The 57671-nt window shown below is 58.6% G+C and carries 51 protein-coding genes (2 of these 51 only partly in view); 29 read left to right on the top strand and 22 right to left on the bottom strand.

Features of this window, described 5'->3' with window-relative positions:
• Positions 1-132 carry the 5' end (the start) of an exodeoxyribonuclease VII large subunit gene (gene xseA / locus M2433_RS12685; RefSeq protein ID WP_429053971.1) on the bottom strand. The gene continues 1242 nt to the left of window position 1, outside the view, so the window shows 132 of its 1374 coding nt (coding positions 1-132); it begins with the start codon at positions 130-132; its stop codon lies beyond the left edge, outside the window.
• 159 nt (positions 133-291) lie between these two features.
• Here xseA and guaB point away from each other — a divergent pair, with 159 nt between their 5' ends.
• A complete protein-coding gene (gene guaB, locus M2433_RS12680) occupies positions 292-1758 on the top strand; it encodes an IMP dehydrogenase (RefSeq protein WP_023333022.1) in 1467 nt (488 codons plus the stop codon).
• A 67-nt stretch (positions 1759-1825) separates the two neighbouring features.
• Positions 1826-3403: a glutamine-hydrolyzing GMP synthase gene (guaA, locus tag M2433_RS12675; RefSeq protein WP_023300703.1), complete on the top strand. Its 1578-nt coding sequence runs from the start codon at positions 1826-1828 to the stop codon at positions 3401-3403.
• Positions 3404-3461: 58 nt separating this feature from the next.
• On the opposite strand, the gene M2433_RS12670 is transcribed toward guaA, so the two are convergent.
• The gene (locus tag M2433_RS12670) at positions 3462-4292 is read right to left on the bottom strand and encodes a MurR/RpiR family transcriptional regulator (RefSeq protein ID WP_008502123.1); all 831 of its coding nucleotides are present in this window, start codon (positions 4290-4292) and stop codon (positions 3462-3464) included.
• A gap of 291 nt (positions 4293-4583) precedes the next feature.
• On the opposite strand from M2433_RS12670, the gene M2433_RS12665 reads away from it, so the two are divergent.
• From M2433_RS12665 to iolB, 10 genes are all read left to right on the top strand, one after another.
• Positions 4584-6089, top strand: coding sequence for a CoA-acylating methylmalonate-semialdehyde dehydrogenase (locus M2433_RS12665; protein ID WP_429053974.1), 1506 nt, complete (start codon positions 4584-4586; stop codon positions 6087-6089).
• Positions 6090-6100: 11 nt separating this feature from the next.
• Positions 6101-8026, top strand: a complete 1926-nt coding sequence (gene iolD / locus M2433_RS12660; protein ID WP_429053977.1) for a 3D-(3,5/4)-trihydroxycyclohexane-1,2-dione acylhydrolase (decyclizing) — start codon at positions 6101-6103, stop codon at positions 8024-8026.
• A 300-nt stretch (positions 8027-8326) separates the two neighbouring features.
• A complete protein-coding gene (gene iolG, locus M2433_RS12655; RefSeq protein WP_429053980.1) occupies positions 8327-9313 on the top strand; it encodes an inositol 2-dehydrogenase in 987 nt (328 codons plus the stop codon).
• A 31-nt stretch (positions 9314-9344) separates the two neighbouring features.
• A complete protein-coding gene (locus M2433_RS12650; RefSeq protein ID WP_045325982.1) occupies positions 9345-10274 on the top strand; it encodes a sugar ABC transporter substrate-binding protein in 930 nt (309 codons plus the stop codon).
• Between the two features lie 48 nt (positions 10275-10322).
• Complete coding sequence (locus M2433_RS12645; RefSeq protein WP_429053984.1) at positions 10323-11870, top strand: sugar ABC transporter ATP-binding protein; 1548 nt, start codon at positions 10323-10325, stop codon at positions 11868-11870.
• Between the two features lie 11 nt (positions 11871-11881).
• Positions 11882-12910, top strand: coding sequence for an ABC transporter permease (locus M2433_RS12640; RefSeq protein WP_010433895.1), 1029 nt, complete (start codon positions 11882-11884; stop codon positions 12908-12910).
• 8 nt (positions 12911-12918) lie between these two features.
• Positions 12919-14052 carry a Gfo/Idh/MocA family protein gene (locus M2433_RS12635; protein ID WP_070533459.1) on the top strand — a complete coding sequence of 378 codons (1134 nt, stop codon included), beginning with the start codon at positions 12919-12921 and terminating at the stop codon, positions 14050-14052.
• A gap of 12 nt (positions 14053-14064) precedes the next feature.
• On the top strand, positions 14065-15969 hold the full coding sequence (locus M2433_RS12630) for a bifunctional 5-dehydro-2-deoxygluconokinase/5-dehydro-2-deoxyphosphogluconate aldolase (protein ID WP_429053987.1): 1905 nt from the start codon (positions 14065-14067) through the stop codon (positions 15967-15969).
• A gap of 11 nt (positions 15970-15980) precedes the next feature.
• Entirely contained in the window at positions 15981-16871 is an 891-nt protein-coding gene (iolE, locus tag M2433_RS12625) for a myo-inosose-2 dehydratase (protein ID WP_248165360.1), read from the top strand.
• A 9-nt stretch (positions 16872-16880) separates the two neighbouring features.
• Positions 16881-17705, top strand: coding sequence for a 5-deoxy-glucuronate isomerase (iolB, locus tag M2433_RS12620; RefSeq protein ID WP_429053989.1), 825 nt, complete (start codon positions 16881-16883; stop codon positions 17703-17705).
• On the opposite strand, the gene M2433_RS12615 is transcribed toward iolB, so the two are convergent.
• Complete coding sequence (locus M2433_RS12615; RefSeq protein ID WP_429053993.1) at positions 17671-18885, bottom strand: MFS transporter; 1215 nt, start codon at positions 18883-18885, stop codon at positions 17671-17673. The genes iolB and M2433_RS12615 overlap by 35 nt on opposite strands.
• A gap of 115 nt (positions 18886-19000) precedes the next feature.
• Here M2433_RS12615 and M2433_RS12610 point away from each other — a divergent pair, with 115 nt between their 5' ends.
• Positions 19001-19444, top strand: coding sequence for a winged helix-turn-helix transcriptional regulator (locus M2433_RS12610; RefSeq protein WP_225285264.1), 444 nt, complete (start codon positions 19001-19003; stop codon positions 19442-19444).
• Positions 19445-19454: 10 nt separating this feature from the next.
• Here M2433_RS12610 and M2433_RS12605 read toward each other — a convergent pair whose 3' ends face one another.
• The 3 genes from M2433_RS12605 to M2433_RS12595 are packed head-to-tail and all read right to left on the bottom strand — an operon-like array spanning position 19455 to position 21958.
• Entirely contained in the window at positions 19455-20198 is a 744-nt protein-coding gene (locus M2433_RS12605; RefSeq protein ID WP_429053996.1) for an alpha/beta fold hydrolase, read from the bottom strand.
• A gap of 11 nt (positions 20199-20209) precedes the next feature.
• Complete coding sequence (locus M2433_RS12600; RefSeq protein WP_429053999.1) at positions 20210-20677, bottom strand: DUF6130 family protein; 468 nt, start codon at positions 20675-20677, stop codon at positions 20210-20212.
• A 51-nt stretch (positions 20678-20728) separates the two neighbouring features.
• The gene (locus M2433_RS12595; RefSeq protein ID WP_429054001.1) at positions 20729-21958 is read right to left on the bottom strand and encodes an MFS transporter; all 1230 of its coding nucleotides are present in this window, start codon (positions 21956-21958) and stop codon (positions 20729-20731) included.
• A gap of 97 nt (positions 21959-22055) precedes the next feature.
• Between M2433_RS12595 and M2433_RS12590 the strand changes: the two genes are divergently transcribed.
• Complete coding sequence (locus M2433_RS12590; protein ID WP_429054003.1) at positions 22056-22946, top strand: LysR family transcriptional regulator; 891 nt, start codon at positions 22056-22058, stop codon at positions 22944-22946.
• Here the strand turns inward: M2433_RS12590 and M2433_RS12585 are convergent.
• Positions 22943-23131 (bottom strand): YfgG family protein, encoded by a 189-nt coding sequence (locus tag M2433_RS12585; protein WP_429054006.1) that lies wholly within the window; start codon positions 23129-23131, stop codon positions 22943-22945. The genes M2433_RS12590 and M2433_RS12585 overlap by 4 nt on opposite strands.
• 353 nt (positions 23132-23484) lie before the next feature.
• Here M2433_RS12585 and M2433_RS12580 point away from each other — a divergent pair, with 353 nt between their 5' ends.
• Positions 23485-25725: an EAL domain-containing protein gene (locus tag M2433_RS12580; RefSeq protein ID WP_429054008.1), complete on the top strand. Its 2241-nt coding sequence runs from the start codon at positions 23485-23487 to the stop codon at positions 25723-25725.
• A 4-nt stretch (positions 25726-25729) separates the two neighbouring features.
• On the opposite strand, the gene ppx is transcribed toward M2433_RS12580, so the two are convergent.
• The 4 genes from ppx to purM form a co-directional block, all read right to left on the bottom strand.
• Positions 25730-27268 (bottom strand): exopolyphosphatase, encoded by a 1539-nt coding sequence (ppx, locus tag M2433_RS12575; protein ID WP_059311978.1) that lies wholly within the window; start codon positions 27266-27268, stop codon positions 25730-25732.
• 3 nt (positions 27269-27271) lie between these two features.
• Complete coding sequence (gene ppk1 / locus M2433_RS12570) at positions 27272-29332, bottom strand: polyphosphate kinase 1 (RefSeq protein WP_045325961.1); 2061 nt, start codon at positions 29330-29332, stop codon at positions 27272-27274.
• 207 nt (positions 29333-29539) lie between these two features.
• Positions 29540-30181, bottom strand: coding sequence for a phosphoribosylglycinamide formyltransferase (gene purN, locus M2433_RS12565; protein WP_429054010.1), 642 nt, complete (start codon positions 30179-30181; stop codon positions 29540-29542).
• Positions 30178-31215, bottom strand: coding sequence for a phosphoribosylformylglycinamidine cyclo-ligase (gene purM / locus M2433_RS12560; RefSeq protein ID WP_429054012.1), 1038 nt, complete (start codon positions 31213-31215; stop codon positions 30178-30180). The genes purN and purM overlap by 4 nt, the downstream gene beginning before the upstream one ends.
• Before the next feature lie 246 nt (positions 31216-31461).
• On the opposite strand from purM, the gene bglK reads away from it, so the two are divergent.
• From bglK to M2433_RS12535, 5 genes are all read left to right on the top strand, one after another.
• Entirely contained in the window at positions 31462-32355 is an 894-nt protein-coding gene (bglK, locus tag M2433_RS12555) for a beta-glucoside kinase BglK (RefSeq protein ID WP_429054013.1), read from the top strand.
• A gap of 10 nt (positions 32356-32365) precedes the next feature.
• A complete protein-coding gene (locus M2433_RS12550) occupies positions 32366-33796 on the top strand; it encodes a 6-phospho-beta-glucosidase (protein WP_429054015.1) in 1431 nt (476 codons plus the stop codon).
• 217 nt (positions 33797-34013) lie between these two features.
• Positions 34014-34640 (top strand): uracil phosphoribosyltransferase, encoded by a 627-nt coding sequence (gene upp / locus M2433_RS12545; RefSeq protein ID WP_008501641.1) that lies wholly within the window; start codon positions 34014-34016, stop codon positions 34638-34640.
• Positions 34641-34726: 86 nt separating this feature from the next.
• Positions 34727-36016: a uracil permease gene (gene uraA / locus M2433_RS12540; protein WP_047346718.1), complete on the top strand. Its 1290-nt coding sequence runs from the start codon at positions 34727-34729 to the stop codon at positions 36014-36016.
• Between the two features lie 94 nt (positions 36017-36110).
• A complete protein-coding gene (locus M2433_RS12535) occupies positions 36111-36812 on the top strand; it encodes a DnaA inactivator Hda (protein ID WP_211438414.1) in 702 nt (233 codons plus the stop codon).
• A gap of 86 nt (positions 36813-36898) precedes the next feature.
• Here the strand turns inward: M2433_RS12535 and M2433_RS12530 are convergent, their stop codons facing one another.
• From M2433_RS12530 to celB, 3 genes are read right to left on the bottom strand one after another with little or no spacing between them, the layout of a single operon-like run.
• Positions 36899-38317 (bottom strand): leucyl aminopeptidase family protein, encoded by a 1419-nt coding sequence (locus M2433_RS12530; RefSeq protein WP_429054018.1) that lies wholly within the window; start codon positions 38315-38317, stop codon positions 36899-36901.
• Positions 38317-39273: a N(4)-(beta-N-acetylglucosaminyl)-L-asparaginase gene (locus M2433_RS12525; RefSeq protein ID WP_429054020.1), complete on the bottom strand. Its 957-nt coding sequence runs from the start codon at positions 39271-39273 to the stop codon at positions 38317-38319. Before M2433_RS12525 ends, M2433_RS12530 begins: the two co-directional genes overlap by 1 nt.
• Before the next feature lie 3 nt (positions 39274-39276).
• Complete coding sequence (gene celB, locus M2433_RS12520) at positions 39277-40596, bottom strand: PTS cellobiose transporter subunit IIC (RefSeq protein ID WP_429054022.1); 1320 nt, start codon at positions 40594-40596, stop codon at positions 39277-39279.
• Between the two features lie 147 nt (positions 40597-40743).
• Between celB and M2433_RS12515 the strand changes: the two genes are divergently transcribed.
• Positions 40744-41568: an XRE family transcriptional regulator gene (locus M2433_RS12515; protein ID WP_429054024.1), complete on the top strand. Its 825-nt coding sequence runs from the start codon at positions 40744-40746 to the stop codon at positions 41566-41568.
• Here M2433_RS12515 and arsC read toward each other — a convergent pair.
• Positions 41565-41921 carry an arsenate reductase (glutaredoxin) gene (arsC, locus tag M2433_RS12510; protein ID WP_429054026.1) on the bottom strand — a complete coding sequence of 119 codons (357 nt, stop codon included), beginning with the start codon at positions 41919-41921 and terminating at the stop codon, positions 41565-41567. The two genes, M2433_RS12515 and arsC, sit on opposite strands and share 4 nt — an antisense overlap.
• Positions 41922-41939: 18 nt before the next feature.
• Positions 41940-43403: a beta-barrel assembly-enhancing protease gene (bepA, locus tag M2433_RS12505; protein WP_429054028.1), complete on the bottom strand. Its 1464-nt coding sequence runs from the start codon at positions 43401-43403 to the stop codon at positions 41940-41942.
• A gap of 221 nt (positions 43404-43624) precedes the next feature.
• Between bepA and M2433_RS12500 the strand changes: the two genes are divergently transcribed.
• The gene (locus M2433_RS12500) at positions 43625-44689 is read left to right on the top strand and encodes an AI-2E family transporter (RefSeq protein WP_047346712.1); all 1065 of its coding nucleotides are present in this window, start codon (positions 43625-43627) and stop codon (positions 44687-44689) included.
• Between the two features lie 96 nt (positions 44690-44785).
• Here the strand turns inward: M2433_RS12500 and bcp are convergent, their stop codons facing one another.
• Complete coding sequence (bcp, locus tag M2433_RS12495; RefSeq protein ID WP_429054030.1) at positions 44786-45256, bottom strand: thioredoxin-dependent thiol peroxidase; 471 nt, start codon at positions 45254-45256, stop codon at positions 44786-44788.
• A complete protein-coding gene (locus M2433_RS12490; protein WP_028014022.1) occupies positions 45256-45825 on the bottom strand; it encodes a glycine cleavage system transcriptional repressor in 570 nt (189 codons plus the stop codon). Before M2433_RS12490 ends, bcp begins: the two co-directional genes overlap by 1 nt.
• A gap of 145 nt (positions 45826-45970) precedes the next feature.
• On the opposite strand from M2433_RS12490, the gene dapA reads away from it, so the two are divergent.
• The 6 genes from dapA (at position 45971) to ypfH (ending at position 52455) form a co-directional block, all read left to right on the top strand.
• Complete coding sequence (gene dapA / locus M2433_RS12485) at positions 45971-46849, top strand: 4-hydroxy-tetrahydrodipicolinate synthase (protein ID WP_047346710.1); 879 nt, start codon at positions 45971-45973, stop codon at positions 46847-46849.
• A gap of 16 nt (positions 46850-46865) precedes the next feature.
• On the top strand, positions 46866-47900 hold the full coding sequence (bamC, locus tag M2433_RS12480) for an outer membrane protein assembly factor BamC (RefSeq protein ID WP_429054032.1): 1035 nt from the start codon (positions 46866-46868) through the stop codon (positions 47898-47900).
• 109 nt (positions 47901-48009) lie between these two features.
• The gene (purC, locus tag M2433_RS12475) at positions 48010-48723 is read left to right on the top strand and encodes a phosphoribosylaminoimidazolesuccinocarboxamide synthase (protein ID WP_008501631.1); all 714 of its coding nucleotides are present in this window, start codon (positions 48010-48012) and stop codon (positions 48721-48723) included.
• A 120-nt stretch (positions 48724-48843) separates the two neighbouring features.
• Positions 48844-49713 (top strand): KPN_02809 family neutral zinc metallopeptidase, encoded by an 870-nt coding sequence (gene ypfJ, locus M2433_RS12470; protein ID WP_063427933.1) that lies wholly within the window; start codon positions 48844-48846, stop codon positions 49711-49713.
• Positions 49713-51686 carry a tRNA(Met) cytidine acetyltransferase TmcA gene (locus M2433_RS12465; RefSeq protein ID WP_429054035.1) on the top strand — a complete coding sequence of 658 codons (1974 nt, stop codon included), beginning with the start codon at positions 49713-49715 and terminating at the stop codon, positions 51684-51686. Before ypfJ ends, M2433_RS12465 begins: the two co-directional genes overlap by 1 nt.
• Before the next feature lie 73 nt (positions 51687-51759).
• On the top strand, positions 51760-52455 hold the full coding sequence (ypfH, locus tag M2433_RS12460; RefSeq protein WP_039263710.1) for an esterase: 696 nt from the start codon (positions 51760-51762) through the stop codon (positions 52453-52455).
• 40 nt (positions 52456-52495) lie between these two features.
• Here ypfH and M2433_RS12455 read toward each other — a convergent pair whose 3' ends face one another.
• From M2433_RS12455 to M2433_RS12445, 3 genes are read right to left on the bottom strand one after another with little or no spacing between them, the layout of a single operon-like run.
• Positions 52496-52693 carry a YpfN family protein gene (locus M2433_RS12455; RefSeq protein WP_008501627.1) on the bottom strand — a complete coding sequence of 66 codons (198 nt, stop codon included), beginning with the start codon at positions 52691-52693 and terminating at the stop codon, positions 52496-52498.
• A 24-nt stretch (positions 52694-52717) separates the two neighbouring features.
• Complete coding sequence (gene dapE / locus M2433_RS12450; RefSeq protein WP_429054038.1) at positions 52718-53845, bottom strand: succinyl-diaminopimelate desuccinylase; 1128 nt, start codon at positions 53843-53845, stop codon at positions 52718-52720.
• Between the two features lie 10 nt (positions 53846-53855).
• Positions 53856-54206 carry an ArsC family reductase gene (locus tag M2433_RS12445; RefSeq protein ID WP_429054039.1) on the bottom strand — a complete coding sequence of 117 codons (351 nt, stop codon included), beginning with the start codon at positions 54204-54206 and terminating at the stop codon, positions 53856-53858.
• 387 nt (positions 54207-54593) lie between these two features.
• Here M2433_RS12445 and ypfM point away from each other — a divergent pair, with 387 nt between their 5' ends.
• Positions 54594-54653 (top strand): protein YpfM, encoded by a 60-nt coding sequence (gene ypfM / locus M2433_RS12440; protein ID WP_015572204.1) that lies wholly within the window; start codon positions 54594-54596, stop codon positions 54651-54653.
• 109 nt (positions 54654-54762) lie between these two features.
• On the opposite strand, the gene acrD is transcribed toward ypfM, so the two are convergent.
• Positions 54763-57671, bottom strand: partial view of a multidrug efflux RND transporter permease AcrD gene (acrD, locus tag M2433_RS12435; RefSeq protein ID WP_429054040.1) — the 3' portion only. It continues 205 nt past the right edge of the window; 2909 of the gene's 3114 nt are visible here — the last part of the coding sequence; the start codon falls outside the window, past its right edge; its stop codon occupies positions 54763-54765.

Here is a 57671-nt window from a genome sequence, read left to right as displayed (position 1 = left end):
GGAGGACGGCTGCGTGAAGTTTGAGATTTCACCGCTGATCCAGACCTGCCCCATTTCCTGCTCAAGCAGCAAACGCACCGTCTGATTCAGGCGGCTGACGGTATAAATTGAGGGGGATTGAGAGGATAACATGTGAGCGGGATCAAATTCTAAATCAGCAAGTTATTCAGTCGATAGTAACCTGCTGAGAGGCAATCGCAAGCATTTTTTTCAAAAAAGTGTAGATGCAATCGGTTACGCTCTGTATAATGCCACGGCAATATTTAACCACCCAGGTCAGAGATATTGCCCATGCTACGTATCGCTAAAGAAGCACTGACGTTTGACGACGTCCTCCTCGTTCCCGCTCACTCCACCGTTCTGCCGAATACTGCCGATCTCAGCACGCAGTTGACGAAAACCATTCGCCTGAACATTCCTATGCTCTCCGCGGCAATGGACACCGTGACTGAAGCGCGCCTGGCTATTGCCCTGGCACAGGAAGGCGGCATTGGCTTTATCCACAAAAACATGTCTATCGAACGTCAGGCGGAAGAAGTTCGCCGTGTGAAGAAACATGAATCCGGCATCGTGTCTGATCCACAGACCGTTCTGCCAACCACCACCCTGCACGAAGTGAAGGCCCTGACCGAACGTAACGGCTTCGCCGGTTACCCGGTTGTGACCGAAGAGAACGAGCTGGTCGGTATCATCACCGGTCGTGACGTGCGTTTCGTGACTGACCTGAACCAGCCTGTCAGCGTGTACATGACGCCAAAAGAGCGTCTGGTTACCGTTCGCGAAGGCGAAACCCGCGACGTGGTGCTGGCAAAAATGCACGAAAAACGCGTTGAAAAAGCGCTGGTTGTCGACAGCAGCTTCCACCTGCGCGGCATGATCACCGTTAAAGATTTCCAGAAAGCAGAACGTAAACCTAACGCCTGTAAAGACGAGCATGGCCGCCTGCGCGTCGGTGCTGCGGTTGGCGCCGGTGCTGGCAACGAAGAGCGCGTTGACGCGCTGGTTGCCGCGGGCGTTGACGTCCTGCTGATTGACTCCTCTCATGGCCACTCTGAAGGCGTTCTGCAGCGTATTCGTGATACCCGCGCCAAATACCCTGACCTGCAGATCATCGGCGGTAACGTGGCAACTGGCGCAGGCGCTCGCGCGCTGGCTGACGCTGGCTGCAGCGCGGTGAAAGTGGGTATCGGCCCTGGCTCCATCTGTACTACGCGTATCGTGACCGGCGTGGGCGTTCCGCAGATCACCGCCGTGTCTGACGCGGTAGAAGCGCTGGAAGGTACCGGTATTCCGGTTATCGCTGACGGCGGTATCCGCTTCTCTGGCGACATCGCCAAAGCGATCGCCGCGGGCGCAGCTGCAGTAATGGTCGGCTCCATGCTGGCCGGTACCGAAGAATCCCCGGGTGAAATCGAACTCTACCAGGGCCGTTCTTACAAATCTTACCGCGGTATGGGCTCCCTGGGCGCGATGTCCAAAGGTTCCTCTGACCGTTACTTCCAGACCGATAACGCCGCAGACAAACTGGTGCCGGAAGGTATCGAAGGTCGCGTAGCGTATAAAGGCCGTCTGAAAGAGATCATTCACCAGCAGATGGGCGGCCTGCGCTCCTGTATGGGTCTGACCGGCTGTGGTACCATTGACCTGCTGCGTACTAAAGCGGAATTCGTACGCATCAGCGGTGCGGGTATCCAGGAGAGCCACGTTCACGACGTGACGATCACCAAAGAGTCCCCGAACTACCGTCTGGGCTCCTGATAAGTTTCCGCGCCCGGCTTCTGCCGGGCGCTCTGTTTTTGTTTCACTTGCCTCGGAATTAGCGTCAATGACGGAAAACATTCATAAACATCGCATTCTCATCCTGGACTTCGGTTCGCAGTACACTCAGCTGGTGGCGCGTCGCGTACGTGAACTGGGCGTTTACTGTGAGCTGTGGGCATGGGATGTCACGGAAGCACAGATTCGCGAATTCAATCCAAGCGGCATCATCCTGTCCGGCGGCCCGGAAAGCACTACCGAAGCGAACAGCCCGCGCGCGCCGCAGTACGTGTTCGAAGCTGGCGTGCCGGTATTCGGCGTCTGCTACGGTATGCAGACCATGGCAATGCAGCTGGGCGGCCACGTAGAAGGCTCTAACGAGCGCGAGTTTGGCTACGCACAGGTAGAAGTCGTCACCGACAGCGCGCTGGTGCGCGGTATCGAAGACTCCCTGACCGCAGACGGCAAACCGCTGCTGGACGTGTGGATGAGCCACGGCGACAAAGTCACCGCCATCCCGTCTGACTTCGTGACCGTTGCCAGCACCGAAAGCTGCCCGTTCGCGATCATGGCGAACGAAGAAAAACGCTTCTACGGCGTGCAGTTCCACCCGGAAGTGACCCACACCCGTCAGGGTATGCGCATGCTGGAGCGCTTCGTGCGTGACATCTGCCAGTGTGAAGCCCTGTGGACCCCGGCTAAAATCATCGACGACGCCGTTGAGCGTATCCGCCAGCAGGTTGGCGATGACAAAGTGATCCTCGGCCTCTCCGGCGGCGTGGACTCCTCCGTGACCGCGATGCTGCTGCACCGCGCCATCGGTAAAAATCTGACCTGCGTCTTCGTGGACAACGGTCTGCTGCGTCTGAACGAAGCCCAGCAGGTAATGGACATGTTCGGCGACCATTTCGGTCTGAACATCGTTCACGTGGAAGGCGAGCAGCGCTTCCTGGACGCGCTGAAAGGCGAGAACGATCCGGAAGCGAAACGTAAGATCATCGGTCGCGTGTTCGTGGAAGTGTTCGACGAAGAAGCGCTGAAGCTGGAAGACGTGAAGTGGCTGGCGCAGGGCACCATCTACCCGGACGTGATCGAATCCGCGGCCTCCGCCACCGGTAAAGCACACGTCATCAAATCTCACCACAACGTGGGCGGCCTGCCGAAAGAGATGAAGATGGGTCTGGTTGAACCGCTGCGCGAGTTGTTCAAAGACGAAGTGCGCAAGATCGGTCTGGAACTGGGTCTGCCGTACGACATGCTCTACCGTCACCCGTTCCCGGGCCCGGGTCTGGGCGTGCGCGTGCTGGGCGAAGTGAAGAAAGAGTACTGCGACCTGCTGCGTCGCGCGGACGCTATCTTCATCGAAGAGCTGCACAAAGCTGACCTGTACAACAAAGTGAGCCAGGCGTTCACCGTGTTCCTGCCGGTTCGCTCCGTCGGCGTCATGGGCGATGGCCGTAAGTACGACTGGGTTGTTTCCCTGCGTGCGGTGGAAACCATCGACTTCATGACCGCGCACTGGGCGCACCTGCCGTATGACTTCTTAGGCCGCGTGTCTAACCGCATCATCAACGAAGTGAACGGCATTTCCCGCGTGGTGTATGACATCAGCGGTAAGCCACCGGCTACGATTGAGTGGGAATAATCACCCTCTGAATTAACACCCAAACCCTCTGCCTGTGCAGGGGGTTTTTTTTATTGCCTTACTTCCCTTCCCCCAGCCGATAAGCCAGCGCCACCACCAGCGACTGCACCAGGCACAGCGTTGCCGACTGAGACCGGAACGCATCCACCTGCGCCTCTTTCACCACAAAGCAAAGATCGCTAAACGTCGCCAGCGGGCTTATCTGGCTGTCCGTAATCACGATCTGCCGCGCGCCGACGCTGGCGGCGGTTTCGCTCACCATCACCGTCTCCTCCGCGTACGGCGAGAAGCTGATCGACACCACAATGTCCCGCGCCTTGATGCGGCTGATCTGCTCGCGCAGCATGCCGCCCATGCCGTCGAGAAGGATAGGGCGACACTCCAGGTGGCTCAGGGCGTAGGTGAGGTAGGCCGCGACGCTAAAGGAGCGGCGCAGCCCGGCGATGTAGATGGTGTCGGCGTCGGCCAGCAGCTGTACCGCGCGCTCCAGCATCTCCGGCTCGGCGCGGGCGGCCAGCTGCTGCAGCGCCTGGGCGTTCGAGCGGGCGAATTCCTGCAGGATATCGAGCGGCGTTTCCGGCACGGCCTCGCTCTCCATTTCGCGAAACAGCCGGGCCCGGTCGCTGTAGCTGGCGGTCTCCTCCACCAGGTTCATGCGAAACAGCTGTTTCATTTCGTTGAAGCCGGTGAAGTCAAAGGCGTTGGCAAAGCGGATCAGCGTTGACGGCGGCACGTCGGCGCGCTCGGCAATGACGGCAACCGTATCAAAGGCCACGCTGTTGGTATTATCCAGCACGTAGCGGGAGACCTGCTGCAGCCTCTTGCTCAGGCTATCGTAGCGATCGCGGATTTGCTGCTGCAGTTCGTTCAGGCTGGTTGCTGTCGTCATCTTATCCCCCAAATACAGTCTTATGATTCTAAACGCAAAACCGCGTCTTTTAAATGTCGGCCATCCATCTGGCAGCAAAAATGAAACAGAAGCTTCAGTCATTTCCTCGCCCGAAACGTCTTAATAGCGCACGCGGCGTCAGTGTTGTTGGCTGTTAACATAAAAATCCATCCTTGATCACAATAATCATCATTTATTTTATTTCAACTTAAAATGGAATATTTGTTTCATATATAGTGTTCTGTACACAGTGTTCAGTCACAGTCACGTATCAACAGCGAGAGGTTAAGGATGGAGACGGTAGCGAATTTTATTCACGGCGAATGTGTCACCGGTTCAGGCCAGCGCGTTCAGGCGATCTTCAACCCGGCCACCGGCGAGCAAATCCGCCAGGTGGTTATGAGTACAGCGCAGGAAACCGAACAGGCCATTGCCGCCGCGCAGCAGGCGTTTCCGGCGTGGGCGCGCCATGCTCCGCTGAAGCGCGCGCGCGTGATGTTCCGCTTCAAGGCGCTGCTGGAAGAGAACATGGAGCGACTGGCCCGCATCATCAGCGAAGAGCACGGCAAAGTCTTCTCCGACGCGGTGGGCGAACTGACCCGCGGCCTGGAAGTGGTGGAGTTTGCCTGCGGCATCCCGCATCTGCAAAAGGGCGAACACTCGGCGAACGTCGGTACCGGCGTCGACAGCCACTCGCTGATGCAGCCGCTCGGGGTCTGCGTCGGGATCACGCCGTTTAACTTCCCGGCGATGGTGCCGATGTGGATGTTCCCGATTGCGCTGGCTACCGGCAACACCTTCGTGCTGAAACCGTCGGAAAAAGACCCTTCGCTCGCGCTGGCGCTGGCGCAGCTGCTGAAAGAGGCCGGCCTGCCGGACGGCGTGTTCAACGTGGTGCAGGGCGATAAAGAGTCCGTTGACGTGCTCCTGACCGACCCGCGCGTGCAGGCGGTGAGCTTTGTCGGCTCCACGCCGATTGCGGAATACATTTACCAGACCGCGTCCGCCCACGGTAAGCGCTGTCAGGCGCTGGGCGGCGCGAAAAACCACTGCATTTTAATGCCGGATGCCGACATGGAAATGGCGACCAACGCGATCATGGGCGCGGCCTACGGCGCGGCGGGCGAGCGCTGCATGGCGCTCTCGGTGGTGCTGGCGGTGGGGGATAAAACCGCCGATGACCTCTGCGCCCGGCTGGAGAAACAGATTGCCGCGCTGCGCGTTGGGCCGGGTCTGGACCAGACGCCGGAAAACGAAATGGGGCCGCTCATCTCCTCCGCGCACCGCAGCAAGGTGCTGGGCTATATCGACAGCGGGGAAGCGCAGGGAGCGAAGCTTCGCGTGGACGGCCGCGGCTTCAGCGTGAAGGGGCACGAGCAGGGCTACTTCGTTGGGCCAACGCTGTTCGATAGCGTCACCCCGGAGATGACCATCTATAAAGAAGAAATTTTTGGCCCGGTGCTTTCTGTGGTGCGCGTAGCAGATTACGCCAGCGCGGTGGATCTGATTAACCGCCATGAATATGGTAATGGCTCGGCCATTTTCACCCGCGACGGCGGCTGCGCGCGCCGCTTCTGCGAAGAGGTGCAGGCGGGCATGGTGGGGGTCAACGTGCCGATCCCGGTGCCGATGGCATTCCACAGCTTCGGCGGCTGGAAGCGTTCTATCTTTGGCGCGCTCAACGTCCACGGCAACGACGGCGTGCGCTTCTACACCCGTTTGAAAACCATCACCGCGCGCTGGCCGGAAATGCAGCAGGAGACAGGCGCTGCGTTCTCCATGCCGACGCTGGGCTGACAGGAGGTTTTATGCAAACCGAACGTATGACCGTGGCTCAGGCGCTGGTCCGGTTCCTGAATCAACAGTACGTCAGCGTGGACGGCAACGAAACGCCCTTCGTTGAGGGCGTCGCCACCATCTTTGGTCACGGCAACGTGCTCGGTATTGGCCAGGCGCTGGAGCAGGATCCGGGCCATCTGCAGGTGATGCAGGGCTGCAACGAGCAGGGCATTGCCCATATGGCGACGGGGTTCGCCAAACAGCACCGGCGTCAGCGTATTTTTGCCGTCACCTCCTCCGTCGGGCCGGGGGCCGCCAATATGGTGACCGCCGCGGCCACCGCCACGGCGAACCGCATCCCGCTGCTGCTGTTGCCGGGCGATATCTACGCCAGCCGCCAGCCGGACCCGGTGCTGCAGCAGATTGAGCAGTATCACGACCTCAGCATCAGCACCAACGACTGCTTCCGCCCGGTCTCCCGCTACTGGGACCGCATTAACCGCCCCGAGCAGCTGATGAGCGCCATGCTAAGCGCGATGCGAACGCTTACTGACCCCGCCAATACCGGCGCGGTGACCATCTGCCTGCCGCAGGACGTGCAGGGGGAGGCCTGGGACTACCCGCTGAGCTTCTTCGCGCGTCGCGTGCACCACATCGAGCGCCGTCCGCCCGATCCGCAGCGTCTGGCGCAGGCGCGGGCGCTGATCGCCCGCAAGCGTCGTCCGCTGGTGGTGTGCGGCGGCGGCGTGCGCTATTCCGGCGCGCATGAGGCGTTCCGCGCATTTGTCGAGACGCTGCGGCTACCGTTTGCCGAAACCCAGGCCGGAAAGGGGGCGCTGGTAAGTGACCACCCACTTAACCTGGGCGGCGTAGGGGTGACGGGGGGAATGGCCGCCAACCAGCTCGCGCCACAGGCCGACCTGGTGATCGGCATCGGCACGCGCCTGACCGACTTTACTACCGGCTCCAAGGCGCTCTTTTCCCACCCGGACGTCGAATTCCTGCTGCTGAACGTGGCCGAGTTTGACGCCCTGAAGCTGGACGCCACCGCGCTGGTTGCCGATGCTCAAACCGGGCTGCAGGCCTTGACCCACGCGCTCGAGGATTACCGCAGCGGCTGGGGAGAGGCAATCGCCGAGGCGAAGTCCGCGTGGCGCGACGAGTGCCGCCGCTTGTGGGATCGCCAGTGGCGTCCTGACGACGCGCCCGAAGTGGCGGGGCACCTGGACGCGCAGCTGGCGGAATACGGCGAGGCGCTCAACACCCGGCTGACCCAGACGCGGGTGCTGGGGCTGATTAACCAGCATGTGGAGGATAACGCCATCGTGGTGGGCGCGGCTGGTTCGCTGCCGGGCGATTTACAGCGCCTCTGGCAGGTCAAAACGCCGGACAGCTATCACCTGGAGTACGGCTACTCCTGCATGGGCTACGAGATTGCGGCGGCCATCGGCGCGAAGCTCGCCAGACCCGAACAGCCGGTGTACGCCATGGTGGGGGACGGCTCCTACATGATGCTGCACTCCGAGCTGCAAACCGCGGTGCAGGAGAGCATTAAGGTTACCGTTCTGCTGTTTGATAACGCCAGCTTCGGCTGCATTAACAACCTGCAGATGGGGCACGGCATGGGCAGCTTTGGCACGGAAAACCGCCGGCGCAACCCGGAAACCGGACGGCTTGACGGGCCGCTGGTGAAGGTCGATTTTGCGCAAAACGCGGAGAGCTACGGCTGCCGCGCGTGGCGGGTAAACGATGAGCAAAGCCTGCTGGCGGCGCTGGAGGCGTCCCGCGCGCATCCGGGCCCGACGCTGCTGGACATCAAGGTATTGCCGAAGACCATGACCCACGATTACGCCTCCTGGTGGCGAACCGGTGATGCGCAGGTGGCAGAGTCTTCTGCCGTACGCGAAGCCGCGGAGCAAACGCAGGCGCAGGTGAAAAAAGCCCGGCAGTATTGAGTTTTCCTGCCGTAACGAAATTTTCATTTCATTTCCCCTCACCCTAACCCTCTCCCCAAAGGGGAGAGGGGATGGTTCGGTGCGGCCTTTTCTCCCTGGCCCACCTGGGGAGAGGGCCGGGATGAGGGGCGCTTCTGTACGTCCTCTCATGTTGTGAGATTGATAACAAAATTTATCTCATTCATCTCAAAAGTGTTAACCCACACTCAAAAACATAATTTTCACTATTTATAAAAATGAAATAAATGTTTTATTTATAGGGTCGTTAGTTCACAGCATTCACCAACACCGGGAGCCGTTATGTTTAACATTGCTTTACTGGGCGCTGGCCGAATTGGCCAGGTACATGCAGCTAACATCGCCAGCCACGGTGCGACCACGCTCTGGTCCGTGGTTGACCCGAATCAGGAATTTGCCACCCGTCTCGCCGCGCAGTATCAGGCCCGCCAGCAGAGCCTGGATGAGGCGATGACCGACCCTAACGTTCACGCCGTGCTGATCGCCTCCGCGACCGATACCCACGCGGACCTCATTGAAATGGCCGCCCGCCACGGCAAGGCCATCTTCTGTGAAAAGCCGGTACACCTCGACCTCGCCCGCGTGCGCGACTGCCTGAAAGTGGTTAAAGAGTACGACGTGCCGCTGTTCATCGGCTTTAACCGCCGCTTTGACCCGCAGTTCCGACGCGTGAAAACCGACGTCCAGGCCGGGCGCATCGGCAAGCCGGAATCGCTGCTCATCATCTCCCGCGATCCGTCTCCGCCGCCTGCGGAGTACGTACGCGTTTCCGGCGGCATGTTCCGCGATATGACCATCCACGACTTTGACATGGCGCGCTTCATCATGGGCGAAGAGCCGGTGTCGGTGTATGCCCAGGGCAGCAACCTGGTGGATCCGGCGATTGGCGAGGCGGGGGATATCGATACCGCGTTTATCGTTCTGAAATACGCCTCCGGCGCGATGGCCACCATCGTCAACAGCCGCCGTTCATCTTATGGCTACGACCAGCGCCTGGAGCTGCACGGCTCCGAAGGTCTGCTGTGCGCGGGCAACATCCTTGAAAACCAGGTGCAGCACTACGGCAAACAGGGCTGCACCAGCGCGCTGCCGGAACACTTCTTCCTGCAGCGCTACAAATCCGCTTACGCCGCGGAATGGGAACACTTTGTTGCGGTCCTGCGCGGCGAAGCGGTGCCTGACTGCAGCGGCGATGATGGTGAACGTGCGCTGTACCTCGCGGATAAAGCGCTGGAGTCGCTGCGCAGCCAGCGCGAGATCGTCCTCTAAACACAACAACCCTACACAGAGAGACATAATAATGAAAAAACTGATCGTAGCCGCCCTCATCGCCATGACGTCCGGGGCTGCCCTCGCCGAAAACGAGCAAATTGTTTTCAGTACGCCAAACCTGGCCATGCCGTTTGAAGTTCACATGCAGCGCACGGCGGTGAAAGCCGCAAAAGAGATGGGCGTGAAGCTTCAGGTGCTGGACGGGCAGGGCAGCTCACCGAAGCAGGTGGCTGACCTGGAAAACGCCATCACCCGCGGGGCGCAGGGCTTTATCGTCTCCCCGAACGACGTGAACGCGGTCTCCAGCGCGGTGGATGAAATTCAGGATGCGAAGCTGCCGGTCGTCACCCTTGACCGCTCCGTCGATAGCCAGAAGAAAGTGCCGCACTTCGGCGCCAACAACTACAAGGGCGGCCAGGCGGTTGGCGACTTCGTTAAAACCAAATTCCCCAACGGCGCGGACATCATTCTCCTTACCGGTCAGCCGGGCTCCTCTTCCAATATTGAACGCACCAAAGGGATCCGCGACAGCCTGAAGGCGGGCGGGGATAAGTACAAGATCGTCGCCGATCAGACCGGGAACTGGATGCGTTCGGAAGGGATGCGCATTGTGGAAAGCGTGCTGCCTTCGCTGCCGAAGCGCCCGCAGGTGATCCTCTCCGCCAACGACGATATGGCGCTGGGGGCGATTGAAGCGCTGCAGAGCCAGGGCGTGAAGCCGGGCGAGATCCTCGTGACCGGCTTCGATGCGGTACCGGAAGCGCTGGCCCGCGTGCGCGACGGCTGGCTGGCGGTAACGGCGGATCAGCGCCCGGGCTTTGCGGTGCAGACGGCGATGAGCCAGCTGGTGGCCAACGTGCGCGAGAAGAAAGCCATCACCGGAGCCGACTATCCGCCGACGCTTATCACCAAAGAGAACCTGCAGCAGGCCGAGCGTATCGGTGAGGCCGGTAACTAATATGTCCCGAGCCGCCTCTGGCGGCTCATCATGAGGAGGAGCAGACCGATGTCGCAACCCTTACTGAAAGTGACCGACCTGGCCAAAAGCTTTTCCGGCGTCTGGGCGCTGAGCAGCGCGCAGCTGACCGTCGGCAGCGGAGAAATTCACGCCCTGCTGGGGGAAAACGGGGCGGGAAAATCCACGCTGCTGAAGGCGCTCGCGGGCGCGCAGCCGCAAACGCGCGGGGATATCTGGTTCAGCGGCGAAACGCTGCCGGTGGACGACTCCCCGGTGGAGCGCCAGAACAAGGGCATTATTACCATCTATCAGGAATTCAACCTGCTGCCCAACATGACCGTTGCGGAAAACATGTTTCTCGGGCGCGAGCCGCGTAAACGTAACCTGATCGTCGACGAAAAGGCGGTAAACCAGGAGGCGCAGGTCATTCTCGATTACCTGCAGCTGAACGTTGCGCCGACCACGCCTGTCGCCCGCCTGAGCGTCGCCCAGCAGCAGATGGTGGAGATCGCCCGGGCGCTGACCCTCAACGCCCGGTTGATCATTATGGACGAACCTTCCGCCGCGCTGAGCGACAGCGAGGTGGAAAGCCTGCACCGCGTGGTGCGGGAGCTTAGAAATCGCGGCGTGAGCATTATTTACGTTACCCACCGTCTGCACGAAGTTTTCAAGCTCTGCGATCGCTTCACCGTTTTCCAGGACGGCCGCTTCACCGGCACCGGCGCGGTGGCGGAGACCAGCGTAGAACAGCTGATCCGCCTGATGGTCGGACGCGACGTGGCCTTTAACCGTCGTCCCGCCAGCGAAACGCATCATGAAGACAAACCCGTCCGCCTGGCGGTGAAAGGGCTGAGCCGCGAGAAGCCGCCGCTGGATCCGCACGGTATCGCTCTGCACGACATCAGCTTCCACGTTCACGCCGGGGAAGTCCTGGGCATTGCCGGGCTGGTGGGCGCGGGGCGCACCGAGGTGGCGCGCTGCCTGTTTGGCGCAGACGCGTTTACCTCGGGCAGCTTTGAGCTGGACGGCGTGCCGTACCAGCCGCGCGACCCGCTTTATGCCCTCGACCAGGGCGTGGCGCTGGTGCCGGAAGACCGCAAAAAAGAGGGGGCGGTGCTGGGGCTGTCGATTCGCGACAACCTGTCGCTCTCCTGCCTCTCCTCGCTGCTGCAGTGGCGCTGGTTCGTGAACACCCGCAAAGAGGACGACCTGATTGAGTCCTACCGCCAGGCGCTGCAGATCAAAATGGTCAACAGCGCGCAGGAGGTGCGCAAGCTCTCCGGCGGCAACCAGCAAAAAGTGATCCTCGCGCGCTGCATGGCGCTCAACCCGCGGGTGCTGATCGTCGATGAGCCGACGCGCGGCATCGACGTGGGGACCAAATCGGAAGTGCACCAGGTGCTGTTTGACATGGCGAAAAAGGGCGTGGCGGTGATCGTGATCTCCTCCGATCTGCCTGAGGTGATGGCGGTGTCCGACCGGATCATCACTCTCAGCGAAGGCCGGGTGACCGGCGTGATCCACGGTGACGACGCTAACGAAGAACGGCTGATGACGATGATGGCCATCAACCACAACGCCCTGAACGCGGCATAACGGAGTTTCTCATGACGCAGATGATTTCTAAAACGCAGGCCCCGGTCAAACGCGCCGGACGCATCGATCCCATCGCCTTCTTCGAGCGCTTCGGGGTGCTGATTTTCATGATCCTGCTGCTGATCTTCTTCCAGTCGCAGAACAGTAACTTTTTCTCTGAACGCAATATTTTCAACATCCTGACCGAAGTGTCCATCTACGGGATCATGGCCGTGGGGATGACCTTCGTCATCCTGACCGCCGGGATCGACCTCTCCGTCGGCTCCATTCTGGCGGTGTGCGCCATGACCGCGGCGTACGTGATCAAAGGCGACAACTTCACCACCGTCGACCCGAACGCCTGGGGCGGCATGAGCTGGCTAATCGGGCTGGGGATTTGTCTGGCCATGGGCACGGCGATTGGCTTCCTGCACGGTCTGGGCGTCACCCGCCTGCGCCTGCCGCCGTTTATCGTCACCCTCGGTGGGATGACCATCTGGCGCGGCCTGACGCTGGTGATTAACGACGGTGCGCCGATCGCCGGTTTCGACCCGGGCTACCGCTGGTGGGGACGCGGGGAGCTGCTCGGCATCTCTATTCCGATCTGGATCTTCGCCATCGTCGCCATTGGCGGTTATCTGGCGCTGCATAAAACACGCTGGGGCCGCTTCGTCTACGCCATCGGCGGCAACCCGGAGGCGGCGCGACTGGCGGGGGTGAACGTCAAGCGCGTGCTGGTCAGCGTCTACGTGCTGATTGGCTGTCTGGCGGGGCTGGCAGGCTTCATCCTGAGCGCGCGTCTGGGAAGTGCAGAGGCGGTAGCCGGGATCTCCTTTGAGCTGCGCGTTATTGCCTCGGTGGTGATTGGCGGCACCTCGCTGATGGGCGGCTATGGGCGCATCGGCGGCACCATTATCGGCTCCATCATTATGGGCATTCTGATTAACGGCCTGGTGCTGATGAACGTCTCGGCCTACTACCAGCAAATTATCACCGGATTAATTATCGTTCTGGCGGTGGCATTCGATACCTATGCCAAAAGCCGTCGCGGCGCACTGTGAGGATCACGATGAAAGAGGTTCGTATTGGATTGATTGGCACCGGGTATATCGGCAAGGCACATGCCATCGCCTATGCCCAGGCCCCGACGGTGTTCAACCTGCGCGGCAGGCTGGTGCGCGAGATGGTGGCGGAAGTCACGCCGGAGCTGGCGGCAGCGCGCGCGCAGGCGTTTGGCTTCAACCGCTCCACCGGGGACTGGCGGGCGCTGGTGGCCGACCCGGCCATTGACGTGGTGGATATTTGTTCACCCAACCATCTGCATAAAGAGATGGCGCTGGAGGCGATCCGCCACGGCAAGCACGTCTACTCGGAGAAGCCGCTGGCGCTTAATGCCCACGACGCGCGCGAGATGGTTGACGCCGCGAAGCGGGCCGGGGTGAAAACGCTGGTGGGGTTCAACTACATGAAGAACCCGACGGCGCAGCTGGCGAAGGAGATTATCGCCCGCGGCGAGATTGGTGAGGTGATCCACTTCTACGGCACCCACAACGAAGACTATATGGCCGACCCGCTCTCGCCCATTCACTGGCACTGCTTTAAAGAGACCGCCGGGCTGGGGGCGCTGGGCGATCTCGCGGCGCACATCGTCAATATGGCCCAGTACCTGGTGGGGGATATCGAGCAGGTCTGCGGCGACCTGAAGATCGTGGTCCCGGAACGCCCGGCGAAGGCCGGATCGTCGGAGATGATCGCCGTCGAAAACGAGGATCAGGCCCACGCGATGGTGCGCTTCGCGGGCGGGGCGCAGGGCGTGATTGAAACCTCCCGCGTCGCCTGCGGCCGCAAGATGGGGCTGTCGTACGTCATTACCGGAACGAAAGGCGCCATCAGCTTCACCCAGGAGCGCATGGCGGAGCTGAAGCTCTATCTGCATGACGATCCGGTGAACCGTCAGGGGTTCCGCACGCTGCTCGTTGGCCCCGCGCACCCGGATTACGCCGCGTTCTGCATGGGCGCGGGCCACGGGATTGGCTTTAACGACCAAAAAACGGTGGAGGTGCGCGACCTGGTGGACGGGATTGCCGCCGACGCGCCGATGTGGCCGGACTTCGAAGAGGGCTGGAAGGTGTCGCGCGTGCTGGACGCGATTGCACTTTCGCACCGGGAAGGCCGCTGGCTGAACGTGAACGACATTGTCTGATGAGGTATCAACGTGGAAAAGCAGTTTGATGTGATATGCATGGGCCGCGTGGCGGTAGACCTCTACAGCCAGCAGATTGGCGCCCGTCTGGAGGATGTCTCGAGCTTCGCCAAATATCTGGGCGGGTCGTCCGGCAACGTGGCGTACGGCACCGCGCGTCAGGGTTTACGTTCGTCGATGCTGGCGCGCGTCGGCGATGAACATATGGGCCGCTTCCTGCGGGAAGAGCTCAACCAGGTGGGCTGCGATACCCGCCATCTGATTACCGATAAACAACGCCTCACGGCGCTGGTGCTACTCGGCATTAAAGACCGGGACACCTTTCCTCTGATTTTTTATCGCGATAACTGCGCGGATATGGCCATTACGGCCAGCGATGTGGACGAAAGCTACATCGCCTCCGCACGTTGTCTTGCCATCACCGGGACCCACCTTTCTCACCCGCAGACCCGCGAGGCGGTGCTGACGGCGCTGGGCTATGCCCGCCGTCACGGCGTGCGTACGGTGCTGGACATTGACTACCGTCCGGTGCTGTGGGGGCTGACCGCCTTAGGCGACGGCGAAACGCGCTTTATCGCCGCCGATCAGGTCACCCGCGAGCTGCAGGAGGTGCTGCACCTCTTCGACGTTATTGTCGGCACCGAAGAGGAGTTTCACATTGCGGGCGGCAGCACGGATACCCTGCAGGCGCTGGGGCAGGTGCGCGCCGTCAGTGACGCAGCGCTGGTCTGCAAGCGCGGCGCGCTCGGCTGCTCGGTCTTCACCGACGCCATTCCGCCCCGGCTGGACGACGGCCTGACGGTGACCGGCGTGCGCGTGGAGGTGCTGAACGTCCTCGGCGCGGGGGATGCGTTTATGTCCGGCCTGCTGCGCGGCTACCTGAACGACGAAGGCTGGGAGCAGGCGTGCCGCTACGCCAACGCCTGCGGCGCGCTGGTGGTCTCGCGCCACGGCTGCGCCCCGGCGATGCCGAGCAAAATCGAGCTGGATGACTATCTCTCCCGCGCCGCGGATGTGCCGCGCCCGGATCTCGACCCGCGTCTTAACCATCTCCACCGCGTCACCACCCGCCGCCGCGAGTGGCCGGAGCTGTGCGTGATGGCCTTCGACCACCGCAGCCAGCTTGAGGATATGGCGATGCAGTGCGGCGCGTCGCTTAAGCGCATTCCGGCGCTGAAGCAGCTGATCCTGCAGGCCAGCCGCGAGGCGGCGAGCCGCGCCGGGCTGGAGGGCAAAGCCGGCCTGCTGTGCGACGGCACCTTTGGTCAGGACGCGCTGAACGCGATCACCGGGGAAGGGTGGTGGATTGGCCGCCCCATCGAGCTGCCGGGCTCCCGGCCTCTGGAGATGGAGCATGGCAACATCGGCACCCAGCTCATCAGCTGGCCGCAGGAGCACGTGGTGAAGTGCCTGGTCTTCTTCCACCCGGAAGACGCCCACAGCCTGCGCCTGGAGCAGGAGCAGAAAATCGCCGAGGTGTACCACGCCTGCTGCCGGTCCGGGCACGAGCTGCTGCTGGAGGTGATCCTGCCCGCCAGCATGCCGCGCAGCGACGAGCTCTACCTGCGCGCCATCTCCCGCTTCTACAACCTCGGCATTTACCCGGACTGGTGGAAGCTGCCGCCGCTCTCGGCCGACGGCTGGACGGCGCTGAGCGAGATTATCGAACGCCGGGATCCGCACTGCCGCGGAGTGGTGATCCTCGGCCTGGACGCTCCGGCGGAACAGCTGCGCGCCGACTTCAGGGCCGCAGCGGGGCAGACGGTAGTAAAAGGCTTCGCCGTAGGGCGCACGCTGTTTGGCGATGCTTCCCGCGCGTGGCTGAAGCACGATATTGACGATGCGCAACTGGTGGCGCGCATCCGGGACAACTACCTGCAGCTCATCGCCTGGTGGCGCGAGCGCGGACACGCATAATGGAGACGACAATGAGTGTGCAATTAGGCATTAACCCGCTGACGTGGACGAACGACGATCTGCCTTCTCTCGGCGCGGAGACGTCGCTGGAGACCTGTCTGAGCGAAGGGAAAGAGGCCGGTTTCGCCGGTTTCGAGCTGGGCAATAAGTTCCCGCGAGAAGCGCGCCTGCTCGGCCCCATCCTGCAGCGCCACGACCTGCAGCTGGTCTCCGGCTGGTACTCCGGCCGCCTGCTGGAGCGCAGCGTGGAGGAGGAGATCGCCGCCGTGCAGTCCCACCTGACGCTGCTGCGCGAGCTGGGGGCGAAGGTGCTGGTTTTTGCGGAAGTGAGCGGCTGTATTCACGGCGAGCAGCAAACCCCGGTGCACCTGCGCCCGCGCTTCCCGCAGGCGCGCTGGAAGGAGTACGGCGAGAAGCTCACCGAGTTTGCCCGCTATACGCAGCAGCAGGGGGTACAGATTGCCTACCATCACCATATGGGCACGGTGATTGAGTCCGCCGACGACGTGGACAACCTGATGACCCACACCGGCGACGCGGTGGGGCTACTGCTGGATACCGGCCACCTGACCTTTGCCGGGGCCGATCCGCTGGCGGTGGCGCAGCGCTGGGCGTCGCGCATCAACCACGTTCACTGCAAAGACGTGCGTGCCGACGTGCTGGCGGACGTGAAAAACCGTAAAACCAGCTTCCTCGACGCGGTGCTGAGCGGCGTGTTTACCGTGCCGGGCGACGGCTGCGTCGATTACCCGCCGATTATGCGGCTGCTGAAGGCGCAGGATTATCACGGCTGGCTGGTGGTGGAGGCCGAGCAGGATCCGGCGATTGCCCATCCGCTGACTTACGCCCGTCTGGGGTATAACAACCTGAGCCGCCTGGCGCGCGACGCCGGGCTTATCTGAGGAGGCGACATGTCACGTCTGTTATCACGCTGGCAGCAGCCGAACGGTGAGGGGCGCACCCAGTCCGTCACGCCGGAACGCGCCGGCTGGGGATATGTTGGCTTTGAGGCGTATGAGCTGCAGGAGGGGCAGCAGCTGACGCTGCCCGCCGTCAGCGAAGAGCGCTGCCTGGTGCTGGTCGCCGGACGCGCCTCCATCAGCACGCCTTCCGCGCAGTTTAACGACATCGGCGAGCGGATGAGCCCGTTCGAGCGCATCAAGCCGTGGGCGGTTTACGTCACCCCGCAGGAGACGGTCCAGGTGAAGGCGCTGACGAAGCTGGAGCTGGCGGTCTGCGCCGCCCCCGGCAAAGGCACGTACCCTACGCGGCTGATTGCCCCTCAGGATATCGACGGCGAAGCGCGCGGCAAAGGCCACAACCAGCGCTACGTGCACAACATTCTGCCGGAAGACAAGCCCGCCGACAGCCTGCTGGTGGTGGAGGTGTGGACCAATGAGGGCTGCACTAGCTCGTACCCGAGCCATAAGCACGACACGGCTAATCCGCCGCAGGAAACTTATCTGGAGGAGACCTACTACCATCGCCTCAACCCGGAGCAGGGGTTCTGCATGCAGCGCGTTTACACCGACGACAGAACGCTTGATGAGTGCATGGCCGTCTACAACCGCGATGTGGTCATGGTGCCGAAGGGCTACCATCCGGTGGCGACGATGGCCGGGTATGACAGCTACTACCTCAACGTGATGGCCGGGCCGGTGCGCAAATGGATGTTCACCTGGGAAGAGGACCACGCGTGGATTAATCGCGATTATCCCGCGAATGGCGGGCGCTGAAGCGGGTTAGCCACCAGAACACCAGCGCCAGCAGGCTGACCGAGGCGCCAAGCAGGCAGACGCCCGGCCAGCCGGCATAGGCATACGTCATCGTCGTGCCGAGTGCGCCGAGCCCGCTGCCGACGGCATAAAACAGCATGTAAAGCCCGACCAGCCGGCTGTGCGCCTCGGGACGGGTATGGAAAATCATGCTCTGGTTGGTGACGTGCAGCGCCTGACCGCCCAAATCGAGCAGTATGATGCCGATAACCAGGATCCCGAGTGAATGCTCCATCAGCGACAAGGGCCACCAGGCTAACAGTAAGATACTCAGCGCCGCCGCGCTGGTGCGTTGGGCATATCCCCGATCGGCCCAGCGTCCTGCCTGGCCAGCCGCCAGCGCGCCCACAGCACCAGCCAATCCAAACGCGCCAATCGCTGTATGCGAAAAGTTAAACGGCGGTGCGCTCAGCGGCAGCACCAGCGCGCTCCAGAAAACGTTGAACGATGCAAACATCAGCAGCGCCAGCATGCCGCGTATCTGCAGCACTTTTTCCTGCCGCAGCAGCGTGAGCATTGAGCCAATCAGGCGCGGATAGCTCATCGTGGCAGTGACGGCTGGCAGGGCGGGGAGTCGCCACCACAGAGGTAACGCAATCATGAGCATCAGCGCGGCAGCACAAAGATAAACCCCGCGCCAGCCAGCGATATCGCTGATGCCACCGGCAAAGACGCGAGCGAGCAGCAGACCTATAAACACGCCACCCTGTGCCGTGCCGACAACGCGCCCCTGTTCGTGGGGGGACGCGGCGCTGGCGGCGTAGGCGATCAGCCCCTGCGTCATAGCCGTACCCAGCATACCGGTCGCAAGCATACCGATAAGCAGCGCTGAAGAGGACTGTGCCATGCTGACGGAAACCAGCGCCACCACCAGAGCAATCAGCTGGATGGCCATGAGTCGTCGACGATCCACTTTGTCACCCAGAGGAACCACAAGCAAAAGGGCCAGCGCGCAGCCAATTTGTGTGGCGGTCACCACGCCGCCCACGGCCGCATGACTGATGCCGAAATCGTTCGCCAGCGCGTCAAGCAAAGGCTGGGCATAGTAGACGTTTGCCACGCTTAAGCCGCTGGCGGTGGCGAACAGCCAGACCATGCTGCGCGGCATGTCGGCTGAAGGAAGGGCTGACGTCAGTGACATGTTCAAAATCCTCGCCTGTGATAACCTGGTTTCAAAATGAAACTAGTTGAATGCTAGGTTATGTGGTTTTAAAATGCAACTAGTTATAGGGTGGCCTTTGCGAGGAAAACAGGTAATGTCCCGGAAAACGGTAAAGGAGGAATATTGTCCCGTTGCCCGCAGCGTTGATCTGATCGGGGATCGCTGGTCGCTTCTTATTGTGCGAAATGCGTTTGACGGCATGACGCGCTTCGGGGATTTTCAGCACAGCCTGGGCGTGGCGCGCAACATCCTTTCTGACCGGCTTCGCAAGCTGGTTGAGGCGGATATCCTGACGTTACAGGGGGCATCAGACGGCACGGCTTATCAGGAATATGTCTTGACCGACAAGGGAGAAGCGCTTTTCCCCGTGGTCGTGGCGCTGCGTCAGTGGGGAGAGCAGAATCTGTTCGCGCAGGGCGAGCGCCACTCGCTGCTGGTCGACAGGCGGACGGGCAAGCCGGTTCCCTTTATGGCGCCAGCAGCGCATGACGGCACTGCGCTGCTGGCGATGGATACGGAAGTGCAGAAGATCGAATGAGTCACTCCGGTTAATTGCTGCTTATCGCCTGCTCAATCGTCCGGGCAACGATCTGCGGCTGGCTCACCATCGACACGTGGCTCGCCGCCACCTCGGTGGTTTTCGCGTGGATCGTCTTCGCCATTGCGCGTTCAAGCGCCGGATTAATCATCCGGTCATTCTGACTCACCACATACCAGCTCGGTTTGTTGCGCCACGCGGCGTGAGTCACTTTTTCTGCGAAAGCGTCGCCCTTTATTGGCCCCTGCGTGGCCGCAATGGTCTGTTGTTCATTCGGTTTCACGTCAGGCGCGAAATCCTTCCTGACGGCGTCCGTTGGCAGATATAAATAACCGTCCGCCGTTTTGGCGATGCCCGCGCTGCCCGGCGGCGCGGGGTAGCTTCCCGCTACATCCGCCGTCGACTGGCCGGAGTCCGGCGTGAACGCCGCCACGTAAACCAGCGATTTTACCCGCGCATCGTTGCCCGCTTCGCTAATCACGGTGCCGCCCCAGGAGTGGCCTACCAGCACCACATCCCCCTGGGCGCGGGCGATGGCCCGCCGGGTGGCGGCAACATCATCTTTGAGCGACGTGAGCGGCAGCTGCACGGCAATGACCTCTGCGTGCTGTTTCTGCAACAGGGTTATCACCTTATTCCAGCTGCTGCCGTCGGCAAACGCGCCGTGCACCAGCACAACGCTGGTTTGACTCTCCGCAAAGGCGCTGGCGGACAGCGCCAGCAGGCCTGCCGTCAGTACAGTCAGTGCTTTCATTCTGAGGCTCCTTAAAAATGGTGGACCGCCGCGTGGGGCGGAACGGTGAATTCAACGGTTTTGCGATCGAGCGGCTTATGCGTCGGGTCGGCCAGAATAATCGTCACCTTGTGCTTGCCAGCGGGCAGCCCCACCAGGATCACCGGCTCTCCGCTGGCGTCAGCCCAGTGCCACGGCGCGTCATCCACCACCACGTGAATGTGTCCGATGCGCGGGGCGACCCTGAGCGCATCGGGCCCGAATACCGGCTCGATGCGCAGGTTTTCGGCCCGATACTGAATAAACACCGCGCCTTTGCTCAGCGGGCCGGCAAGGGGGGGATCGACAATCAGCTTTGCCGGCGGCTGCGGGCGTTCCAGCGGGGCAACGGCGGCGGGGCCATTCACGTCGGCGGCGCTCAGGTTGTCCAGGGGCGCGGCCCAGGCGCCGCTGGTCGACGTCAGAGCCAGTAGTGGGAACAGTAAATAACGGCGAATCATCGGTGTGTCTCCTCATTGGTTCGACATGATGTCAGACACAGATAACCGTTTTTATGTATCGGAGATATTTGCCGGAGGGGGCGTTTTGTACCCGTTTGTCAGCGTGGCCTGCTGGATACAGTGCGATACAGTTTGCCTGCCGGGACGGCGCACAATCGCTATCGCCAGCCCGGCAATCACCAGCGTCAGCCCTGTTGACACCCACATTGCGCCAGCGATCCCCAGCGTTTTGTTGAGCCACGCATAGGCAAACGGTGAGGCTGCCGCCATAAGCTGGCCGGGGATAAGCAGCATGCCCGTTCGGCGGGCATAGCTTTCCGCGCTAAACAGCGCCAGCGGCAGGGTGGCTTTAACGATGGTAACCAGCCCGTTGATGGCCCCATAGCCCAGCACAAAACCGGCCGCGCACCAGACAAACAGGGCGCTGCTTATCCCCAGAAGAAAACAGAGCGGCATGGCGAGAGCGGTAACAAGCGTTAATGTGAAGGGGGTGACGCGGGTACCCGTCAGCACCTCCAGGGCGCGCGCGCCCGTCTGGCCGAATCCCCACAGCATCCCGATAGCGACCGGCAGGCCAAAGTGGGCAATAAACTCCGGCAGATGGGTGGATGTGCCGTTAGAGACAAAGGTGATGAGGGCAATGAAGGCGGCATAGAGCCAGCTGTTACGCCGCTCGTTGTCCAGAGGCGGCGCGGTGACCTTTGTCGTCACCGTCAGCCGCTGCCGGGGAAGCGTTCGAATCAGCACCGCGCTCAGCAGGCCAAAGAGGGCATAGACGCGCAGCGCATCCTGCCAGCTCATGATGTGAAGCAGGCCATCGCCCAGCGGCCAGAAAACGGCTGAGGCCAGCCCGCCCGCCAGCGTGACGCGTGAAATCGTTCTTCGCGCCTGCTGTCCGTAGAGGTTCACCAGCGCGGCGAACAGCGCATCGTACAGCGACAGGCGCATCCCGACGCCGGTGACCAGCCAGGCGCAGTACCAGCCAACAAGCGTCTGGGTATACGCCATCCCCGCGCAGCTTATGGCGATCAGCAACGTGCCGCTTATCACCACCTTCTGGCCGCCAAAGCGCGCCAGCAGACGGGCGACAAACGGGGAGACCGCCGCCATCACCAGCATCGCCAGCGTCAGGCCGAGGTAAATCTGCGTTGATGACCATCCCCGGTCGGCTGAAATGGCCAGCGCAAAGGTGCCGGGCATATAAAACGAGATCCCCCAGTTGATGAGTTGATTACATCCCGCCGTGAGGGCGAGTCGGCGAGGCAGGGCAGGTGTTTCCATTGTTTTTCATTCCGCTGTGCAGTTGTCCTGAGCATAACTCGCGCGGTATTGTGCTGGCAGGGCAGCAACCTTATGCGCGGTATAAGAGAAACTTTGAATGACGACGCTTAATCTGGGCTATCTCGCCACGTTCCGTCTGGCTATCCAGCGCGGCAGCTTTTCAGCGGCAGCGGATCTGCTGGGCATTTCCCAGCCCGCTGTGAGCCTGCAAATACGCCAGCTGGAGCAATTTCTGCAAACGCGGCTGGTGGAGCGTACCGGGCGGGGCATTAAGGCGACCGATGCCGGGCAGGCTTTACTGGCGCACGGGGAGCGTATTCAGCAGGCGGTGGATGAAGCCATCCGCTCCGTGAGCGCGTTCAGCCACGACGTGAGCGGCACCATTACGCTTGGCACGGGAGCAACGGCCTGCATTCATCTACTGCCACCGCTGCTGGAACAGCTACGCCGCGACTTTCCGCTTCTGAGCGTGGGGGTGACGACGGGCAACACCCTCGACATCGTCAGGGCCATCGAAGAAAACCGTCTCGATATGGGGCTGGTGACGTTGCCGGTGAATGGAAGAGGGCTGGACGTTATGCCGGTGATGGACGAGGAGTTTGTCTTTATCGCGTCGCGGGAGCAGCAGGATGCATTCAGGGATTTAACTCCGGAAGCGCTGCACGCTCAGCCGCTGATTGCCTTTGAATCCGGCAGCGGTACCCGGGCGCTGATTGATGGCTGGTTTGCGTGCAATGGGTTAACGATCGCGCCGGTGATGCAGCTTGGCAGCATAGAGGCGATCAAACGGATGGTTCGCGCGGGGCTGGGCTACAGCATTGTGCCGCGCATGGCGGTCAAACAGGTTGCCGATCGCGACGGGCTGTGCGTGATGTCGCTGACGCCGGTGCTGCAGCGGCAGCTGGCCGTGGTGATGCGGCAGGACAAAATCCTGAGCAAAGGCATAGCAGGCATTATTCGGATACTGCAAAATCCTCTGTCCGCCTAGCGGTCAGCGGTATCGACGGTCAGGCTGGATTGCTGTGACTGGGTTTTATCCTGATGGTGGTACCAGGCGCCAATCGAAGAGTAAACGAAGCGGCCAAAGAAAAACAGGAAGCTGATGAGCAGTATGATGCGGGTCATTCGGGTGTTAAATCGATGTCGTTTGCGTATACGCGTGGCCTGACTCACTCTGTTTTTCCTGGGTATGCCCATTTGGGCGATGAGGATATTAAGGCACAGCGGGAAGAGGGGGTCAATTCTGCTGTGTGTAAATAACCGTCAATGTTTACATTAATTATTGTTATTGAATTTAATTAATGCATTTACCATATTGATAATATGAAGAAAATTATTTCAAAAAAATCGCCATAAAAAATTATTTGCGTAAATTAGTTTGATTTAAGTCAACGGATTCCCGGCCCTGATATTTAAAATCCTTCCTCCACACTGTTCGCCCCGCACGTTGCCGGGCAGCGCGTACGTCAGGTTGGATGCCTGTCTTCATTTTCCCTCTGGAGCGATAGGGGTTTAACCGGGCATCTATGAACATTCTTGCTTTCCTGATAAAAAATGAAAACCGCTGGTGGGCATTGCCGCTTATTTTGCCTGTGGTTTTACTTCCCATACTGAGCGTCGCGAATACGTTCACGCAGCTGGGCGACGGTATTGCGGCACTCTATTATTTGCCCCTCTCGTTTTTGCTTTCGCTGATGATGTTCTTTGGCCTGGAAGCCCTTCCTGGGATCGCGCTGTCGCTGTTTATCCGCTATTACCCGTCGGTCGGGATGTTTGAAACCGTCGCCGGTATGCTCCATTTTATCATCCCTTTAGTGCTCAGCTGGGGCGGTTACCGGGTGTTTGCGCCCCGACGGAATATGACGGCTTACGGCGACGTCCGGCTGATGGCGCAGCGCATCTTCTGGCAGGTCTTCTGCCCCGCGACGCTGTTTCTGGTGCTGTTTCAGTTTGCGGTCTATCTGGGCGTGTATGAGAGCCGACAGAGCCTGGCGGGATTAAACCCTCTCAATATTCGCACGCTCATTAACTATCAGGCGCTGCTGGTCAGCGGGCTGACGGGCGTGCCGTTGAGCTATCTGCTGATCCGCCTGATTCGCCATCCGCGTTATGTCAAAAGCCTTGTCTCGCAGATCCGTTGCCAGATAGACAAAAAGGTGACGATCGTCGAGTTTTTACTGTGGGCGATTGCGCTTGGCGGGCTGCTTTCGCTGCTGCTGCTGCCGATGAATGAAAACAGCTCTATTTTCACCACCAACTACACCCTGTCGCTGCTGATGCCGGTGATGCTCTGGGGCGCAATGCGATTTGGCTATAAGCTGATCTCGCTGATTTGGACACCGGTGCTGCTGGTGTCTATTCACTATTTTTACCACTATATCCCGGTGAACCAGGGGTATGACATTCAGCTGGCGATCACCTCTTCCAGCTACCTGGTCTTCTCGTTTGTGGTGATTTATATGTCGATGCTGGCGACTCGCCAGCGCGCCGTGAATAAACGCTCCCGCAGGCTGGCGCTGCTCGACCCGGTCGTGCACATGCCTAACCTTCGGGCCTTGACGCGCGATCTGGCGAAGAACCCGTGGTCGGCGCTCTGCCTGCTGCGTATTCCGGAGCTGGAAATTCTGGGCCGAAATTACGGCGTGCTGCTGCGTATTCTGTATAAACAGCAGCTGGCGCAGTGGGTTAACGGCACGCTCCAGCCCAATGAGCAGGTGTACCACCTTACCGGGTATGACCTGGCGGTGCGACTTAACGCGGAATCACACCAGCAGCGGATTGAGGCCCTGGACGATCATATCAAACAGTTCCGCTTCGTCTGGGACGGCATGCCGCTGCAGCCGCAGGTTGGCGTGAGCTACTGCTATGTACGGTCTCCGGTTAACCATCTCTATCTGGTCCTGGGGGAACTCGGGGTGGTTGCCGATCTGTCGCTCTCCTCCAACCATCCGGAGAATCTTCAGCAGCGTGGTGCGGTCCATTTGCAGCGCAGCCTGAAGGATAAGGTCGCAATGATGAGCCGCCTGCAAAAGGCGCTCGATAACAACGAATTCACCCTGCTGGCGCAGCCCGTTCGCGGCCTGCGTGGCGATCGCTATCACGAAGTCCTGCTGCGGATGCCGGATATCAACGGGGTATTGATCTCTCCCGATCAGTTCTTGCCCGTCGCGCAGGAGTTTGGCTTGTCCTCGCGGGTGGATTTATGGGTGCTGGAGAACACCCTGCGCTTCCTGGCCGCGCATCGCGAAAGGCTGCCCGGCCAGCGTTTTGCCATTAACCTGGCCCCGTCAACCGTTTGTCGGGTGCAGTTCCCGCTTGAGGTCAGCCGCCTGCTGGCGAAATACGCCATTGAGCCGTGGCAGCTGATTTTTGAGGTGACCGAGTGCAGCACCTTCGGCAGCGGGGAGCAGGCGCTACACATCCTCCAGCAGCTGCAGAAAATGGGGGTACGCATTGCGATTGATGATTTCGGCACCGGGTACGCGAGCTATGCGCGGCTGAAAAGCGTAGATGCGGACATACTCAAGATCGACGGCAGCTTTATCCGCAATATCGTCAATAACAGCCTGGATTACCAGATAGTGGCGTCGATCTGCCATCTGGCGCGCATGAAGAAAATGCTGGTGGTGGCAGAGTATGTTGAGACCGAAGAGATACGTAGCGCGGTTCACGCGCTAGGCATCGATTACGTGCAGGGCTATCTGATTGGCAGGCCGGCACCGCTTGAGTCGCTGCTGGAAGCTGAGACGTCCTCCGTGGACGCCTGAGCCATTACGCGGCGACGTCGGCGCTCTCTTCTTCGATTTTGAGCAGCCAGCCGGTGACCGCTTCCCAGTACTGCTGCTCTTTTTCCAGGTCCAGCAGGACCAGCGCGTTCTGGCTAAACCAGTCGTGCGGGAAGCTCAGCGTCCAGTGATGGTCGTCGGTTTTCAGCTTCAGCGTTGGCGGCGTGGTGGTGGCCTGACGCTGGTTATTGAGCAGCACGCCCAGGCGCAGCAGCTGAATCATCGGCAGGAACTGCTTCTTCTTGAACAGCGTGAAGCGCGGCAGATCGTCGAGCTTGATGGCTTTACGGTGATAGCGCACCAGGGTTGCCATCATGGTTTGCTGCTCCTGGTTGAAGCCGGGCAGATCGCTGTTTTGCAGAATATAGGCCGAATGGCGGTGCATCCCGCTGTGGTTAATGTTCAGACCCACTTCGTGCAGCATCGCGGCCCATTTCAGCAGGGCGGCAAGCTGCGGATGGGCCAGCTTAGGGTTCTGCTCCTGCCACTGATCGTACATTTGAACGGTCGTTTCCAGCACGCGCTTCGCCTGTTCACGGTCGATGTTGTACTGGTTTGCCAGGCTTTGCGCGGTGCGGCTGCGGATATCCTGATGGCGGAAGCGGCCTTCCATCTCATACAGCACACCTTCACGCAGCGCGCCGTCAGAAAGACGCAGCTCTTTAATGGCCAGCGCATCAAACACGCCGCAGAGGATAGCCAGACCCGGCACGAAGACCGCTTTGCGCTCGTCGGAAAGACCCGGCAGGCTTAAGGCGTCGAAGCTTTTATGTTTCAGCACTTCTTCGGTAAGCAGCGTCAGGCGCTCGGGCGTGATAAACCCGTCTTTTTCGCCCATCGCCAGCAGCACTTCATGCGCCGCTTTGATGGTGCCTGACGCGCCCAGCGCGACGTTCCAGCCCTGAATACGGTACTGCCAGGCCAGGTTTTCCAGCTTCTGGACAGCGGCCATACGCGCGCGCTGGAAATTTTCACGGGTGATGGTGCCGCCCGGGAAATACATCTGCGCGAAGCTGACGCAGCCCATACGGCGGCTTTCCACCAGACGCGGCTCAAAGTCTTCACCGATCACCAGCTCCGTAGAGCCGCCGCCGATGTCGATAACCAGCTTGCGCCCTTTTTCCGGCTGGGTGTGTTCCACGCCCATGAATATCAGACGCGCCTCTTCGTTTCCGGAGATGATCTCAATCGGGTAGGGGATCACTTTTTCGGCCCGCTTGAGGAACTCTGGCGCGTTCAGCGCCTGGCGCAGGGTGTGGGTGCCCACGATGCATACGCTGGAGGGCGAGAAGCCCTGCAGGCGTTCGGCAAACAGCGACAGGCAGTTTAACCCACGCTCCATTGCCTCTTCGCTAAGCATGCTGCGCTCGTCAAGGCCATCCGCCAGGTGCACGCGCTGCTTCAGACGACCGATGATCTGCAGCGCGCCATCCACCTCACGGGCGATGACCATGTGGAAACTGTTAGAACCAAGATCGACCGCGGCGAATTCCTGCGGGCGTGGGGTCTTATCATTTATCGGCATAGGTTAATCGGGTTGCTCGAGTGATTTGATATAGTCGTAAATCGCCAGTTGCGACCGCACTTTACGACGGTTGCCGCGCGGTACGTAGCGGTTACTGAGTTCTTTGTCGATATAGCGTGCTTTCACGGTATCGCTGAACAGAATCTCGATGATGTCGAGGATCTGCTGCTTCAGACGCGGATCCAGCAGCGGTGCCGCGACTTCAATTCGGTAGTCAATATTGCGCGTCATCCAGTCTGCTGAAGAGAGATAGACCTGTTTATCACCCGCATTATCAAAAATATAGACCCGATCGTGTTCCAGGTAACGGTCAACAATGCTGATCACGCGAATATTGTCGCTGATGCCTTCCAGTTCCGGGATCAGGGAGCACATGCCGCGGATCAGCAGGTTAACCGGCACGCCGGAGCTGGACGCCGCGTACAGCCTGTCCACCAGCCCTTTGTCGACCAGGTTGTTGAGCTTCAGCGTGATGCCGGACGACAGCCCTTTCTGGGCATTGGCGATCTCTTTATCGATCATATCGTACAGCAGGCGGCGCGAGTTCTGCGGCGACACCAGCAGATAATCGAAGCTCACCGGCCGGTACGGGTTCTCAATAAAGTTAAATACGCGACGCACCTCGTTCGTGATGCGGGCATCGGCGGTCAGCAGCGAGTAGTCGGTATAAATTCGCGCGGTTTTCTCGTTAAAGTTCCCGGTACCGATGTGGGCATAACGCACGACATCATCGCCCTCTTTACGGGAGATCAGGAACAGCTTGGCGTGAATTTTCAGCCCCGGCGCGGAGAAGATAACGTGAACGCCCGCTTCCGTCAGACGGCGCGCCCAGTGAATGTTCGCCTCTTCGTCGAAGCGCGCCTGCAGCTCAACCACCACGGTGACTTTTTTGGCGTTGTGCGCCGCATGGATCATCGCATCGATGATGCGGGAATCTTTTGCCACGCGGTAGATGTTGATTTTGATCGCCAGGACGCTCGGGTCGAAAGAGGCCTGACGCAGCAGTTCCAGCACGTGCTCGAACGTGTGGTACGGATAGTAGAGCAGGACATCGCGTTCGCGAATGGCGTCGAACCCGTTGCGGAATTTATCAAACCACAGATGGCGCAGGCGCGGCAGCGGCTTGTTGACCAGATTGGCTTTGCCGACGTTCGGGAAGCCAATAAAGTCTTTAAAGTTGTGGTAGCGGCCACCCGGCACGATGGAGTCATAGCGCGAAATGGTCAGCTTCTCGCGCAGCATTTCCACCATGGCGTCCGGCATATCGCGCTGATAAACAAAGCGCACCGGCTCGGCCGTCAGACGCTGTTTGAGGCTGGAGGACATCAGCTCCATCAGGCTGGCTTCCATCTCGTGCACCAGGTCATATTCGGCGTCACGGGTCATCTTCATCGAGTAGGCGTTTAGCGCGTCGTAATCGAAGAAGCCTTTAAAGATGTCGTCCAGGCAGTAGCGCAGGATGTTATCCAGCAGGATCATTGGCTTGCGTCTGCGTGGGGTTTCCGGCGGCAGGTTCACAAAGCGTGGCACCTTGTCGGACGGTATCTCCAGCAGCGCGTAACGGATAGACTCACCGCGAATGATCTCCACCGCCAGGTAGGTGTAGTCATCTTTCAGGAACTGCACCAGATCGGTTTCGCGGTTGATCAGAATCGGGGTAATGTGCTGGCGCAGATAGTGTTTGAAGTAGTGGCGCAGCCAGTTTTGCTGGTTAACGGAAAGCTGGCGTTCGTTAATCAGGAAAATTTGATTACGCGCCATTTCCAGCAGGAGTTCGTTATACAGGCCGTCAAATTCCTGATCGGCTTTCAGCACGCGGGACTGGATTTTGCCCAGCAGATGACGCGAGTGAGAGTTTAAGCCCTGTTCTTCGCTAATGATGATGCGTCTTTTCAGCTCGGCAAAGCGAACCTTATAGAACTCATCCAGGTTGTTGGAATAAATGCCCAAAAAACGCATGCGCTCGATCAGCGGGTTACTTTTGTCAGCCGCTTCCTGGAGTACACGTTCGTTGAATGCTAACCAGCTTAGCTCTTTCTCGATATATAACTTTTCCTGACCCATTACAGCTCACACTCCAGTTCAATCACAGGACGTGGTAAATCCGTCTCGTCCTTATTATGGCGAGCATTTCCACGATATGTCCAACAGTGCCAGAAAAGTATGACAGTTATTTTTTTTGTTGGGGATTTTAGAAGGTTGGAGAAGGGGATATCGGGTAATGCAATGTTAAGGTCGGGTAAGCGCAGCAGCACTACCCGACATAACCAACTACTCTTCCGCCGCATAACCCTGCGGGGGTAACTTAACGCCATCCAGCCATGCTGCGCCGTCGCGCATCGCCAGACGTCCGTCAACAAACCAGCTGACCACCAGCGGATAAATGGCATGCTCCTGGCTCTGCACGCGTTCGGTCACGTCTTCTTCGCTGTCGCCGTCAAAGACCGGGACTTTCGCCTGCAGGATCACCGGACCGCCGTCCAGCTCGTCGGTAACGAAATGCACGGAGGTGCCATGCTCTTCATCGCCGTTTTCCAGAACCTGACGATGGGTGTGCAGGCCGGGATATTTCGGCAGAAGCGAAGGGTGAATATTCAGCAGACGGCCGGCGTAATGCGCGACAAAAGCCGGGCTCAGAATACGCATATACCCCGCCAGCACCACGACGTCAGGGGCGTAGGCATCAATCTCCTGAACCAGCTCGCGGTCAAAGGCTTCGCGACCGGCAAACTGGCTGGCTTCCAGCGCGTGCGCGGGAATATTCGCTTCCCGGGCGCGCTCAAGGCCGAACGCATCGGCCTTGTTGCTGAATACTGCCCGAATGGTGCCGTTGATTTTCTTCTGTTTGCAGGCGTCAATTATCGCCTGCAAATTGCTTCCGTTGCCGGAAATGAGCACCACGATGTTTTTCATTCAATGACCACACGCTGTTCGGAATCGGAAGCTTTAATCGTACCGATTTTCCACGCGTTTTCACCTTTCTCTGTCAGCAGCTTAACCGCTTTGTCCGCTTCGCTTGCCGGCAGGGCGATAACCATACCCACGCCGCAGTTAAAGGTGCGATACATTTCGTGAGAGCTCACGTTGCCTGCGGTCTGCAGCCAGTTGAAGACGGCCGGCCACTGCCATGACGATTCGTCGATCACCGCCTGGGTGTTATCCGGCAGCACGCGCGGGATGTTTTCCCAGAAGCCGCCGCCGGTCAGGTGAGCGATAGCGTGAACGTCGACGTTCTCGATAAGCTCAAGCACGTTTTTCACGTAGATGCGGGTCGGCGCCAGCAGATGGTCGGCCAGCGGTTTACCTTCAAGCTCGCTGGTCAGTGGGTCGCAGCCGCTCACCTCAAGGATTTTACGCACCAGAGAGTAGCCGTTAGAGTGCGGGCCGCTGGAGGCCAGGGCGATCAGCACATCGCCATCGGCCACTTTGCTGCCGTCGATAATTTCTGATTTTTCTACCACGCCGACGCAGAAGCCTGCGACGTCATAATCTTCGCCGTGATACATGCCCGGCATTTCCGCGGTTTCACCGCCGACCAGCGCACAGCCTGACTGCAGGCAGCCTTCGGCGATGCCGCTAATCACGCTGGCTGCGGTATCCACGTCCAGTTTGCCGGTCGCGTAATAATCGAGGAAGAACAGCGGCTCTGCACCCTGAACCACCAGGTCGTTTACGCACATCGCGACCAGATCGATACCGATCGTGTCGTGACGTTTTAAATCCATCGCCAGGCGCAGCTTTGTGCCTACACCGTCAGTACCCGAGACCAGAACAGGTTCACGATATTTTTGCGGCAGCGCGCACAGTGCGCCGAATCCACCCAGACCACCCATCACTTCCGGGCGGCGGGTTTTTTTCACCACACCTTTGATTCGGTCAACCAGCGCATTACCTGCGTCAATATCAACACCGGCATCTTTGTAGCTGAGAGAAGTTTTGTTGGTCACGGCTCAAGTCCCCACGCGATTGCATAGCTAGTAAGAAAAATCGGCGCAATTCTAACAGTCCAGGCAAACGTTTGCGAGCCTATTCTCGGCGAGAGGATTTTTTTTTCTGTTGCGTCCCGGACGGCGCGCAAACTTGACTCCGTTCACGAAAATGAAACCGGTTTCGGCGATCTGCTTGCAAGCGGTTAGCGGAATGAACATCATAAACTGAAACCGGTTTCAGTTTCATTCAGGAGGGATGAAGGCATGAACATCGCCGCATTTGATATTGGTGGCACCGCATTAAAAATGGGTATCGCGACAGGGCAGGGAGCGCTGCTGCAGAGGGATAAAGCCGCCATTAAGAACAGCGACGGCGAGGCTATCCTTTCGCAGATGCTGAACTGGGTAGCGGCCCATCCCGGGCTTGCGGGGATCGCCGTTAGCGCGCCGGGGTATGTGAATCCGCATACCGGGTTTATCGAGATGGGCGGGGCAATTCGCCGCTTCGACCAGTTTGCGATGAAAGCCTGGCTTGAGGCGCAGGCGGGGTTACCGGTCACTGTCGAGAATGACGCTAACTGCGTGCTGCTGGCGGAGCGCTGGCAGGGCAAGGCGACGGATATCGACAACTTTCTGGTGCTGACCATCGGTACCGGGATCGGCGGGGCGATTTTCTGCAACGGCAAACTGGTTCACGGGGCGCGTTTTCGCGCCGGAGAGTTCGGCTACATGCTCACGGAAAGGGCGGACTCAAGACGCGTTGCCCGCCACTCCATGAATGAAAACTGCACGTTACGCACCCTGCGTAAGCGTTATGCCGATTGTCACGGGCTGGCGCTGGATGACGTGACCGGCGAAGCCATTTTTGACGGTTATGACGCAGGCGACGCCGCGTGCCGCCGCCTGGTGGATGATTTTCTTAACGGCATTGCGACGGGTCTCTACAACCTGGCGAATGTTTTCGATCCGCAGACCATTTTCATTGGCGGCGGAATTGCGGAGCGGCCCGGGTTTATGGATTTGCTCCGCACCCATCTCGCGTGGTTTGGCATCGCGGATATCGCCGATGTTGTCAGCCACGGCAACCGCGCCGGGTTAATTGGCGCGGTTTACCACTTCAGACAGCAGTATCCGTCAGCAATCCGCAACATCGAATGAGGGAAAGAGTATGTCAGGATTTAAAGCAGGTTTTCTGTGGGGCGGCGCGGTTGCCGCGCATCAACTGGAAGGCGGCTGGAAAGAGGGCGGTAAAGGGGTGAGCGTCGCCGACGTCATGACCGCCGGCGCGCACGGCGTACCGCGTGAAATCACCAACGGCGTGCTGCCAGGGAAAAACTACCCGAACCACGAAGCCATTGATTTCTACCATCGCTATAAGGAAGACATCAGACTCTTTGCCGAGATGGGGTTCAAATGCTTCCGTACCTCTATTGCCTGGACGCGTATTTTCCCTAAAGGGGACGAGCGGGAGCCTAACGAGGCGGGCCTGAAGTTCTATGACGATCTGTTCGACGAATGCCTGAAATACGGCATCGAGCCGGTTATCACGCTCTCTCACTTCGAAATGCCTTTCCATCTGGTCACGGAGTACGGTGGATGGCGCAACCGCAAGCTGATCGACTTCTTCGTTCGCTTCGCACACGTCGTTTTCCAGCGCTTCCAGCATAAAGTGAAGTACTGGATGACCTTCAACGAGATTAACAACCAGGCCAACTTCCACGAAGACTTTGCGCCGTTCACCAATTCCGGGCTGAAGTATGAGCCGGGCGAAGACCGCGAGCCGGTGATGTTCCAGGCCGCGCACTATGAGCTGGTGGCGAGCGCCCTGGCGGTGAAGGCGGGGCGCGAGATTAACCCGTCGCTGCAGATCGGCTGCATGATTGCCATGTGCCCTATCTATCCGCTGACCTGCGCGCCGGACGATATGATGATGGCGATGAATGCCATGCACCGTCGTTACTGGTTTACCGACGTTCACGTGCGCGGCAAGTACCCGCAGCATCTGCTCAACTACTTTGAGCGTCGCGGCTTCGCGCTGGATATTACCGAAGAAGATAAAGCGGCGCTGACGCAGGGCTGCGTGGACTACATCGGCTTCAGCTATTACATGTCTTTCGCCACCAAAGCGACGGCAGAGAATCCGCAGCTTGACTACGACGAGAGCAAGAGCCTGGTCTCTAACCCGTACGTGCAGAAATCCGACTGGGGCTGGCAGATTGACCCGGTAGGGCTGCGCTACTCCCTGAACTGGTTCTGGGATCACTACCAGCTGCCGCTGTTCATCGTTGAGAACGGCTTTGGCGCTATCGACGTGCAGGAGAGCGACGGCACGGTGGACGACCAGTACCGCATTGACTACCTGGCCGCACACATCCGCGAGATGAAAAAAGCGGTGGTGGAAGATGGCGTAGACCTGATGGGGTATACCCCGTGGGGCTGTATCGACCTCGTTTCTGCCGGCACGGGCGAAATGAAAAAGCGCTACGGCTTTATCTTTGTCGATAAAGATAATGAAGGAAACGGCACGCTGAACCGCAGCAAGAAGAAGTCGTTCGACTGGTATAAGCAGGTGATTGCGAGCAACGGCGATAACCTGTAATTGTCGGGTGGCGCTAACGCTTACCCGACCTACACTTTCCGTAGGCCCGCGTAAGCGTAGCGCCACCGGGCAGAACCTCGCACTCAAGCCGGAGATATACCTCCGGTTTTTTTATCTTTGCTTGATCGCTGTCAAGCAAGATGGGTATGGCCTAATCCGTAAAAAGCGGTATAATCCCGCGATTTTTTTGCGGATGCCACCTCAGAGGAGAAAGAGAATGAAGATTGTGGAAGTGAAACACCCACTCGTTAAACACAAGTTGGGCCTGATGCGTGAGCATGACATCAGCACGAAGCGTTTTCGCGAACTGGCCTCTGAAGTCGGCAGCCTGCTGACCTACGAAGCAACCTCCGATCTGGAAACAGAAAAAGTCACCATCGAGGGCTGGAACGGCCCGGTGCAGGTTGAGCAGATCAAAGGGAAGAAAATTACCGTTGTGCCAATCCTGCGTGCCGGTCTCGGCATGATGGAAGGCGTGCTGGAGCACGTGCCAAGCGCGCGTATCAGCGTGGTCGGGATCTACCGTAATGAAGAGACGCTGGAGCCGGTTCCTTACTTCCAGAAGCTGGTGTCTAACATCGACGAGCGTATGGCGCTGGTGGTTGACCCGATGCTGGCGACCGGCGGTTCAATGATTGCTACCATCGACCTGCTGAAAAAAGCGGGCTGCAGCAGCATTAAGGTGCTGGTACTGGTTGCGGCACCGGAAGGGATCGCGGCGCTGGAAAAAGCGCACCCGGACGTTGAGCTGTATACCGCATCTATCGATCAGGGGCTGAACGAGCACGGGTACATCATCCCGGGGCTGGGCGATGCCGGCGATAAGATCTTTGGTACGAAATAATCGAATAACGATAAATAAGCCGACTTTGATAGTCGGCTTTTTTTTGAATAAAACACCAACAACAATACTACTCAGAGGAAAACACTATGACGCGCCGTGCTATCGGGGTGAGTGAAAGACCGCCGCTTTTACAGACTATCCCGCTTAGTTTGCAGCACCTGTTCGCCATGTTTGGCGCAACCGTGCTGGTGCCAATCCTTTTTCACATTAACCCGGCTACCGTGCTGCTGTTCAACGGTATCGGTACGCTGCTGTACCTCTTTATCTGTAAAGGCAAAATCCCGGCGTATCTGGGATCGAGCTTTGCGTTTATCTCGCCGGTTCTGCTGCTGCTGCCGTTGGGTTATGAAGTGGCGCTGGGCGGGTTTATCATGTGTGGCGTCCTGTTCTGCGTGGTGTCCTTCATTGTGAAGAAAGCCGGTACCGGCTGGCTGGACGTCATGTTCCCGCCTGCCGCGATGGGCGCCATCGTTGCGGTCATCGGTCTGGAGCTGGCGGGCGTGGCGGCGAATATGGCCGGTCTGCTGCCTGCTGACGGTCAGTCACCGGATACCAAAACCATTATCATCTCGCTGGTGACGCTAGGCGTAACGGTGTTTGGCTCCGTACTGTTCCGCGGCTTCATGGCGATTATCCCGATCCTGATTGGCGTGCTGGCGGGCTATGCGCTCTCCTTCGCAATGGGCGTGGTGGATACCACTCCCATCGCTCAGGCGCACTGGTTCGCCCTGCCAACCTTCTACACCCCGCGCTTCGAATGGTTTGCTATTTTCACCATTCTGCCTGCGGCGCTGGTGGTGATTGCGGAGCACGTCGGCCACCTGGTGGTGACGGCGAACATCGTTAAGCGCGATTTAATCCGCGATCCGGGCCTGCACCGCTCCATGTTTGCGAACGGCTTCTCGACCATTATCTCCGGGTTCTTTGGCTCCACGCCAAACACGACCTACGGTGAGAACATCGGCGTGATGGCGATTACCCGCGTCTACAGTACCTGGGTTATCGGCGGCGCGGCGATCATTGCTATTCTGCTCTCCTGCGTGGGTAAGCTGGCGGCCGCTATCCAGATCATTCCGGTGCCGGTGATGGGCGGCGTCTCTCTGCTGCTGTACGGCGTGATCGGCGCGTCCGGTATTCGCGTGCTGATTGAATCCAAAGTGGATTACAGTAAAGCGCAAAACCTGATCCTGACCTCCGTTATCCTGATCATCGGCGTGAGCGGCGCGAAGGTGCACATCGGTGCGGCCGAGCTGAAAGGCATGGCGCTGGCGACCATCGTTGGCGTGGGCCTGAGCCTCATCTTCAAGCTGATCTCTGTGATCCGCCCGGAAGAAGAGATACTGGACGCTGACGACAGCGAAAAAGCGTCACACTGATCGTTTAACCGGGCGAAGGATCGCCCGGTTCTCTCCTTGCAGGTTCCGTGTTAAACTCCGTTCCGATTTTATGTAAGATCTGGTTGAGGTACTTCTGAACGGACCGGCACAGCTCTCTCTGCCACTCTATCTCCCTGACGACGAAACTTTCGCGAGTTTCTGGCCGGGTGATAACCCCTCTTTACTGGCTGCACTGCAAAACGTGCTGCGCCAGGATCACAGCGGATACATCTATATCTGGTCACGCGAAGGCGCGGGGCGCAGCCACCTGTTGCATGCCGCCTGTGCGGAGCTTTCCGCGCGGGGTGATGCGGTAGGCTATGTGCCGCTGGATAAACGTACCTGGTTTGTGCCTGAGGTGCTGGAGGGAATGGAACACCTCTCGCTGGTCTGCATCGATAATATCGAATGCGTGGCGGGGGATGAACCGTGGGAAATGGCAATCTTCAACCTCTATAACCGCATTCTGGAATCGGGCAAAACCCGGCTGCTGATCACCGGCGATCGTCCGCCGCGCCAGCTTAATCTTGGTCTACCTGACCTGGCGTCTCGTCTGGACTGGGGACAAATCTATAAGCTCCAGCCGCTGTCGGATGAAGATAAGCTTCAGGCGTTACAGCTTCGCGCAAAGCAGCGTGGGTTTGAGCTGCCGGAGGACGTGGGCCGTTTCCTGCTCAAGCGTCTGGACCGGGAAATGCGCACGCTGTTTGATACGCTCGATCAGCTCGATCGCGCCTCCATTACCGCCCAGCGCAAGCTGACCATTCCGTTTGTGAAAGATATTCTCAAGCTTTGAGTTTTTTGCCGGGTGGCGGCTGCGCCTTACCCGGCCTACAAGGGCCGAGCGGTTTTCGTAGGCCCGGTAAGCGTAGCGCCACCGGGCTAGAGATCGTCCATCAGGTGCTCCACCAGCAGCGGAATCGGCCTCCCCGACGCCACGCTTCGTCCGCTTTCACGCCACAGCGCCGTTCCGCTGATATCCAGATGCGCCCACGGAATGGTCGGCGGGCAGAAGTGATGCAGCAGCCACGCCGCCGAGGCGCTGATCGCCGCATTGTTGGTCGGGGTGTTGCACAGATCGGCGATGGCGCTGTCGGTCTGCTTTTTCAGCCGCGCGTCCAGCGGCAGGGACCACACCTCATCGCCGCTCCGTTTACCCGCCTGCGTCAGCGCCGCACGCAGCGGTTCATCCTGGGTCATCAGCCCGCTCAGCTCATACCCCAGCGCCTTCACCACCGCACCCGTTAGCGTCGCCATATCAATAATATAGCGCGCCTGCGGATGCCGCTGGCTGGCCCAGGCAATCGCGTCCGCCAGCACCAGCCGGCCTTCGGCATCGGTATTATTGATTTCTACCGTAGTGCCGTTGCAGGCCCTCGCCACCGTGCCGGGCTGCATGGCGTCCGGACCTATGGCGTTTTCCGCCAGCGCCAGCACGCCCATAATGCGAACGGGAAGGCCAAGCTCTGCGACCGCGAGCATCAGGCCCAGCACGTTTGCCGCCCCGCACATGTCATATTTCATGGTGTACATGCCTGCACCTTCCTTTAGCCACAGGCCTCCGGTATCAAAGGTAATGCCTTTTCCTACGTAGCAGCGCACCGGGCCGTCAGAAACACCGTCATAGTGAATCGCCAGCAGCCGCGGCGGGCAGGAGGCACCTTTGCCGACAGCATGAAGGAGCCCCAGGCCTTGCTCAATAATATCTGTTTCGTTGAGCACCTCGCACCGCAGGGCGGGGAAGGGGGCACACCGTTTTTGCGCCTCTTCGACCACAAACTGCGGCGTGCAGCGGTCGGAAGGGGTATCCGCCAGACGACGCGCGCAGACCATACCCCTGGCGATAGCCTGCTGCTGGCGGAAGATAGCCTCCAGCTTGTCCTGCTGTTCCGGCAGGCAGAGCGCGGTAATCTGCTCAAGACGAACGTCGCTGGCGGTTTTCTTCAGCTGCAAATCGCTCAGCCTGTGCGCCTGGTTAAAGAGAAAACGCAGCACCTGTACCAGCACAACGTCATCGATATGGGTAACGTCTATGACCACATCCGGGCTGACGGGAGAGGCCAGCAGCGGGCGCAGCGCCGAGAGCAATCCTTCCGTCAGGCTGTCCTGCCAGAGCGTATCGGGCAGCAAAGAGATCCGGGTAAAAGGCGCGCAGCCAAAGCGCGTGTCCGCGATGGCGTTCTGGTCGCGCATTTCAGCGATAAGCGCCGTATCCGGCAACAGGCTGCAGGAGGCGTGGGCGATTAAATGGCTTTTGGGCTTCGCGTCTGACAGCGCGGTGATAAATTGACAGGTAATCATCATTGTTCCTCAATCGGCGCGCGGATCCGCGCGGCGTAGTCCTGCATCCATTCGTCATCCACGGCGTGATAGTGCGTTCTCTCCTGCTGGCGCTCGGTGCGAAATACGGTAAGCGGCTGGCGGGCGGTGGCGACAACAAACGAGAAGGTTTTGATGTTCGTCGCCGCGCCGAACTCGCCTTTGTTATTCATGCACACCACGGAGAGATCGCCCACGCGGCCAAAGCGCGACATCAGCCTGTCCTCCAGCTCGAACACCACCGAATCCGCCGCCTGCTGCGGCGTCATGCCCTGCGCCATGCGGCGAACAATTTCGTAGCTGGTACAGCCCTTCATCAAATCTTCCCCTACGCCCGTGGCGGTTGCGGCGCCGGTTTCGCTGTCGCAGTAAAAGCCGGAACCGATAATCGGCGAATCGCCGAGTCGGCCGCGTTTTTTCATAAACAGGCCGCTGGTGGAGGTGGCGACGCTCATCGACCCCTGTTTATCGAGGCCGATAATGCCGACGGTATCGTGCCCGTCGTACGGGCTTAAGCCTTTATCCAGCGTCTCCCGGCAGCGCTTGCGGTAATGCTGCATGGCGCGGTCGGTGAGCATGGTTTTGTCCGCAAAGCCCTGGCTCAGCGCCCATTCGCGCGCGCCCTGGCCGACCAGCAGGCTGTTATAGCGCTGGCGGCTAAGCGCCTGCGCCACGCGTACCGGGTTGGCGATATCCACCAGATTGCCCACGGCACCAAACGCTAGCGTGTCGCCGTCCATGTAGGCGGCGTCCAGCTCAACCTCGCCATTTTCGGTGGGCAGTCCGCCGTAGCCGACGGATTTGTAAAACGGAAAGTCCTCGACGGCGGCAACGGCATCAACCACTGCCGCAGAGACCGGTTTTCCCGCAGCCAGCGCAGACGCCGACTCCGTGACGCCTTCAAGCGCCATTCGCCAGGTGGCGATAATTCCCCACATGCTTTACTCCTGTTTTGCAAGTGTCGTGTCGGTTTGCGTCGCGGTAGCCACTTCCGCCGCGCGGTACTGCTTGTCCACAATGCGCATAAACGGCAGATACAGCATGGCGCCAATCAGCAGGTTAATAAGCTGCATCACGCTGCCGCTGAGATGTCCGGTGACGATGAAACCGCTGATCACCGGCGGCAGCGTCCAGGGAATAAAGACCCCGGTGGTCACGGCGACTGCGCCAATTTTCATGGCGGCATACTGCACGGTGACCAGCACCAGCGGGACAAGGTTGAAGGGGATAAGCATGATCGGGTTCATGATCACGGGCAGGCCAAACAGAATCGGTTCGTTGATGTTAAACACCGATGCCCCAGCGCCCAGTCGTGCAACTTCCCGCATGTTTTTACTGCGGGCGAAAATCAGCATTGCAATGACCAGCGACAGCGTAGCGCCCGCGCCCCCCATCCAGATCATGTCAAAAAACTGTTCCGTAATAATGTGCGGCGGCGTGGCGCCTGCCTGAATGGCCGCGATGTTATCGGTCTGGTTTTCCATCCACAGGGGACGAATAATGCCGTTGATCATCGAGCCAGAGTTAATGCCCACTGACCACAGGATGGTGATGCTGAACACCGTCATCAGCGCGCCAAAGTAAGAGGTGCCGTAGTGGCGCACCGGTGTGGCAACCACCTCATAAATAAACTGATGAATCGTGTTGTAGTGGGTGTTTTCAAAGATGATGCGGATAATCAGCACCAGAATCATGACCAGCAGGGCCGGGATAAGCGCCGCAAAAGACTCCTGCACCGCCGGCGGCACGCCGTCCGGCATTTTGATGACCAGATTTTTGCGCTTGAGCCAGCAGAACAGCTCCGTCCATAGCAGCGAGCCAATCATCGCCACGAACAGCCCTTTACTGCCAATCCACTCTACCGGCATTACGGTAATCCCGCCGTTTTCCGCCACTTTGATAAACGGCGTCAGGATCAGAAACGCGACCAGCGCCAGAATGCCGCAGGAGATGCGGTCTTCGCCGTAGTGTTCGGCCAGGCGGAAAGCCACCAGGAAGCTGATAAACAGCGACATGGTCGAGAACACGGCGTTGAACGGAATTTCGATGATGGCGCTCCAGCTGGCACCAAAGGCCTGAGACATAAACTGCTGATAGGTTTGATTCGGGAACGAGGAGATCACCAGCAGAATAGAACCGACGATGATGAAGGGCATGAACGACACGTAGGCGCCGCGAATGGCCCCGAGATGACGCTGCTGTGCCGTTTTGGCCGCCAGCGGCATCAGCTTTGCTTCAAGAAATCCCAGAACATTGTTCATTGTGAACTCCGTACAAGATTGAGTGGTGCGGTTTATGTTATGTCTGTGGATTATCAGTGAAGCGTGGCGAGCGAAAGGTGAAATCGGTCACAAAGCAACCGCCTGTGCTATATAAATCTCATATGATTAGTTAACGGAATTGTTGCGATGGAAATTAAACTGCATGCCAATGCCACCACCACGCCACGCATTCGTCGCTATCTCCAGCAGTCCGATAAAAGCGACAGAGATCTGGCGACTGAACTCGGGATCTCCGTCACGACCGTCAGGCGCTGGCGCAACCGCGAGCAGATTACGGATAACCAGACAACGCCAAAAGTGATACACAAAGCGCTGAGACAGGAGCAGGTTGCGCTGGTGAATGCTTTACGTGAAGTCACGGGTGCGCCGCTGGACGAACTGCTGCTGATGGTCAATGACGGACTCGGGATCGCCGTCTCCCGTGCGACCCTGAACCGTTACCTTAAGCCGGCTTCGGCAAAGCAAAAGGGCGCGACGTTGCAGGGGAAAAAGGCGCTGAAGGCGGGCATCTTGCCGCAAAAACTTCTGCTGCATCATCTGCCTCTGTCGCTGCATATGGACGATGGCGGGGAACAGCATCTGCTCTGGGCGCGTGAACCCGTGAGCGGCTGGTGCTACGCCCGGCTGTATGCGGGCATTTCTCCGCCGCTGCTGACTCGCTGGGTAAACGACGCGCTGAAAGCCTGTCCGGCTGATATTCAATCTGTTGAGACTTTCGGGTTGGAGGTGAACCAACCGGAATGCGGCGCCGCCGCGAAAGTGAACCCGCAGCAATACCGCGCCATTCAGGTTGCTCTGCCGCTTTGCGACATCATTCCACGCCTGAGCAGCGAGCCGGCAGGCGAGCTGTTGATTAAGCTTTGCGAATTTTACAACCGGGGAAAGGCGCAGAAAAAGTTGGGGGAGAGTACGCCGCAGGCCTTTCTGGAAGCGCTGCGGCGTAACGATTAGAGGATCTCGAGCACGTCTTCCGGCGGGCGGCCAATGCGTGCCTGGCCGTTTGCCACCACAATCGGTCGCTCAATCAGCTTTGGATTTTCAACCATCGCCTGTACCAGCTCCGTCTCGGTGAGACGGCTGTCGTCCAGATTAAGCGACTTATACAGGTCTTCTTTCTTGCGCATCAGCTCTCTTGCACTGCCCATCCCCAGCATGTGCAGCAGCTGGCGAACGGTCTGCGCGTCGGGTGGGGTGTCGAGATACAGCACCACCTCCGGCTCAACGCCGTTAGACTTCAGCAGGCTCAGGGTGTCGCGGCTCTTGGAGCAGCGAGGGTTGTGATAGATTTTTACGGCGTCTGTCATGACGTGAATTCTCCTTTATTACATCTTCTCGTAAGGCTTAAAGCGCTGCTGCAGGCCGCGAAGCTGGTCGATTCGCGCGTCATAACGGGCCTGCTGGAGGCTGCCGAGTTTAACCTGCGCGCTGGCGCTGCTGAGCGTGGAAATCGCCTGATCGAGGCGCCCCACCAGGGCAAAGCCTTCGGCACGCGCTGCCAGCTCCTGATCGCGGTTGCCCAACTGAGCTTCCGCCTGTGCGAGCAGGTCCCAGCCGTTTTGATCGTCTTTATTATTAAAGGTGTAGCGGTTCAGAATGGTCGCCGCTTCCCCCGGCTGGCCGCCCTGTAAGTAAGCATTAGCCAGGTTAAGCTGCAGCACCGGGTTGGTACGGACGTCTTTCGCGCCTTTCAGGCGGTTAATCGCATCGGCAGGTTTCTTCTGCCCCAGATCGATATCCGTCGAGAGATCGAGATACCACGGGTTATTCGGGTCTGCAGCCAGAAGCGGCTGCAGCGCCTTACGCGCCTCGTCGTATTTGCTGGCTTCCATCGCCTGTAGCGCCTGACCATACTGCGCGGCGTTTTTCTCACGCACGTTGCCTTTCGCCAGGGCATCCAGCAGGTCGCTGGTGAGCTGGTTACGCCCGGAATTGTACATCCCGAGCGTTCTCACTTTCGCCATGTAGAAATCCTGCGAAGACTGGACCACGACGGGACGCATCTGGTTGGCACGGTTTCGCGCATCCGACAGGCGGCTTTCCGGTAGCGGGTGCGTGAGCAGAATTTCCGGCGGGCGGGAAGAATAACGCGCCTGATCGAGCAGCTTTTCGAGGAAGGTCGGCATGGCCTGTGGGTCAAAGCCCGAACGCTGCAGCACCTGAATGCCGATGCGGTCCGCTTCCTGCTCGTTTTGCTGGGTAAAGCTGATCATCCCCTGACGCGTACCGGCCAGCGTACCGGTTAAGGCGGCCATCCCGGCCTGCGGGCTGGCCATCGCCAGCAGAATAGAGCCCAGCGCGCCCACCCAGGTGAGCGGGGCGTTACGCTTCTGGTCTTCCATCGCACGCGCCAGGTGACGCTGCGTGACGTGCGAAATTTCGTGCGCCATCACCGAGGCCAGCTGGCTTTCGTTATCTGAGTAACGGAATAACGCCGAATGCAGCACCACGTTACCGCCAAAGAAGGCGAAAGCGTTGATTTCGTCATTATTAATTAAGTAGAAATGGAAGGGCGTTTTTACCGAGTCGGCGTGCGCCACCAGACGCATCCCCAGCCCGTTTATGTACTGTACCAGCAAAGGGTCGTTAATCAGCGGGGCGCTGCCGCGCAGCTGGCGAACATAGTAATCGCCCATTTGCATCTCTTGCCCAATAGAGAGCGTGCTTCCTGCTGTAGTGCCCATGTCCGGCAATGAATCGGACGAGTCAGCAAAAGCGGGTAACACCTGACCGACCGTCACTGCGGCAATCAGTGTTGCAACCAGTGTTTTTCTCAACTGCCTGAACATAACCACTGTCCTGTATGTTGGATGTGCTAATTTGACCGATGAACCGGCTTATCGTTCATCTCTGCTGCCCTGCGAGTGTAGCCGTGTTACCGCATGAAGAAAATCCCATTCATCAGGCTTTTGCGGATTGTGTCAGCGATACAAAAAGCGAAAGTCTTTTTGGTGACAGTTAGATACAATTCACCGTCTCACTCCCGCCATTCGATTCAGGGAAGGGTTGTATGCTCGAAATGTTAATGCAGTGGTATCGGCGTCGGTTCAGCGACCCGGAAGCCATTGCTTTGTTGGTTATTCTGGTTGCCGGGTTCGGTATTCTGTTCTTCTTCAGCGGTCTGCTCGCTCCCCTGCTGGTGGCGATTGTGCTGGCGTACCTGCTGGAATGGCCAACGGCGCGCCTGGAGCATATCGGCTGTTCCCGCCGCTGGGCAACCAGCATTGTGCTGGTGCTGTTTGTCGGCATCCTGCTGTTGATGGCATTCGTGGTGATGCCGGTGGCCTGGCAGCAGGGAATCTACCTTATTCGCGATATGCCCGGCATGCTGAATAAACTGTCTGATTTTGCCGCCACGCTGCCGCGCCGTTATCCCGCGTTAATGGACGCCGGCATCATCGACGCGATGGCTGAAAATATGCGCGCCCGCATCATGACGATGGGCGATTCGGTGGTCAAATACTCTCTGGCGTCGCTGGTGGGGTTGCTTACCCTGGCCGTCTACCTCGTGCTCGTTCCGCTGATGGTCTTCTTCCTTGTAAAAGATAAGGATCAGATGCTCAACGCCGTGCGGCGCGTTTTACCGCGCAACCGCGGGCTGGCGGGGCAGGTCTGGGAAGAGATGAACCAGCAGATCACCAATTACATTCGCGGCAAGGTGCTGGAGATGATTGTCGTGGGGGTAGCCACCTGGATTGGCTTCCTGATCTTCGGCCTGAACTACTCGCTGCTGCTGGCGGTGCTGGTGGGGCTGTCGGTCCTGATTCCGTATATCGGCGCGTTTGTGGTGACTATTCCGGTTGTGGGGGTCGCGCTGTTCCAGTTCGGGCTTGGGACGGAGTTCTGGAGCTGCTTCGCGGTGTACCTGATTATTCAGGGGCTCGACGGTAACCTGCTGGTTCCGGTGCTGTTCTCAGAGGCGGTGAATTTGCATCCGCTGGTGATTATCTTATCCGTGGTGATTTTCGGCGGGCTGTGGGGGTTCTGGGGCGTGTTCTTTGCTATTCCGCTGGCTACGCTGATTAAAGCCGTGGTCCACGCGTGGCCGGATGTGCCGGCGGTGGAAGAGAAGTAGTTTTTGTGCGGCCTGATGCCCTCACCCCGGCCCTCTCTCACGGGGAGAGGGGGGAAACACTAAAAACGGCAACCTCGGTTGCCGTTCTGCTGTTTATCAGGCGTTCTCTTTCAGCCAGTTCAACACCACGTCGTGGTGGTTGCTGGTTTTAAAGTCGTCAAACACGTGTTCGACTTTTCCGTCAGCGTCAATCAGGAAGCTGATGCGGTGAATGCCGTCGTAGGTTTTACCCATAAACGTCTTCTCACCCCAGATGCCGAACTGCTCGCACACCTGATGATCTTCGTCAGAAAGCAGCGTGAAGTTCAGCAGCTCTTTTTCAGCAAATCGTGACAGCTTTTCCGGTTTATCCGTGCTGATACCCAGCACTTCCACGCCGACTTTTTTCAACTCGTCCATGTTGTCGCGTAAGCCGCAGGCCTGTACGGTGCAGCCGGGGGTCATGGCTTTCGGGTAGAAATAGACCAGAACACGCTGTCCCTGGAAGTCGGTCAAATTTACTTGCTCGCCGTCTTGATCCGGTAAGCTAAATTTCGGTGCGATGTCACCGGCTTTCAGTGGATTCATTACTCAACTCCATCCTGTTCGTGCTGCGAATAATTGACGACGCTTATACTGCCCTGCGCGTTTAATTCTGTACAGAGGGCTTTGAACGCTTGCTCGATATTTGACGCATCCTGTGAGGCAGGACTGTGCGCGGTAATCTGAATAAAGAGCGTGGGAACCGTGCTCTCGTCCCCCGGTTGTGTGCGGGAAACGAGCTCGGCGATGTTCATCTGATGGCTGTCAAACAGCGCGGTAAAGCGCTCGATCAGATGGGGGGAATCAGGGACTTCAACCTGCACCCAGACGGTAGCGGGCATGGCCGGACGCGGGCGTGCGGTCGTCCGTTTCATCACGATCAGCAAATCCAGCTCCGCCCCCTTCAGCGGCAGGGTCGATTCGATAAGCGTTATGGCATTCCATGTTCCGGACAGCAGCATAATAAACGTGAACTCTTCGCCCAGCATTGCCAGACGACTGTCTTCGATATTACAGCCGCAGCTGCTCACGTGACGGGTGATGGTGTTCACGATACCCGGCCTGTCGGCACCCAGCGCAGTGATAACCAGGTAATGTTGTGATGAGGTTGTCAAACCTGTTCTTCCTTTGCATGGTTAAGTCTTCCTAAGGAAAGCATAAAAAAAACATGCATACAACCGCCTGAGGGCCTCAGGTCGCTTGCTTTTATTACAGTTCCAAACGTACCATTGAGGCTCTTGTTCGCACAGAGGATGGCTCATGTTCACGGGAAGTATTGTCGCGCTTGTAACACCGATGGATGAAAAAGGTAATGTCTGCCGGTCAAGCATGAAGAAGCTGATTGATTACCATGTCGCCAATGGAACCTCGGCGATCGTTTCGGTAGGGACTACCGGTGAATCTGCAACGCTGAGCCACGAAGAGCACGGCGATGTGGTTATGCTGACCCTCGAACTGGCTGACGGGCGTATTCCGGTCATCGCGGGGACAGGGGCTAATGCGACCGCAGAAGCTATCAGTCTGACCCAACGTTTTAACGACAGCGGCATCGTAGGCTGTCTGACGGTAACCCCTTACTACAACCGTCCTACCCAGGAAGGTTTGTTCCAGCACTTCAAAGCCATCGCTGAACATACTGACTTGCCACAAATTCTGTATAATGTGCCGTCCCGTACCGGCTGCGATATGCTGCCGGAAACCGTTGGTCGTCTCTCGGAAGTAAAAAATATTATCGGTATTAAAGAGGCGACAGGGAACTTAAGCCGCGTTCATCAGATCAAAGAGCTGGTTTCAGATGACTTTATCCTGTTGAGTGGTGATGATGCGACCGCGCTGGACTTTATGCAGCTCGGTGGCCATGGCGTGATCTCCGTAACGGCAAACGTTGCGGCGCGCGATATGGCTGAAATGTGCAAAATGGCCGCTGCCGGTCACTTTGATGAAGCGCGCGTCATTAACCAGCGTCTGATGCCGCTGCACAATAAATTATTTGTCGAACCCAATCCGATCCCAGTGAAATGGGCGTGTAAGGAGTTGGGGCTTGTAGCAACCGATACGCTGCGTCTGCCAATGACACCGATTACCGACCACGGTCGTGACATCGTCAAGGCAGCGCTGAAGCATGCCGGTTTGCTGTAAAGTTTAGGGAGATTTGATGGCTTATTCAGTACAGAAGTCGCGCCTGGCGAAGGTTGCGAGTGTTTCGCTTGTTATGCTGCTCGCTGCCTGTAGTTCAGACTCGCGCTACAAGCGCCAGGTGAGCGGTGATGAATCCTATCTGGATGCGACCCCGCTTGCTGAACTTCACGCACCGGCTGGTATGATCCTGCCGATTCAGAACGGCGATTATAATATTCCCGTGACCAACGGCAGTGGCCTGGTGGGTAAAGCGCTTGATATTCGTCCGCCAGCACAGCCTCTGGCGCTGGTGAGCGGGGCGCGTACCCAGTTCACCGGTGATACGGCGTCGCTGATGGTTGAGAGTGCGCGCGGTAGTACCCTGTGGCCGCAGGTTGTCAGCGTTGTTCAGTCGAAGAACTACACCATCGATAAACGCGATGATGCCAGCCAGACGTTAACCACCGACTGGATCGAATGGAACCGTCTGGATGAAGATGAGCAGTATCGCGGTCGCTATCAAGTCTCCGTAAAACCACAAGGTTATCAGCAGGCGGTTAACGTTAAGCTGTTGAACCTGGAGCAGGCGGGTAAACCTGTTGCGGATGCTGCGTCCCTGCAGCGCTACAGTACCGAAATGCTGAACGTGATTGCCGCGGGCCTGGATAAGACCGCCACCGATGCCGCCAATGCCGCGCAGAGCCGCAACGGCGCGACCTTCGATGTGCAAAGCGGTGCGGATGATACCGGCCTGCCAATGCTGGTGGTTCGTGCACCGTTTAACCAGACCTGGCAGCGTCTGCCAGCGACGCTGGAAAAAGTGGGCATGAAAGTGACCGACAGCACGCGTTCAACCGGCAGCATGACGGCAACGTACAAGCCGCTCTCCGACAGCGCGTGGCAGGAGCTGGGTGCGAAAGATCCTCAGCTTGCCTCCGGTGATTACAAGATTCAGGTAGGCGACCTTGATAACCGCAGCAGTCTGCAGTTTATCGATCCAAAAGGTCACACGCTGACCCAGTCGCAAAACGATGCGCTGGTCGCTGTCTTCCAGGCGGCATTCAGCAAATAAATACGAGGGCTGGTTAATCCAGCCCTTTTTATTTTAGTGCTACGCAAACGTGTGCGTGGCATAATATCCCCAGTTTTGAACACAAATCATCACACCAGGAGTAATGAAGATGCAGAAGCAAGCTGAGTTGTATCGTGGCAAAGCGAAGACCGTATACAGCACGGAAAACCCGGATCTGTTGGTGCTCGAGTTCCGCAATGATACGTCAGCAGGGGATGGCGCACGCATTGAGCAGTTCGATCGTAAAGGCATGGTGAACAACAAGTTCAACCACTTCATTATGACCAAGCTGGCCGAAGCGGGTATCCCGACTCAGATGGAAGCGTTGCTGTCCGATACGGAATGTCTGGTGAAAAAACTGGATATGGTTCCGGTTGAGTGCGTTATTCGTAACCGTGCAGCGGGCTCCCTGGTGAAGCGTCTGGGCATTGAAGAAGGTATCGAACTGAACCCACCGCTGTTCGACCTGTTCCTGAAAAACGATGCTATGCACGATCCTATGGTCAATGATTCCTACTGCGAAACCTTCGGCTGGGTGAATAAAGAGAACCTGGCGCGCATGAAAGAGCTGACCTACAAAGCCAACGACGTGCTGAAAAAATTGTTTGATGACGCGGGCCTGATCCTCGTCGACTTCAAGCTGGAGTTTGGTCTGTTCAAAGGCGAAGTGGTGCTGGGCGATGAGTTTTCACCGGACGGTAGCCGCCTGTGGGATAAAGAAACCCTGGATAAAATGGACAAAGACCGCTTCCGTCAGAGCCTGGGTGGCCTGATTGAAGCGTACGAAGCGGTTGCTCACCGTTTAGGCGTTAAGCTCGACTAACTCCCTCACTTGCCAAAGGATGTTTGCATCCTTTGGCGTCTTACCTTTGTTTCCTATGGTAATCTTGCCGTTAACCGCCTACGATCATAGCTATTATTAATGGAATAGTTCGAGGTGGTTATGCGCTGGCAAGGGCGTCGTGAAAGTGACAATGTAGAAGACAGGCGCAGTGATGGCGGCGGCGGTCCTTCAATGGGCGGGCCCGGCTTCCGGTTACCGAGCGGCAAGGGCGGGATAATCCTGCTGATTGTGGTGCTGGTTGCAGGGTATTACGGCGTCGATCTCACCGGCTTAATGACCGGTCAACCGCTGCAACAGCAGCAGCAATCTCAGCACTCCATCAGTCCGAATGAAGATGAAGCGGCTAAATTTACCTCCGTTATTCTCGCCACAACAGAAGACACCTGGAGTCAGCTGTTCGAGAAGATGGGGCGTACCTACCAGCAGCCGAAGCTGGTGATGTATCGCGGTGCAACCCGCACCGGATGCGGTACCGGGCAGTCTGTGATGGGGCCTTTCTACTGCCCGGCAGACGGCACCGTCTATATCGATCTCTCTTTTTACGATGACATGAAACGCAAGCTTGGCGCTGACGGCGATTTTGCCCAGGGCTACGTGATCGCACATGAAGTTGGCCACCACGTGCAGAAGCTGTTGGGGATTGAGCCAAAAGTGCGCCAGCTTCAGCAAAATGCCTCTCAGGCCGAAGTGAACCGCCTTTCCGTCAAAATGGAACTGCAGGCGGACTGCTTCGCGGGCGTCTGGGGCCACAGCATGCAGCAGCAGGGCGTTCTGGAATCCGGCGACCTTGAAGAGGCGTTAAATGCCGCTCAGGCTATCGGTGACGACCGCCTTCAGCAGCAGAGCCAGGGACGCGTCGTGCCGGACAGCTTCACTCACGGTACCTCACAGCAGCGCTATAGTTGGTTTAAGCGCGGTTTCGACAGCGGCGATCCGGCGCAGTGTAATACCTTCGGCAAAGCGATGTAATGCTGCCGTTTGAACAGCTGATAAGCGAGCTTGAGCGCACCGGCCATCGCCGGCTGGTGGTGCTCAGCGGTGATGCGCAGTGGACGTTAACCCAGGCTGTTGCCCTGCGTGACGCCCTACCCGGAGACTGGGTTTGGCTGGACGAACACCCTTCACAGGCCATCAGCGGCCTGCTGGGACGCGAGTTCCGCCATGCCGTTTTTAACGCCAGCGCCGGGTTTGATGTCGCCGCGTTTGCCGCCCTGAGCGGAACGCTGAGCGCCGGAAGCCTGCTGGTGTTGCGTGTTCCGCCGCTTGACGCGTGGGCCGAGCGTCCTGACGGTGACTCCCTGCGCTGGAGCGACAGCGCCGACGCGATAGCCACGCCGCATTTTGTCCACCATTTCTGCCGGACCCTTGCCGCCGATCCCGACGCGATTGTCTGGCTTCAGGGGCGCGATTTATCCCTTCCACCTTTACCCGACGCGCCCGGCTGGCAGCCCGCCAGCGGCGCGCCGCAGCGCGAGCAGGCTAAGATCCTGGATGTGCTTCAGGGGATGAAGAGGGGCATCGTGGCCGTTACCGCCGCGCGCGGGCGCGGAAAGTCAGCGCTGGCGGGAATGTTGCTGAACCGCATTGCGGGCAGCGCCGTGGTCACCGCGCCCGCGAAGGGGGCAACGGATATCATTGCCTGCTTTGCCGGCGAGCATTTTCATTTTATGGCCCCGGATGCGCTGCTTGCCTCTTCATGCCAGGCCGACTGGCTGATTGTCGATGAAGCCGCCGCGATCCCCGGCCCGCTGCTTGAAAAACTGGTGAGCCGTTTCCCACGCGTGCTGCTGACCACAACGGTGCAGGGCTATGAAGGGACGGGCCGGGGATTTTTGCTTAAATTCTGCGGTCGGTTTGCCGGGCTGCAGCGCTACAGCCTGTCAGCGCCGGTACGCTGGGCTACGGGCTGCCCGCTTGAGCGGGTCGTCGCCCGCGCGCTGCTGTTTGACGATACGCTGATTGACCGCCGCCCTGAAGGGGAGGTGCGTTTAACCTCCCTGACCCCGGAGGCCTGGGAAAGCCGTCCGGCGCTGGCAGCGAGCGTATACGAGCTACTCTGCGCCGCGCACTATCGCACGTCGCCGCTCGATTTACGCCGCATGATGGACGCGCCCGGGCAGCAGTTTGCTGTCGCCGAAGCCAACCCGGTCATCGCCGGGGCGCTCTGGCTGGTGGAGGAGGGCGGATTGTCCTCTGAGCTTAGCCGCGCCGTGTGGGCGGGGTTCCGCCGCCCTCGCGGGAACCTGGTGGCGCAGTCTCTGGCGGCGCACGGCGGCTCCCCGCTGGCGGCAACGCTCAGAGGCCGACGGGTGACCCGCATTGCCGTGCACCCTCACCGTCAGCGGGAAGGGATTGGTCAGGCGCTTATCCGCAGCGCCAGCGGGGAAGATTATCTGTCGGTGAGTTTTGGTTACACCGATGAGCTTTGGCGCTTCTGGCAGCAGTGCGGGTTTGTGCTGGTGCGGATGGGGAGCCATCGTGAAGCCAGCAGCGGCTGCTACACCGCGATGGCGCTGCTTGCGCACAGCGAGGCAGGGCATCAGCTGTGTGAGCAGGCGCAGCAGCGTCTGATGCGCGATGCGCGGGTATTATCGGCCTGGAACGGTGAAAAGATCCCGGTGGAAGATGAATGGGACGCTAACCTTAATCATGATGACTGGCTGGAGCTGGCCGGGTTCGCCTTCGCCCACCGGGCGTTTTCCACCTCCGTTGCGGCGTTAACGCGGCTGGCGCAGAGCGTTGATATGCCGCTTGCGGCTCTGCGCGGAAAAGTGGAGGCGAAAAAGGATGATGCCCGGCTAAGCGCTGAGCTGGCCCTGCCCGGGCGAAAAGCGCTGCTGGTGCGAATGCGAGCGGAAACCGCACAAGCTCTTGAAAGGCTTGATGTAGATCGCTGTCAGCAGCTGAAAGACGCTATTTTGCAATGGCAATTTTTTCAATGACTTCTTCAGTAAAGTGGCATGGTCATTCCCGTCGCGAGGCGTAGAATCCAGGTCATCTATTAAGGAGACCACCATGAAACACGACCATTTTGTTGTTCAAAGCCCTGACAAACCGGCTAAACAGTTACTGCTTCTGTTTCATGGCGTGGGCGATAATGCCGTGAACATGGGGCAGATTGGCAGCTGGTTTGCACCTGTTTTTCCGGAGGCATTGATTGTCAGCATCGGTGGCGTCGAGCCATGTGGTCCTAACGGACGGCAGTGGTTCTCCGTTCAGGGCGTGACGGAAGAGAACCGTCAGGCGCGCATTGATGCCATCATGCCCACGTTTATCGACATTGTCCGCTACTGGCAGCAGCAGAGCGGCGTGGGTGCCGACGCAACCGCGCTGATTGGCTTCTCGCAGGGGTCAATCATGTCGCTGGAAAGCGTAAAAGCGCAGCCGGGTCTGGCTTCGCGGGTGATCGCATTTAACGGCCGGTTTGCGACGCTGCCGACCAGTGCGACCACGCAGACGACCATCCACCTCATTCACGGTGGTGAAGACCGGGTGATTGAGCTCTCGCATGCGGTTGCCGCGCAGGAAGCCCTGATTCGAGAAGGTGGGGATGTGACGCTGGATATCGTTGACGAGCTGGGCCATGCGATTGACGACCGTAGCATGCAGTTTGCGCTCGATCGTTTGCGCTATACCGTACCGAAGCACTACTTTGATGAAGCACTCAGCGGCGGCAAGCCGGATAACGATGATATTGTAGAGTTTATGTGATTCTTCCCCCTCTCCCGGGGAGAGGGGGGAAACAGATCGATTACTTCTTCTGATCCTTCTTCGGCCAGTCGTCGTCATCGTCCCACTTGTCGTTAAAATCACGGTGCGGGGGAAGATCCGGTTTGTTGGCGAGAAATTTTTTATGGTCAACGCGCTTCAGATCTTTAATCACGTTGAGCAATACGCCGACCAGAAAAACTAACACCAGAACCCACCAGTACTTTGAAAGCCAGTCCATTCGCTATTCCTCTCAGAGCGTTCGTCAGGCGACGAGTTGCTCCATAATACGTTGATACATACGGGCCAGCAGTTGCAAATCTGCCGCATTGACACACTCATTTATTTTATGAATGGTTGCGTTCACTGGACCCAGTTCGACAACCTGGGCACCCATACGGGCGATAAAGCGTCCGTCTGAGGTACCACCCGTTGTCAGCAGCTGTGGCTTAATTTCATTATAGTGCTCGATGGCGTTCACCACCGCATCCACCAGTTTGCCGCGCTGCGTCAGGAACGGCTGGCCGGAAAGCCACCAGTCCACGGTGTAGCGCAGGTTATATTTTTCCAGCAGGGCGATAACGCGCGCCTTGATCGTCTCATCGGTCAATTCAGTGCTGAAGCGGAAGTTGAACTGGACGAAATAATCTCCCGGGATAACGTTATTGCTGCCGGTCCCGGCCTTGACGTTCGCAATCTGCATGCTGGTCGGCGGGAAGAACTCGTTGCCTTTATCCCACTCAATCTCCACTAATTCGCTCAGCATCGGTGCCGCGCGATGGACCGGGTTATCGGCCAGATGCGGATAAGCAACGTGCCCCTGAACGCCGTGAATGGTCAGGTTACAGGTCAGCGAGCCGCGACGCCCGTTTTTGACGACATCGCCCACCACTTCGGTACTGGACGGCTCGCCGACCAGGCAGTAGTCGAGACGCTCGTTGCGGGCCATCAGCGCCTCAACGACCTTCACGGTGCCGTTATGGGCGCTGGCTTCTTCGTCAGAGGTGATCAGAAATGCGAGACGGTTTTTGTGGTTCGGGTGCTGAGCAACAAAGCGCTCTGCCGCCACCACCATCGCCGCCAGAGAGCCTTTCATGTCTGCCGCACCGCGACCAAACAGCATGCCATCGCGGATGGTCGGTTCAAACGGCGGGTTGATCCAGCGGTCTGCGTCACCGGCGGGAACGACGTCAGTGTGTCCGGCAAAGGCCAGCGTTTCACCCTCGCCGCGCCACGCCCAGAAGTTCTGGGTATCGCCAAAATCCATGCGTTCCACGGTAAAACCGATGGCGCGCAGGCGCTCAATCATTAATGCCTGACAACCTGCGTCGTCCGGGCTAAGGGAAGGACGGCGAATAAGCTGCTGAGTCAGCTCAATGACCGGGCATGACATAGACTACACCTCAACGAAAAAAGTCTGAATAAAGGGTTTCACTGAAACCCAGCAGCATAGGCTGCCCTGGCGCGCAGAGCAATGGGCGTTTGATGATTGCCGGCATTTCGAGCATCAGTTTTGCCGCGCTGTCGGCATCTTTGATGTTGGCGCGCAGCGCTTCGTCCAGTTTACGCCAGGTGGTGCCGCGCGTGTTCAGCAGTGCTTCCCACCCCAGTTCGCTGATGGCGTTATGCAGAAATTCTGCATCAAGCCCATCCGCTCGGTAATCGTGGAAACGGTACTCTACGCTGTTGGCTTCCAGCCAGCGGCGGGCTTTTTTGATGGTGTCGCAATTTTTAATGCCGTACATCACAACCATGGTGAATCCTTTTGACCTAATGATGATTAAATGTTCAGTAAATTCGAAGATATATCCTTAAGTAGAATATAACACATTCAGGAATCGTCTGGATTTACACTTCTTCTTAATTCAACTCACAACTGTACGCTGAATATTCTTTCATCCTTTAAGCATAGATGTCCATAAACTTTAAAATGCTAATAAACTCAGCCAATAAAATAAAATTCAGCTCTCCGCAGTATTATTTCAAAATATTGCTGGCCGTCACAAAAAATTGAGGGCTATCCGTTCATATTTATCATAAATCCCCGTAGGACGTGGGGTACAATCACAGCAATTGGTTAAATAGTCTTCACAATGACGGTCCGTTTTTGTAGAATACGCATAATAATAAGAGAGGGTATTATGATTGAACGTGAACTGGGGAACTGGAAAGATTTTATCGAAGGCATGCTTCGTAAATGACATTCAGTAAGAATTGCAAGAGCACTAAAATAAGTAAAATAACCATAGTGTGAATTAATCACACAATAAAAAGGCGGCCGATAGAGCCGCCTTTTTTTATTTCAATCACTTACTCCGGGCGTTCCTTTAGCGGGAAGCGGCGACGCACCAGCACAAAGAACAGCGGAACGAAATAAATGGCAAGGATAGTGGCGGAAATCATGCCGCCCATGACCCCGGTACCCACAGCATGTTGGCTGCTGGAGCCTGCGCCGGTGCTGGTTGCCATCGGCAGTACGCCGAAAACAAACGCCAGCGACGTCATCAGGATCGGGCGTAAGCGCTGACGGCAGGCGTGCAGCGTGGCGGCCATCAGCTCGTGGCCTTTGGCATTCATCTCGTTGGCAAATTCAACGATCAGAATGGCGTTTTTCGCCGATAGCCCAATCACAGTGAGCAGCCCGACCTGGAAGTAGACATCGTTCTCCAGGCCGCGCATCCAGGTCGCGAGCAGTGCACCGATGACGCCAAGGGGCACGACCAGCATGACCGAGAACGGGACTGACCAGCTTTCATACAGTGCGGCAAGGCAGAGGAAGACCACCAGCAGCGAGAGGGCGTAAAGCGCGGGTGCCTGCGCTCCGGAGAGACGCTCCTGGTAAGACATGGCCGTCCACTCCAGGCCAAAACCGGCGGGCAGCTGCTGCACCAGTTTTTCCATGGTGTCCATGGCGGTACCGGTACTGACGCCCGGGGCGGCTTCCCCGACGATTTCAACCGCGGAATAGCCGTTATAGCGCTCCAGACGCGGCGAACCGCTCTCCCAGTGCGAGTTGGCAAAGGCGGAGAAGGGCACCATGCCGCCGACATTATTCCTGACAAACCAGCGGTTAATATCATCCGGCAGCATGCGGAACGGCGCGGCGGACTGTACATACACTTTTTTTACGCGGCCGCGATCCATAAAGTCATTCACATAGCTCGAGCCCCACGCGGTTTGCAGGGTGTCATTGATATCGTTGATCGACACGCCCAGCGCCTGCGCCTTACGCTGATCGATATCCACCTGCAGCTGCGGGCTGTCGTCAAGGCCGTTATGGCGAACGCGTGTCAGGCCTGAATCGTTGCCCGCCAGCGCCAACAGCTTGTCGCGCGCCGCCATCAGCGCCGTATGGCCCGCACCGGCGTGATCCTGCAGCTCCATATCAAAGCCGGCAGAACTGCCCAGACCGCTTATTGCCGGCGGGCTGCTGGCAAAGACGCGCGCTTCTTTGATATGCGCAAAGGCTTTCGTCGCGCGCTCAATGATGGCAAACGATGTTCCCGTTTTCGTGTCGCGCTCGTCCCAGTCCTTCAGGCGGACGAACATGCGGGCGACGTTCTGCCCGTTGCCGCCCGGGCCGGAGCCGACGGTGGAGAAGACGGAAACAACGTTATCTTTCTCTTTGGTGAAGAAGTACTGCTCCACCTTTTGAACCACTTTCAGCGTCTGCTGCTGCGTTGCGCCGCTCGGGAGCTGCACCGAGGTGGTGAACATTCCCCGGTCTTCCATCGGCAGGAACGAGGTGGGCAGATGCATAAACAGCCAGACCATGCCGCCCAGCAGCACAACGTAAACCATCATCCAGCGCAGGCTGCGGTGCAGCACGCCGCCCACGGCAGATTCATACCGCGCGGCATTGCGGTTAAACATCCGGTTAAACCAGCCGAAGAACCCTTTCTGGCCGTGATGTTCCCCTTTGTGCAGCGGTTTCAGAATGGTGGCGCAGAGTGCAGGGGTGAGGATCAGCGCCACCAGCACGGAGAGCACCATCGCCGAGACGATGGTAATGGAGAACTGGCGGTAAATCGCCCCGGTTGTGCCGCCAAAGAAGGCCATCGGGATAAAGACGGCCGACAGCACCATCGCAATACCGACTAACGCCCCCTGAATTTGTCCCATGGATTTACGCGTTGCCTGGCGCGGGGAAAGGCCTTCTTCGCTCATGATGCGCTCGACGTTTTCGACCACCACGATGGCATCATCCACCAGAAGGCCAATCGCCAGCACCATCGCAAACATCGTCAGGGTATTAATGCTGTACCCGAACGCGTACAGCACCGCAAAGGTCCCCAGCAGCACCACGGGGACGGCAATGGTTGGGATCAGCGTTGCGCGGAAATTTTGCAGGAACAGGTACATGACCAGGAACACCAGCGCAATGGCTTCCAGCAGGGTCTTCACCACATCCTCAATCGACGCTTTAACGAAGGAGGTGGTTTCATAGGCGACTTTGTACTCCAGCCCGTGCGGGAAATACTGCGACAGCTCATCCAGACGGTCCAGCACCAGTTTCGCCGTGGCCATTTCGTTCGCGCCGGAGGCCAGCTTAACCCCCAGACCGGAGGCCTGATTGCCGTTAAAGCGGCTCAGGTAGTCGTATTTCTCCGCACCCATTTCCACCGTAGCGACATCGCCCAGGCGCACCTCCGACCCGTCCTGATTCACGCGCAGGGTGATGTTGCGGAACTGGTCCGGCGTCTGCAGCAGCGATTGCGAATTGATGGTGGCATTCAGGGCCTGCTTATCGACCGACGGCGTTCCGCCCAGCTGCCCTACGGCAATCTGGGCGTTCTGGGCCTTGATGGCATCCGTGACGTCGGTCGCCGTCATCTGGACGCTGTTGAGCTTGTTGGGATCGAGCCAGATGCGCATCGAGTACTGTGAGCCGTAAGCGTCAATATCCCCTACGCCGTTAATACGGCTGATGGGATCCTGAATATTACTGGCGACGTAGTCCGCAATGTCCTGTTTATCCATTGAGCCATCTGTCGAGACAAACGCGATGGTCAAAATATTGGTATCACCGGTTTTACGCACGGTCACGCCCTGGTTCTGCACCGCCTGGGGCAGCTTGCGCAGGGCCGACTGCAGCTGGTTTTGTACCTGCTGCACCGCTTCGTCCGGGTCGGTGCCCGCCTTAAAGCTCAGGGTCACCGTCGCCTGGCCCGTGGCGCTACTCTGCGAGGACATGTACATCAGGTTATCCAGACCCGTCA

The organism is Enterobacter sp. AC1 (assembly GCF_050434705.1).
Lineage (GTDB): Bacteria > Pseudomonadota > Gammaproteobacteria > Enterobacterales > Enterobacteriaceae > Enterobacter > Enterobacter cloacae_L.
Note: the sequence above shows the minus strand (reverse complement) of the source record. Positions and strands in the feature narration are given on the sequence as shown.

Bases quoted from the DNA above. Each gene is read 5' to 3' on its own strand.
- guaB (WP_023333022.1), top strand. From the start codon at position 292: ATGCTACGTATCGCTAAAGAAGCACTGACGTTTGACGACGTCCTCCTC.
- guaA (WP_023300703.1), top strand. From the start codon at position 1,826: ATGACGGAAAACATTCATAAACATCGCATTCTCATCCTGGACTTCGGT.
- M2433_RS12670 (WP_008502123.1), bottom strand. From the start codon at position 4,292: ATGACGACAGCAACCAGCCTGAACGAACTGCAGCAGCAAATCCGCGAT.
- M2433_RS12665 (WP_429053974.1), top strand. From the start codon at position 4,584: ATGGAGACGGTAGCGAATTTTATTCACGGCGAATGTGTCACCGGTTCA.
- iolD (WP_429053977.1), top strand. From the start codon at position 6,101: ATGCAAACCGAACGTATGACCGTGGCTCAGGCGCTGGTCCGGTTCCTG.
- iolG (WP_429053980.1), top strand. From the start codon at position 8,327: ATGTTTAACATTGCTTTACTGGGCGCTGGCCGAATTGGCCAGGTACAT.
- M2433_RS12650 (WP_045325982.1), top strand. From the start codon at position 9,345: ATGAAAAAACTGATCGTAGCCGCCCTCATCGCCATGACGTCCGGGGCT.
- M2433_RS12645 (WP_429053984.1), top strand. From the start codon at position 10,323: ATGTCGCAACCCTTACTGAAAGTGACCGACCTGGCCAAAAGCTTTTCC.
- M2433_RS12640 (WP_010433895.1), top strand. From the start codon at position 11,882: ATGACGCAGATGATTTCTAAAACGCAGGCCCCGGTCAAACGCGCCGGA.
- M2433_RS12635 (WP_070533459.1), top strand. From the start codon at position 12,919: ATGAAAGAGGTTCGTATTGGATTGATTGGCACCGGGTATATCGGCAAG.
- iolE (WP_248165360.1), top strand. From the start codon at position 15,981: ATGAGTGTGCAATTAGGCATTAACCCGCTGACGTGGACGAACGACGAT.
- iolB (WP_429053989.1), top strand. From the start codon at position 16,881: ATGTCACGTCTGTTATCACGCTGGCAGCAGCCGAACGGTGAGGGGCGC.
- M2433_RS12615 (WP_429053993.1), bottom strand. From the start codon at position 18,885: ATGTCACTGACGTCAGCCCTTCCTTCAGCCGACATGCCGCGCAGCATG.
- M2433_RS12610 (WP_225285264.1), top strand. From the start codon at position 19,001: ATGTCCCGGAAAACGGTAAAGGAGGAATATTGTCCCGTTGCCCGCAGC.
- M2433_RS12605 (WP_429053996.1), bottom strand. From the start codon at position 20,198: ATGAAAGCACTGACTGTACTGACGGCAGGCCTGCTGGCGCTGTCCGCC.
- M2433_RS12600 (WP_429053999.1), bottom strand. From the start codon at position 20,677: ATGATTCGCCGTTATTTACTGTTCCCACTACTGGCTCTGACGTCGACC.
- M2433_RS12595 (WP_429054001.1), bottom strand. From the start codon at position 21,958: ATGGAAACACCTGCCCTGCCTCGCCGACTCGCCCTCACGGCGGGATGT.
- M2433_RS12590 (WP_429054003.1), top strand. From the start codon at position 22,056: ATGACGACGCTTAATCTGGGCTATCTCGCCACGTTCCGTCTGGCTATC.
- M2433_RS12580 (WP_429054008.1), top strand. From the start codon at position 23,485: ATGAACATTCTTGCTTTCCTGATAAAAAATGAAAACCGCTGGTGGGCA.
- ppx (WP_059311978.1), bottom strand. From the start codon at position 27,268: ATGCCGATAAATGATAAGACCCCACGCCCGCAGGAATTCGCCGCGGTC.
- ppk1 (WP_045325961.1), bottom strand. From the start codon at position 29,332: ATGGGTCAGGAAAAGTTATATATCGAGAAAGAGCTAAGCTGGTTAGCA.
- purN (WP_429054010.1), bottom strand. From the start codon at position 30,181: ATGAAAAACATCGTGGTGCTCATTTCCGGCAACGGAAGCAATTTGCAG.
- bglK (WP_429054013.1), top strand. From the start codon at position 31,462: ATGAACATCGCCGCATTTGATATTGGTGGCACCGCATTAAAAATGGGT.
- M2433_RS12550 (WP_429054015.1), top strand. From the start codon at position 32,366: ATGTCAGGATTTAAAGCAGGTTTTCTGTGGGGCGGCGCGGTTGCCGCG.
- upp (WP_008501641.1), top strand. From the start codon at position 34,014: ATGAAGATTGTGGAAGTGAAACACCCACTCGTTAAACACAAGTTGGGC.
- uraA (WP_047346718.1), top strand. From the start codon at position 34,727: ATGACGCGCCGTGCTATCGGGGTGAGTGAAAGACCGCCGCTTTTACAG.
- M2433_RS12530 (WP_429054018.1), bottom strand. From the start codon at position 38,317: ATGATTACCTGTCAATTTATCACCGCGCTGTCAGACGCGAAGCCCAAA.
- M2433_RS12525 (WP_429054020.1), bottom strand. From the start codon at position 39,273: ATGTGGGGAATTATCGCCACCTGGCGAATGGCGCTTGAAGGCGTCACG.
- celB (WP_429054022.1), bottom strand. From the start codon at position 40,596: ATGAACAATGTTCTGGGATTTCTTGAAGCAAAGCTGATGCCGCTGGCG.
- M2433_RS12515 (WP_429054024.1), top strand. From the start codon at position 40,744: ATGGAAATTAAACTGCATGCCAATGCCACCACCACGCCACGCATTCGT.
- arsC (WP_429054026.1), bottom strand. From the start codon at position 41,921: ATGACAGACGCCGTAAAAATCTATCACAACCCTCGCTGCTCCAAGAGC.
- bepA (WP_429054028.1), bottom strand. From the start codon at position 43,403: ATGTTCAGGCAGTTGAGAAAAACACTGGTTGCAACACTGATTGCCGCA.
- M2433_RS12500 (WP_047346712.1), top strand. From the start codon at position 43,625: ATGCTCGAAATGTTAATGCAGTGGTATCGGCGTCGGTTCAGCGACCCG.
- bcp (WP_429054030.1), bottom strand. From the start codon at position 45,256: ATGAATCCACTGAAAGCCGGTGACATCGCACCGAAATTTAGCTTACCG.
- dapA (WP_047346710.1), top strand. From the start codon at position 45,971: ATGTTCACGGGAAGTATTGTCGCGCTTGTAACACCGATGGATGAAAAA.
- bamC (WP_429054032.1), top strand. From the start codon at position 46,866: ATGGCTTATTCAGTACAGAAGTCGCGCCTGGCGAAGGTTGCGAGTGTT.
- purC (WP_008501631.1), top strand. From the start codon at position 48,010: ATGCAGAAGCAAGCTGAGTTGTATCGTGGCAAAGCGAAGACCGTATAC.
- ypfJ (WP_063427933.1), top strand. From the start codon at position 48,844: ATGCGCTGGCAAGGGCGTCGTGAAAGTGACAATGTAGAAGACAGGCGC.
- M2433_RS12465 (WP_429054035.1), top strand. From the start codon at position 49,713: ATGCTGCCGTTTGAACAGCTGATAAGCGAGCTTGAGCGCACCGGCCAT.
- ypfH (WP_039263710.1), top strand. From the start codon at position 51,760: ATGAAACACGACCATTTTGTTGTTCAAAGCCCTGACAAACCGGCTAAA.
- M2433_RS12455 (WP_008501627.1), bottom strand. From the start codon at position 52,693: ATGGACTGGCTTTCAAAGTACTGGTGGGTTCTGGTGTTAGTTTTTCTG.
- dapE (WP_429054038.1), bottom strand. From the start codon at position 53,845: ATGTCATGCCCGGTCATTGAGCTGACTCAGCAGCTTATTCGCCGTCCT.
- M2433_RS12445 (WP_429054039.1), bottom strand. From the start codon at position 54,206: ATGGTTGTGATGTACGGCATTAAAAATTGCGACACCATCAAAAAAGCC.